Below are 50,155 nucleotides of genomic sequence, written 5' to 3'. Positions count from 1 at the left end.
ACTGCAGGGGGGACCCTGTGGGAGAGTAGGACGCCGCCGAACAATTCTTCAGAAAAGGCCCACCCGGGTTTCCGGGTGGGCCTTTTCGCGTTTCCGGGCGGCACGCTCGGAAGGTTCGCCGCGCACGTGCCGCGCACGTGCCGCGCACGTGCATGCGAACGCCTGGAAGGGGGCCCCGAACTGTGACGCAGGTCACGCCGGATGCAGAACCCGGGCGCTGGATCGGGCGTCTGGCTGGTGTGAGATCACGCAGGAGAGCACTGGACGAGCTTGACGAGGAGCGTCTCCTCCGGCTGGTGGCCAGGGGCGATCGCGGGGCGTTCGACGAGCTGTACCGCCGGACGTCGCCGTGGCTGGCGGTGCGGTTGCGCCGCCGCTGCTCGGACGAGCAGATCGTCGCCGAGGTCATGCAGGAGACCTATCTCGCGGTGTGGCGCGCGGCCGGCGCGTTCGCCGGGAGTGCGGTCGGCGGTTCGGCCGTCGGGTGGCTGTGGACGATCGCGGCGCGCCGGCTGATCGACGCGTTCCGGCGTCGCGCCCACCACGCCGAGCCGCCGGTCGCCGCCGCCGAACGGGCCGTGGTGCCCGCCGCCGAGGAGGAGGCGCTGGCCGGGACGGTCGGCGGGGACGTCGGCGACGCGCTGCGGCGACTGGCGCCGGAACTCCGTGAGGTATTGCAGGCCACGGTGCTCGACGGGCTCTCCGTCCGGGAGACGGCCGTGCTGCTCAGACTGCCCGAAGGCACGGTCAAGACCCGTGCCCGCCGGGCCCGGATCGCGATGCGGGAGGCACTGGCATGAGGGAGGAACACGCGTCGAGGCGGTTGATCGACGACTACGCCCGGGGTGACGCCACGATGGCGGCGGACACGGTGTGGGCCCTGGAGGCCCACCTGGAGACGTGCGCGCCGTGCCGGAGCCTGCTGGCCGCCTCGGTGGCCGCGGAGGCGCCCGACGTCTCCGCGCTGCTCGACACCGTCCGGGCCGGCCTGGAGCCGCAGTTGGACGCGGCCGCCCAGGCGCCCGCGCGGCGGCGCCGGCCGGGCTGGGTGTCGGCCTGGCTGACCCCGGTGATGACGCCGTGGCTGGCGATGACCGCCGCCGTCACCCTGGCGGCACTGCTGCTGGACGCGTTCGCGCCCGCGACGCTGCTCGGCGGCGCCTCGCCGGTGTCGCTGGCGGCGCCCGTGCTGCCGCTGCTCGGTGTCGCCGCGGCCTGGTCGCGCGCGCTGGACCCGGCGCACGAGCTGACGGCCTCGACCGCCCGGGCGGGCCTGCCCCTGCTGCTCCGCCGCACCACGGCGGTGCTCGCCGTGGTGCTGCCCGGGCTGCTGCTGACGGGGTGGCTGACCGGGAGCGTGACGGCCGCTCAGTGGCTGCTGCCCTCGCTGGCCTTCACCTCCACCGCCCTGGCACTGGGCAGCGTGATCGGGGTGACCCGGGCCGCCACCGGGCTGGCGGCCGCCTGGGGCGTCGCCGTGGTGGTGCCCACGGGGGCCACCGGACAGGTCCCGCTCGCCGTGCGGATCGCGCTCCAGCCGGGCGGGCTGCCCGGTTGGGGACTGCTGCTCGCACTGGCCGTCGGCGCCGTGATCGTGCGCCGGAACTCCTACGCGACGCTCTGAAGCCCACCGCTGCGAAGCCCAACGCTGCGAAGCCCAACGCTGCGAAACCCAACGCTGTGAAACGACCATCGACCCTCGAAAGGGACTACCGCATGGCGCCCATGACGAGCGCGGCCGAGACCGCGCCGAAGACCTACGCCTGGGAGATCCGGGCCAGTGACCTGAAAGTGCGGGTCGGCCGGAACAAGATGGCCGTCGACGGACTGGACCTCTCCCTGGGCATCGGCGCCCACGGCCTGCTGGGGCCCAACGGTGCGGGCAAGACCAGCCTGATCCGGGCCCTGGCGACGGTGCTGCGGCCGGCCGGGGGTGAGCTGGAGCTGCTCGGCACCTCCGTCGGAGGGCTGGGCGATCACCGGGCGCTGCGGCGCCGGATCGGCTACCTACCGCAGGACTTCGGCTACTACAAGCGCTTCACGGTGCGCGAGTTCGTGGAGTACATGGCCTGGCTGAAGGAGGTGCCGAAGGCGGACATCCCGGCGGCCGTCCAACGGGCCGTCGAGCGGGTGGGCCTGGCGGACCGGGCCGACCACCGGATGAAGACCCTGTCCGGCGGCATGGTGCGGCGGGCCGGCATCGCCCAGGCGATCGTCAACGACCCCGCGGTGCTGCTGCTGGACGAGCCGACGGCCGGCCTGGACCCGGCGCAGCGGCTGCGCTTCCGCGAGCTGCTGCAGGAACTGGGCCGGGACACCTGTGTGGTGGTCTCCACCCACCTGGTGGAGGACGTCGCGGCGGCCTGCTCGGACGTGGTGCTGTTCGCCGACGGCCGGCTGGTCTTCCAGGGCACCCCGGACGACCTGGCCGCCGCCGGCGGCAGCGAGTACCCGGGCGACAGCCCGCTGGAGCGCGGCTACTCGGCGCTCCTCCACGACTCCGGCCGTCCGGGAGGCAACTGGTGAACGGACGTGTGCTGCGGACCGAGCTGAGGCGCTCCGTCGCCCCGTGGGCCTGTCTGGTCGTCCTGGGCGGCAGCCTGGCGATCCTCTACGCGATCAACGGACTGTGGTGGCGGGGCGCCACGGCATGGACCTCGCAGTGGACGTCGTTGGCGCTGACGACCCGCTCCCTGCTGGCCTACCTGTGGCCGCTCTCGGTGGGCTTCGGGGCGGTCTACGGACTGCGCGACTCCCGCTCGCGGATGGCCGAACTGCTGGCGAGCACGCCGCGGCCGGCCTGGCGCCGGGCGGCGTTGACGGCCGGCGCGCTCTCGCTCGCGCTGGCGTCGGGCTTCGGCCTGCTCGTCCTGTGGGGCGCGGGGCAGGTGGCCCTCGGCGACGCCGACTACCTGCCGGCGGGCTGGCTGCCGATCTCGCTGGTCGCGGCGCTGGCCCTGGTCGCGGGCGCCGTGTTCGGGATGGGCGTCGCGCGGACCGTGCCCTCGGTGCTCGTCCCGCCGATCCTGGTGGTGGGCTCCCTGGTGACGGTCATGTACCTGCGGCAGACCGCCGACGGGGCACTGCCGTCCGGCGCGGCGCCGAACAGGCTCTCCCAGCTGTCGCCGGTGACCGACATGCCGCGCGAGATGCTGCTGACCCTCTCCGGGGCGGTGGACCTGGGGCAGGCGCTGTGGTTCCTCGGGCTGCTCGGCACCGGCTTCGCGCTGGTGGCGGCCTCGACCCGACGGGCCCGGCTGCTCGCGGTGGCGCCCGTACTGGCCGGTGCGGCGCTGGCCCTGACGGTCCTGCCGGCCGATCCGCAGGACACCTACGTCGTCGACCGGGCCGCCGCGGCCCTGGTCTGCGACGGCCCGGTGTGCGTGACCCGGGCGCACCGGGCGCAGCTGCCCGCACTCGCGCCGAGCGGCAAGGAGGCGCTGCGCGTGCTGCACGAGGCGCTGGGCGACCAGGCGCCGGCCGCGCTGCACGAGGAGACCGCGCTGCGCGCGATCGGCGAGGACCGTACGCTCTCCGGCGACGTGGTGCTGATCGACCTCGACGACCCGCTGGCCGCCGGTGCGAGCGGCGCGGACCTGACCCGGCTGCTGGTCGCCCAGGGCCTGGCGCCGAACTGCCGGCCGCGCACCATCTGGGAGGGCGGGGGGCAGAACGCGATCCCGGCGCAGAGCGTCGGCGCGAGCTGGGCCCTCGGCGATCACCAGCTGGTACCGCTCCAGCAGCCGGAGGGCGACCGGTTCTCGCAGCAGGCATGGACGAACGCCCGTACCGCCTGGGAGACGCTGAACGCCCTGCCGGCGGCCGAGCAGCGCTCCCGGATGGCCCAGGTCCGTGCCGCCGCGCTGTCCTGCGGGACTGTGCTGGCGCCGCTGACGGGGGAGGCGTCCCGATGAGGTGGCTGACCCTGTACGCGCGGTCGCGGCAGGCGCCCGCCTCGGCGGCCGTCATCCTGCTGGTCGTGCTGGCGGCGTGGGCCCTGGACGACGGCCGGGGCCCGATGGACCTGGGGACGACCGTCCTGGTCCTCACCATGAGCGTCGCGGCCGGTTCCGTCGGGCTCGGCGGGCAGGACGCGGCGCTGGAGCGGACGGCCGCGATCCGGTGGATGCCCCGCCGGGCGGCGCACGTGCTGGTGATCGGCGCGTTCGCCGGTGCGGCGCTGCTGGCGCTCGGACTGATCGGGGTGGAGACCAGCCCCACCGGGTTCGTCGTCCGGGACGCCGCCGGGCTGGCCGGCCTGGCCGCGCTCGGGGCGGCGCTGGTCGGAGCGCAGCTCGCCTGGATCCTGCCGATCGGCTGGCTCGCGGTCACCGTCCTCAGCCCGACCCCGCCCGGCACCCTGGGGAAGGTGGTGCACTGGATGACCTTCACCCCGACCACGACGGTGTCCTCCGGGACGGCGTGGGCCCTGCTGGTGGCAGGAACCGTGCTGTACGCCCTGGCGGGCCCCCGCCGGTAGCGGGCGGGCCGGGCCCCGGCCGGAAGGAGACGACGAACGACGTGAGCACCGCCCGAGGGCGGTGCTCACGTCGTTCGTCGTTCTGGGCCCCTGCGGGCCCGTGGTCGGTCGTCCGTCGCGGGCCCACCGGTCCGGGGGCGCCGACCCGGTCGGACCGCCGGCGCGGTTCGTGGGAGGGCTCGGTGAGGGGCCCTGCTCCCTTGTGACGATTCGGTGCGTATACGGCTTCAGGGGCGCCACGGACGCCGGGGCGACGCGGATTCAATGTTGTACTGAGGAGGCGTCAGCATCGCGCGGGGGGCAGAACCGACGGTCCGTGGGGGACGGACCGGTTGCCCTCGGAGTGTAGGTCCGGGTTCCCCGGAAGGGCACGTGGCCCGTATTGGTGGGGTTCGAACGGGTTGTCGGTCGGTGTGCGAACCGGGGGTGGTGACCACCACGGGTTTGACATGGTCACGGGGCGTAAGGGGAGATTACGGAAGAGCAAGATCGCGGAGGCGAACGGGGCGATTTCGGCGGAAGGGGCCCATTGACACCGTTGGGGGGTCGGGTGCACCTTTCCGGTCCGGTTGCCCGGGCGGGGAAGCCCGCCCGGGCAACCGGGTCAGTGTCCCTGCCGGATGTCGCTCAGCGTTCCGCTGATGTTGAGGAGTTCGTGGCACGTGGGTGCCTGCTTGCCCGAGGCCGGAGTGCCCGGGGACTCGCAGGTCACGTTGGCCGTCACAGCCTGGTCCGCGGGGACCTGGATGGGAGTCACCCAGTGGTAGTCCTGGTTGCGGAAGGTCTCCAGTGCGATCGTCATGAGCGTCTGCTTGCCGGCCGTGATGGTCACCACGCCCTGGTCGCCCTGGAAGTTGGCGATCACGAGGTCGGTCATGTCGAACACCTTGCCGTGCGGCACCTGGTAACTGCCGGTCGCGGCGCCGCCGTTCGGCGTCTGCACGTCGATCGTGGCGGAGCTCTGCTGGCCGGTGCCCGGCTGGGCCAGGCCTCCTGGACCGGGGGCGTTGCCGCCGGGGCTGGGCTGCCCGGCACCGGGCTTGGTCTGGCCGCCGGGGGTCCCGCCCGCGGGGGCCGGGGTCGCGCCGCCGGGGACGGCCGGGTTCGGGGCCGGGGTGGCGCTCTGCTGGGCGACGGCCTGCTCGGCGGCCTGCTTGGCGGAGCTGCGCACCGCCGGGCGGACCAGGGCGAACCAGGCCAGCAGCAGTGCGATCAGTGCCGCCAGGAGGGCGAGCAGCCACTTGGGGAAGATCGGCAGCTGGAGGAACTCGCCCTCCAGCAGCGGGCGTTGGACGACCTCCGGAGTGACGGCCGACACGCCTGCGGCGTCCCCGCCGCCGGTGCCCGTGCCCTCGGCGCCGCTCTTTCCGTCCTTTCCGCTCTTCCCGTCGTTGCCGGTCTTCCCGTCCTTGCCCGTGGCGTCGGCGCCCTTGGCCGCGGCGGTCTGCTCGGGGCCCACCGTGACCTCGAACGGCCAGGAGGCCTGCTTGCCGAACCAGATCAGCTTGCGGGCCCGCGCCTGGAGCCGCAGCTCACCGGACTCCCCGGGCTGAAGCCGCAGCTTCTCCGGAGTGGCCCGGAACCGCAGGTCCTCACCGGCCTGTCCGGGGGTGAGCACCACCGTGGTGGGGGCGTTGCCCTGGTTGCGCACCGAGGCGCGGTAGCGGCCGCGCAGCCAGCCACGACGGCGGCGGGGTGCGAGCGCGGCCTGCAGCTCCTGGAACGGCGTCACGGTGACCGTGGTCTCCGGGACCGTCACCAGCTCGGGGCGCTCGGTCGGCAGGACCCGGATGCCGAGCGGGAACTCGCCGGCCCGGGCGGCGGGCGAGCGCGGTGGGGCGAGGCGTACCGTCACAGTCTCGGACGTCCCGGGGAAGAGCGAGACCCGGGCCGGTTCGACCGTCGTCCACGCGGCGCAGTCGCCGACCACCTCCAGCGTGTACGCCTCGACGATGTCGAGGTCGTTGCGCACCGTCAGGGTCGTGGTGGCCACGCCACCGGGCGCCACCGTCAGCGCGGGCAGGCCGAGTTCGGCGGATGTGGTCATGGTGCGACGGTAGGTCCGGAGGACCGTCCGCGGAGAGGGCCGTACGGGCAAGCCGTGGGCACACCCCTTGCCCGAGCGGACCGACCGACCCTGCCCGGCGCCGTCGCGGCCCACCGCGCGACCCCGGCCCCCACAGCAACCAGACCCTCGACCGGGCACCCGGCCGGCTCCGCTCCGCGGCGCCCGGCCACCACCGCCGCAGGTCACTGGAAATTGGAGAGTTCGATGACGTCGACCGAGGCATCCCGCGGGGAAGCCCTCACCATCCGGCGCACGCCGACGGCCCAGCTGTCCGGCAGCGTCCGGCCGGCCGGGGCACGCATACCGGTCCAGGGGCGCGGCCGCCCCGCCCAGATACCCGTGGCGGTGTACGCCGAGGACCTCATCCTGCAGACCGGAGTGGTCCAACAACTGCGCCAGCGGCCCGAGGTGGAACTGCTCAGTGAGGCCGACGCGGGCCGGGCCGAGGTCTCCCTGCTGGTGGTGGACGCCCTGACCGAGGCGGTCGTCGACCACCTGCGCCGGCTGCGGCTCGCCACCTCGGGCCGGATCGGCCTGGTGGTCGGCCAGTTCGAGGCCGGGGGGCTGCAGGCGATCGTCGAGCACGGGGTCGCCGCCGTGCTGCGCCGCTCGGAGGCGGACCAGGACCGGCTGGTGCACCTCATCACCGCGCTGGCCAACGGCGAGGGCGTGATGCCCGGCGACCTGCTCGGCGAGCTGCTCGACCGGATCGGGACGCTCCAGCGCACCATGCTGGACGGCAAGGGCCTGACGCTGTCGACCCTGACGGCCCGGGAGGCGGAGATGCTCCGGCTGGTCGCCGAGGGCTTCGACACCAGCGAGATCGCGGCCAAGACCTCCTACTCGGAACGCACCGTCAAGAACGTGCTGCACGAGATCATCACCAGGCTCGGGTTGCGCAACCGGGCGCACGCCGTGGGGTACGCGATGCGGCGCGGGCTGATCTGAGGAGGCCGGCCGGAGGGGGCGGAGCGTCCCCGAGGATCCGGCCGGAGGGGCAGGAGGCAGCGCCGTTCCGGAGCGGACGGCGAGCCACGGCGCGGACGGCCGTCCCCAACGCCCGCGACCGTGGCGGCCTGCCCTTTGCGGACACCGCTCGTTACCCCCGGCTCGGGCGCCCGGGCCCTGTACCCGGGCGCCCGGGCCGGTGAGACTGCGGGGGAGACCGCCCCTGCCACCCTGTGAGGTCGAGCGTGACCGGCGCCCCCGCCCATCCCCGCTCCGTTCGGCGGCCGGCCCGGGCCGCCGTCGCGGTGCTGCTCGCGCTGGCCGTCGCCATGCTGACCCTGGGCTCCGCGCCCGCCGGGCCGGCCGGCCGCACCGCCCCGGCCGCCACCGCCGAGGACCCGGCCGCCGGGCGGGTGATCTACGCCGGCACCGACCACCGCGGCCTCGGCCGGGTGACCGGAGCGGCGTCCAGCACCCCGCTGTTCGGACCCGGCCCGATCCACTTCGACCGGGAGCCGTCGGCCCGCGGCGACGAACTGGTCTTCACCAGCCTGCGGGACGGCCCGCTGCCCCAGGTCTACCTGCGCGACGCGAGCGGTGCGGTGCGCCGGCTCACCAACGGCATGGACACCGCCCACCCCGCGCTCGCCCCGGACGGCAAGGGCGTCGTCTTCGAGGCCCTGGAGCCCACCGCGGCCGGCGGCACCCAGCACGTGCTGTGGGCGGTCAACCGGGACGGCACCGGGCTGCGCCGGATCACCGAAGGCGCCGCCGACGAGACCCACCCGACCGTCTCGCCCGACGGCCGCTGGGTCGCGTACGCCTGCACCGGCGAGCCCGGGCACATTCAGATCTACCTGCGGCCGTTCACTGGCGGCGCACCCGTCAAGGTCACCAACGTGACCAGCGGCGACGCCGTCGACCCGACCTGGAACCCGGTCAACGACGACGCGCACCGCAACCAGATCGTCTACACCTGGGACCAGGGCGACAAGGGCCGGACCCTGATGCTCACCTCGCCGACCGGCGGCGACAAGGCGTTCTTCCCCGGCACCGGCTCCACCTGGCGGTCCGGCTCCGCCTCCTGGCTGGCCGACGGCAGCGGCGTCCTCTTCCTGAGCGCCGACCAGCCCGGCTCCTCCCCGGCGCCCCAGCCCGACCCGAACCAGCCGCCCGTGGTGAACCTCTACCGGGCGCCGACCTGCGACTGCACCGACCCCCAACTGCTCTACCGCACCAACCGGTTGATCGCCACGCCGACCTGGCTCGGCACCCAGGCCCAGGGCGGCCCGGTGGTCGAGCAGACCAGCGCCGCCGCCGCCAACATCGCCGACGTCCAGGACGTCCGCCAGGACGGGACCGACCCGCGCGACCTCGGCATCAGCGTGCTCACCGAGGACCCGGCCGCCGACACCAACACCAACCCCGACCCGGCCGCCGACCCGCTCTTCCACCCCCGCCCCGGCTACGACCCCTGGTACGAGCGCCAGACCTACACGCCCGACGGCCGGCGGATCGTGGTCACCCGCTACGAGGACTCCCCGGCCGGACGGATCCAGCGGATCTGGCAGGCCGACGCCGACGGCTCCGGCCCGCAGCCGATGAACCTCGCCGGCCGCGGCCCGACCGACCGGGACACCGACCCCTCGCTCTCCCCGGACGGCAGGCTCATGGTGTTCAGCCGCAGCACCCCGGGCAGCGACCGGACCCCGGCCCGCCCCGGCCGGATCATGATCGCCGAGGTGGCCACCGGCGCGATCATCGGCACCGTCCAGCCGCCCGCCGACCAGCCGGGCGCCGCCGACGGCGAACCCTTCTGGTCCCCCGACGGCAAGCTGATCGCCTTCTCCCGCACCGCCGCGGTCAACGGCAACACCGGCAACCTGCACGTCTGGACGGTCGCCGCCGACGACCTCACCCGGCAGACCGACCTCAGCCGGACGGCCTGCCCGGGCAACTGCAACGTCATCGACGACAGCCCGGTGTTCTCGCCCGACGGCCGGCGGATCGCCTTCAACCGCAAGGCCGGCGACGGCGGGAACAACCACCGGGACGCCCTGCTGGTCACCACGCCCACCGGCACCGGCTGCACGGTGCTGCTGCCCGCCGGGCACACCGACGACAAGGGCGCCTGCACCCGGCCGCTGCCCGACACCTCCGAAACCGGCCCGTACCAGCCCCGGGACGTCGCCTGGACGCCGGACGGCGCCCGGCTGGTGCTCACCTCGCGCCGCGCCCTGCCGCCCAACTCCCCGGAGGGGCTCGGCACCTACGACTTCGCGACCGGCAAGCTCAGCCCGCTGGACTGGCGACTGCCCGGACGGCAGAAGGAACCGGCCGTCCAGCAGTCCGTCCACCTCTCCCTGAGCGCGCCGCCCCGCACCCCGGCCGTCCAGGTCGACGGCGGCACCGACGTCACCGTCACCGTCACCAACCACGGCCCCGCGCCCTCGCCCGGCACCGTCCTCACCGCCTCGGTGCCGACCGGCGCCCGGCTCGGCAAACTGACCACGCCCGTCGGGACCTGCGACGCCGGCGCGCTGCGCTGCGAACTCGGCACCCTGGCACCGGGAGCCGAGGTGAAGGTGACCGCCACCCTGATCGGCACCCGGACCGGTGACCAGCCCTTCGGCTGGACCGTCACCGGGGCGGTGGTCGACCCGAACCCGGAGAACGACTCCGCCGAGACGGTCCTGCCGGTGCTGGACAAGCCCGCGCCGACGCCCACCCCGACCCCGACGCCCACCGCTTCGCCGACCCCCACCCCGACACCGACCCCGACCCCCGATCCGACCACCCCCGCGCCGCCCCCGCCGCCGGCACCCGCACCGCCGCAGGCCGGCCCCACGGTCACCGTCGGCGCCCAGCCCGCCCCCGGCTACGTCGGCGGCCACGTGACCGTCAGCTACACCGTGCGCAACACCGGACAGGCCCTCGCCACCGGCCTGCGGCTCACCCTCGGCCTGCCCGCCGGGGTGCCCACCGAGCCGCTGCCCCCCGGCTGCCGGGCCGGCAGCTGCGAGCTGGCCGACCTCACCCCCGGCCGCAGCCAGGTGATCCGGGTGGTGCTGTCACCGGTGGCCGCACTGGACACCACCATCACCGCCGAACTGACCACCACCGGCACCGACGCCACCCCCGGACCGCACCGGGCGAGCACCCCGCTGCGGATCCTCCAGCCCCGCATCGTCGCCGTGCCGCCGATCGGCAAGCCCGGCTTCGTGACCTCCGTACGCGGCGTGGACTTCCCGCCCGGCGCACCCGTCCGGTTCACCTGGCAGCCCGGCATCACCGCCGACGCGGCCCCGACCTACCCCAAGGCCGACGGGACCTTCGCGGGCCAGCTGCTGATCCTCCCCAAGGACGAGACCGGCCCGCGCACCATCAAGGCCGACGGCCCCGGGTTCTCCCCGGTGACCACCCCGTTCCTGGTCGTCAAGGGCACCATCGGCCCGCCGGCGGAGGTGGAGCGCCGGTGATCCACGAGGTCGATGAGGCGCTGCGGCTGCTGCTCGGCGAGGCGGGACTGCCGGAGCGCGGGGTCGAGGTGGTGTTCGACGGGCCGACCCGGGACCTCGCGGCCCGGCGCACCGCGCCGACGGTCAGCGTCTTCCTCTACGGCATCCGCGAGGAGACCGGCCGTCGGCAGGCCGGCGCCGTCGCCGAGTACGACGCCGAGGGCGTGGTGGTCGGCCGCCGGCCCGCGCCGCGCTGGTTCGAGCTGGCCTACCTGGTCACCGTCTGGACCAACCGCCCGCAGGACGAACACCGGCTGCTCGCCGAGGTGCTGCAGTGCCTGACCGCCGTCGACGCGCTGCCCGCCCGGCTGCTCACCGGCACGCTCGCCCGGCTCGGCCTGACCGTCGAGATGGACATCGCCGGGCGCGACACCGGCCTGCCGTCGGTGTCCGACGTCTGGTCCGCGCTCGGCGGCGAACTGCGGCCCTCGATCGACCTCAGGGTGCTCGCCCCGCTCGCCGGCGCGCTCGACCCCGCCGGACCGCCCGTCACCGAAGGCCTGGTGGTGCACGCCAGGGACGCCAGCGGCGACACCACCGGGGACGGCAGCACCGGGGACGGCAGCACCGGGGACGATGCGCCGCCCCTCGACGGCCCCGGCCGCCGGCTGCGCTACCGCGGCGCCACCGACCCCGGCGCGGACGGCTTCGCCGCGCCGCGCGACCGCACGCTGCCGCCCGGCCGCCGGACCAGGGGCGGGAAGCGGTGAGCGTGGACCTCGGGACGGTGCTCGACGGCGCACCGCCCGGCCCCGCCCGCGAACCCGACCCCGGCCGCGAACCCGACCACCTGTGGGAGCGGCTGCACCGGGTCGAGCAGCGGGTCCGTACCGCCGTGCGCGAGCGCCGCGCCGACGACCCGGACCCGGACGACCCGTACCGCGGCCAGTACCTCGGCCCGGAGGCGGTGGAACGCATCCTCGCCTCCGCCGCCGCCACCGGCCGCAGCGGTGCGGACGTCCGGGACGAGCCCGCCCCGCCGCCCGGCTCGCGGCTCGCCCGGCTCGGCGCCGCCTTCGGGCTGCTCCCGGTCGACCTCGACCTCCTGATGGTCGCCCTCGCCCCCGAGCTCGACACCCGCTTCGAACAGCTCTACGGCTACCTCAACGACGACCTGACCCGGCGCCGGGCGACCGTCGGCCTGGCCCTCGAACTGTGCGGACTCCCGGGTGCCGGCGTCGGCCGGCTGCGGTTCTCCGGGCGGGCCCCGCTGATCGCCGGCGGCCTGCTGGAGATCGCCGAGCCCGAGCGCCCGCTGCTCTCCCGCACCCTGCGGGTGCCGGACCGGGTGACCGCCCACCTGCTCGGCGACGACGAACCGGACGACGCCCTGGCCGGCCTGGCCCACCGGGCCCTCCCCGGGACGGAGGCCGACGGGGAGACCGTCGAACGGCTGCGCGCGGCCGCGACCGGCGCCGGCCCCGTCCACCTGCTCGACCGCGACGGGCACGCCGGCCCGCTGGCCGTCGCCGCCCTCGCCGCCGACGGCCGTGCGCCGCTGGTCGTGGACGCCGCCGCGCTGGCCGCCCGGCCGTCGCCGGGCCTGGTCCGGGTGCTCGCCCGCGAGGCCCGGCTCGGCGGGGCCGGGGTGGTGCTCGGCCCGCTGGACCGACTGGAACCCGAACGCCCCGAACGGGCGGCCCTGCTGCGCGAGCTGGTCGCCGCACTCGCCGCCGTCCCGCTGATCGTGCACGGCCCCCAGGTGTGGGACCCGGCCTGGACCCGGGACAGCCCCGTGGTCGTCACCGCCCCGCCGCCGGACGACGCCGGCCGCGCCGGGCAGTGGGCCCGCGCGCTGGCCACCACCGGGGCACCGCTCGCCGAGGAGCTGACGGACGGCCTGGCCGAGACGGTGGCCGCCTACCGGGTCGACCGGGAGAAGCTGGAGCGGGCCGCCGCGGTCGCCGCCAGGACGGCCACCGCCGAGCGCCGCCCGGTGCGCGCCGAGGACCTCCGGACCGCCGTCCGGGCGCAGAACGCGGCCGGCCTGGCCCGCCTCGCCCGGCGGATCGAGCCCGCGGTCGGCTGGGACGACCTGGTGCTGCCCGCCCCCACCGCCACCCGGCTGCGCGAACTCGTGCTGCGCGCCCGGCACCGCGACCAGGTGCTCGGGCAGTGGCGGATGCGGCCGGGCGGCGGCCGGGGCAACGGGGTGATCGCCCTGTTCGCCGGCGAGTCGGGCACCGGCAAGACCATGTCGGCCGAGGTGGTCGCCGCCGAACTCGGCATGGAGCTGTACGTGGTGGACCTCTCCACCGTGGTCGACAAGTACATCGGCGAGACCGAGAAGAACCTGGAACGGATCTTCACCGAGGCCGCGCAGGTCAACGGCGTCCTGCTGTTCGACGAGGCGGACGCGCTGTTCGGGAAGCGCTCGCAGGTCAAGGACGCCCACGACCGCCACGCCAACGTGGAGACCGCCTACCTGCTCCAGCGGATGGAGTCCTTCGCGGGCATCGCGCTGCTCACCACCAACCTGCGCGCCAACCTGGACGAGGCGTTCACCCGACGGCTGGACGTCATCGCCGACTTCCCGCTGCCCGACCAGGCGCAGCGCCGCCTGCTGTGGGACCGCTCGCTCGGCCCGCGGCTGCCCCGCGGTGACGACCTCGACCTGGACTTCTGCGCCCGGCACTTCGAGCTGACCGGCGGCTCCATCCGGGCCTGCGCCGTCTCCGCGGCCTACCTGGCCGCCGGGACGGGCACCCCGCTGGGCATGGCCCAGTTGATCGCGGCCGTGGTCGGCGAGTACCGGAAGCTGGGGCGGCTGGTGCTGGAGAGCGAGTTCGGGCCGTGGCTGGGCGTCCTCGGGGACATCGGGCACGGCTGACCGGGCGGCCGGGGGCGGCGCCTGACGGGGCGTGGGGCACCGGCGGCCGGGGGAGTGGGGCCGTGGGGGTGGCAGGACCGGCGGGGACGGCGGGGACGGACCGGCCGTTCGGGGCGCCTGGGAGTAGCCGCCGGGGGCAGCCGGTGCTGCCCCCGGCGCGGGACCTGGGGACATGTCCCCGGACGGTGCCCCGGCCGCAGACTCGGGGGAGAACCAGGCGAATGACCGGTCATCCGAAGGAGCGCGAATGCCGTCGTACCTGACCCCGGGCGTGTACGTGGAGGAGGTCCAGTCCGGTGCCCGGCCGATCGAGGGCGTCGGCACGGCCGTGGCCGCCTTCGTCGGCTTCGCCGGATCCGGACCCTTCCACGAGCCCACACTGGTCACCAACTGGGACCAGTACGTCCAGCGGTTCGGCGGCTTCATCGAGGGCACCTACCTCGCGCACGCGGTCTACGGCTTCTTCGCCAACGGCGGCGGCTCCGCCTACGTCGTGCGGATCGGCGACCCGGCCCGGCAGGCCCCCGGCGGCGCGCCCGCCCCCGCCGCCGTCACCGCGGCCCCGCCGGCCGAGGTCTCGGGCTTCCTGATCTCCGCCCTGCCCGGCGCGGGCGGCGACGTGTCCGTCGAGATCGCCGACGCCGAGGGCGAGAACGTCCCGGACGACCGCTTCCGGCTGCTGGTCCGCCGCGGTGCCGAGGTCGTGGAGAGCTACGACGTCTCCACCCGGAAGAACACCAAGGGCTACGTCGTCACCCAGCTGCGCGAGTCCAAGCTCGTCGCGGTCACCGAACAGCCCGGCACCGCGCCCAGCCGCCCCGAGCGCCGCACCCACGCCCTCGCCGCCGCAGCCGCGCCGGCGACCGGCCCGGTGCCGGCCCCCGCCGCCCGGCTCGACCCCGCCGAGTACGTCGGCGACGCCGCCGCCCGCACCGGCTTCGCGGGCCTGGAGGCGATCGACGAGATCACCATGGTCGCCGTGCCCGACCTGATGAGCGCCTACCAGCGCGGCGACCTCGACGACGAGGGCCTGCGCACCGTCCAGCTCGCGGTGATCTCGCACTGCGAGCAGATGGGCGACCGGATCGCCGTCCTGGACCCGCCGCCCGGCCTCAACGCCCAGCGGATGCGCACCTGGCGACAGGACGAGGCGGGCTACGACTCCCGCTACGCCGCCCTGTACTACCCGTGGGTCAAGGTCTTCGACCCGGCCACCGGCCGCAACGTGCTGGTCCCGCCGAGCGGGCACGCCGCCGGGGTGTGGGCGCGCAGCGACGCCGAGCGCGGCGTCCACAAGGCGCCGGCCAACGAGGTCATCCGCGGCGCCGTCGACCTGGAACTGCGGCTCAGCAAGGGCGAGCAGGACCTGCTGAACCCGATCGGCGTCAACTGCGTCCGGGCGTTCCCCGGCCGCGGCATCCGGATCTGGGGCGCCCGCACCCTCTCCTCCGACCCGGCCTGGCGCTACCTCAACGTGCGCCGGCTCTTCAACTACCTGGAGGAGTCCATCCTCCTGGGGACCCAGTGGGTCGTCTTCGAGCCCAACGACGACCGGCTGTGGTCCAGCATCCGCCGGAACATCACCGCCTTCCTCACCGAGGAGTGGCGGCGCGGGGCGCTGTTCGGCCAGACCGCGGCCGAGGCCTTCTACGTCAAGTGCGACCGCGACAACAACCCGCCGGAGTCCATCGACCTCGGACAGGTGATCTGCGAGATCGGGGTCTCGCCGGTGAAGCCGGCCGAGTTCGTGGTGTTCCGACTGGCCCAGTTCTCCGACAGCACGAGCCTCGTCAACGAGTGATCGTCGTACGGTCGGCCCCCATCGCACGGAAGGTGACAGCACGCCATGGCTGAAGGCGATCCGCTCTCCACACACATATTCGGCGTCCAACTCGGCGGCTACAACGTCGAGTCCGTCAAGGAGATCAGCAACCTGACGGTCGAGCAGGACGTCGTCGAGTACAAGCAGGTGACCCAAGAGGGCAAACTGATCGTCCGCAAGCAGCCCGGCGCCCGGCTCCCCGGCGAGGTGACCATCACCCGCGGCCTGGACAAGAGCGGCGCCTTCACGGACTGGATCAAGGAGACCCTCAACAACGGGGCGATCAACACCGCGCGGCAGAACCTCACCATCGAGGTCAAGGACACCACCGGTGCCACCCTGCGCCGCATCCAGCTCACCAACGCCTGGGCCAGCCGCTGGGAGGGCCCCACGCTCAGCGCCGGCGAATCCAGCGCCGCGACCGAGACCGTGACCATCGTGTTCGAGGAGATCAGCGTCGAGTGAGGCGGAAGATCGGCCTTGACGAACTGCTGGAACGGGCCCCGGCCCCGGCCCCGCAGGGCACCGCGCCGCAGCAGCAGGCCCCAGGACAGCCGGGGCCGGCCGGGCCGCCCCGACGGCAGTCGCCGCACAGCGAGTTCGAGTTCGAGCTGCCGCTCGGCTACGTCGACGACGAGGGCACCGTGCACCGCCACGGCGCCATGCGGCTGGCCACCGCCCGCGATGAACTGATGCCGCAGATCGACCTGCGGGTCAAGGAGAACCCGGCCTACCTCAGCGTGGTGCTGCTCAGCCACGTGATCACCAGGCTGGGCGACCTCACCGACGTGCACGCCGGCATCGTCGAGCGGATGTACGCCACCGACGTCGCCTTCCTCCAGGACCTCTACCAGCGGATCAACAGCGAAGGCCACACGCGCGCCGCGGTGACCTGCCCGCACTGCGACGGCGCCTTCGAGGTCGACCTCGCCGGTGGGCGCCTGGGGGAATCGTGACGTACGCGCCTGCTCGGTTGTACGAGGAGATCGCGTACATCGCCTACCACTTCCACTGGCCGCGCGAGGACCTCCTCGACCTGACCCACCGCGAACGCGGGCAGTGGGTGCGCGAGATCGCGCGGATCAACTCCCGTGTCAGTGAGGGTGGGTGAGCCGGGTGGGGCTGCGGGACTGGATCGCGCGGCGGCGCGGCGGGGCCGAGCCCGGTGCCGGTTCCGGCGCCGTTTCCGGTGCCGCTTCCGGTGCTGTGGAGACCGGTGGCGGGACGGCCGGTGCCGGTGTCGGTGCCGGAGCTTCGGCGCGGCCTCGGCCGACGGCCGGGGACGGGGGCTGGCGCGCGGTGGCGCCGCTGGTCCCCACCCTGGGCGGCGGGGCGGCACACGGGGTCAGCGACGGCCTGGCGTTCCGCTCCCGGCTCGCCTCCTGGCAGAACCCTTCGCTGAGCGGACCGCTCGGCCATGCCGTGCTGCCGACCGCCCCGGTGGGGATCCTGCGGGCGGTGGTTTCGCCCGGTGCTCCGTCCGTCGCGGTCGGGGGCGGGGAGGCACTCGTCCTGCCGGCGGCAGCCGGGGGAGCGGTGCCGGCGGAGCCGGAACAGCTCGAAGGCGGAGGGGAGTCGGGAGGAGCAGGGCAGCGGCGGCAGGCGCGGCCGGTCCAACGGGCCCTCCCGGTACGACGGTTGCCCGTACGGTCGGGGCCGCGTGCGGGGCGTGCCGCGCGTGCGGCCGGAGCCGACCGGCGGGGCGGGTCGGCGGGCGCCGGCTCGGCGACTGGTCCGTCAGCGGACTCGCCGGCTGGTCCGGCGTCCGATTCGGCGTCTGCTTCGGCTGGTACGGCGACGCCTTCTGCCACCGGGACGCCGCGCGTGGCGGGGACCGGCGTCGTGCAGAGGTCAAGTGCGATGAAGCCCGGTGCTGCCGCGACACGCGGCTCGGGGAGCGGCAGTGCGCGGACGTCCCGCGCGGCGACGCCCTCTGCTGCGACGCCGCCGGCGTCGGCGTCCCGTGCGGCGAAGCCCGCTGCTGCCGTGCCGAGCAGCGCCGGGACCGGCCCGGTGCCGACATCCACCGCGCCGGTGTCCACGGCGCCTACCTCCGGCGTGCCGGAAGCCGGTACGCCGAAGTCCGGTGCGCCGAAGTCCGATGCGGTGACGTCCGGTGCGGGCGCCCAGTCGCCACGCCGGAGTGACCCGGCGGGCCCGGCGCCGGTACGTCCGGTGCGGCCGCGTGCCGTCGGTGCGCCGCTGACCGTGGCCCGGCGTCCCCGGCTGCTGTCCGTGCGCCCGGTCCCGGCCGTTGCGGTGCGGGGCGGCGTGGCGCCGGCTCAGTCCGCTGTGGCGGTGGAGAACCCGGTGGACGCCGTGCGGCCGTCCGCGAGCGGCGAGCCCGTGGTGCGTCCGGCTTCTGCGCCGGGTGGTGCGAGTGCGCCCGCCGGCGCGGTCGTCCAGCGTGCGGTTGAGCCGGGTGCTGCGCCACCCGCCACCCGTCCGGTCCTCGGCGCGCCCTTGAGCGCGCTGCCCGCGAGCGCCGCGCCGGTGGCTCCGGCCGGGCCCAGGGCCGGTGAGACCGCCTCGGCGGCGCCGGCCATGCCCGTCGTTCGCGCCGACGCAGGAGTCACCCCTGACACCCGGCAGACCGAGGGCGGGGTGCGCGAGGCGGCTGCCGGGCGGAGTGCTCCGGCGCCGTCCCGCTCCGGGCAGGGGCCCGTCAGCGGCACGCCCGTTCAGCGCGCGGCGTCCTCGCCGGCCCCCTCCTCACTTCCCGCACGGGTGCAGCCCGACCCGGCGCCCGCCCGCACGCGTACCGGACTGGGCGCGCCCCTCGACGCGCTGCCCCCGACGGCGGCAGCGCCCGGCCGTACCGCTCCGCTGCTCGGCGGGCGCCGACCGGTGCGGCGGATCACCGGGCCGATCTCGGAGGGCGGCGCGGGCCGAAGCGTCGGGAGTACGGCGGAGCAGGCCCGTGGAGGGCTGCCCGTACAGCGGACCGCCGAACGCGCGGCGGACTCAACTTCGCTGCCCGTAGCCACAGCTGACGCCCCCTCGGGAACAGGTTCCGGTGTGACGGCTGAGCCAGGCCCCGGCAGGTCGGTGTCTGGGCGCCCGGCGGTCACTGCCGCGTCCCCGCCGCTCGCACCCGTGGCCGGGCCCGGTCTCGGCACTTCGCGTCAGAGTGGAAGCGGGAGCAGCAGCGGGTCGGTGGTTCCGCCGACGGTGCTCGTACGTCCGGCGGGCGGCGGCCTGGGTGTGCGGCGAGCCGTCCAACGCACCGCTCCGAGGCGTGGGTTGATCGGTGAACGCCCGATGACGGTCGCCCTCGGCACCCCGCCGGCGCCCTTCGCGGGCAGCGCCGCCGCCTCGACGGCCCCTCGCGCGGCAGCCGCCCCGCCCGTGGTCCCGGCAGTCTGGCCCAATTCGCTCGCGCGCCCCACGGCCGACGCACCGGCCGCCGGGCCGGCCTCGGCGCCCGCAGCCGGCGGACGGCACGGGGGCGCGGCCGTCCCGCAGCGGGCAGCGGCGCACCGGTCGTCGGCGCCGGGGGAGAGCCGCCCGGTGCCGTCCGGCGCGCCGGGTGCCGTGGCGGCGCCCGGCCGTTCGTCCGGCACGGGAGTCTCGTCCGGCACAGGTGTTTCGTCCGGTACGGGAGTGCTGCGCGGGGTCGTGGCGGCCGTGCAACGCTCGCGCTCCCGGCGTTCGCCGGTGCGCGGGGACGGTCGCACGGCGGACGGGCAGCCGTCCGGGGAGGGGAGCCCGGTGCCGTTCGGGGCCGCCCCGGCCACGGTCGCGCCTGCGGATCCACCGCGTGCCCGTCCGGCCCGGTCGGCTCGCGCCCGCGCGGCGAGGAACGCCCAGAACGCCAACGCGGGGAGCCCCGGCGGGAACACGAGCGCCGGCCGCTCGGAGCCCCGAGGTCTCCCGGTCGCCGGGGTGTTCGCGGGGAGCCCGGGCCACGGCGCCCGCCCTGCCGCACCGTCCGCGCCCGTGGTGCGGCCCGCCACCCCGGTGGCCCGGTCGCTCCAGCGGCTGCCCGCCGTGCCGCGTCCCGGGGGCCCCGGGCGAGCCGCGCCCGTCGTTCCCTCCGCGCCGCCCGAGCCTGCTTGGTCCGCCGGGTCCCCGCTGTCCGCCCCGCCGGTGCCCGTGCCGGGGTCGGCGGCCCGGTCCGTGCCGGTGGTTCGGCCCGCGCCCCCGGCGGCCCGGTCGCTCCAGCGGCTGCCCGCCGGGTCCGGGCCCTCGCCTCAGCCACCGGCGCAGCCCCGGCAACCCCAGCCGCAGTCCTGGTCGCAGCCGCCCGCAGCGGCCTCGCCGGTCACCCCCCGGTCCGGTGCGTCCGCGCCGCGGCCCGCCCAGTCCCCGCCCGGCACCGCCCAGGTGCTGCAACGGGTGGCCGAGCAGGCGGGGCTGGCCGGGATCCCGCTGACCGCCGTCCCGGCACGCAGGCCGACCACGGTGCAGGCGGCCCCGCCGAACGCCTCGCCGTCCAAGGGGGGCGCCCCGGCGCCCCGCGAGACCGCCGAGCACCCCGAGAGCGCCGCGCCCGCCGACCTGGACGAACTGGCCCGGCGTCTGGTCGAGCCGGTCGGCCGGCTGCTGCGCACCGAACTGCGCAGGGGCCGGGAACGCGCCGGGAGGCCGTACGACCTGCGCCGCTGAGCACGACGGCGGACAGCAGGCACCAAGCAGTAGGCACCAGCACCAAGCACCAAGCACCAAGCAGCAACAGCGAGTACCGAGCACCAAGCAGGAGGCGGGGCCCCGATGACCGACAACATCTTCGCGAGCAGCGTGTTCTTCAGCCTGACCATCGGCGGCAACGACCTGGGCGAGTTCACCACCTGTTCGGGGCTCGGCGCCCAGGTCGAGATCGAGCAGTACGCGGAGGGCGGCAACAACGGCTTCGCCTGGCAGCTGCCGGGCCGCATCACCTGGTCGAACATCACGCTGTCCCGCGCGGTCACCGCGGACACCGCCAAGATCGCCCGGTGGCTGAACGAGATCGTCCGGAAGGTCGAGCCGAAGGACGGCGAGATCGTGGCGCTGCGCCCCGACCTGAGCCGGATCGTCGGCTGGCAGGTGCAGGGGATCGTCCCGGTGCGCTGGGAGGGCCCGTCCTTCGACCCGTCGAGCTCGCAGCCGGCGATGGAGTCCCTGGAGATCGCCCACGCGGGCCTGCGCCCGTCCTGAGGAACCGGCCCCGCGCGCCCGCCCGTCCACCCACCGACCCACCACCCAAGGAGCAGCAGGATGTCCTCGGCGGTCCCCGCCAGCGTCACCCGGGCCCAACTGACCATCATGGAGCCCCCGTCCACGGTCGGCGCCCAGCCCGGCGGTGCGATCGCGCGGCTTCCGCTGCAGTTCAACCCGGCGACCCTGGTGCTGCGCAAGACCACCGAGTGGCGGCGTACGCCGTCCCGGATGGCGGGCGAGTCGGCGCTGCCGGAGTTCGTCGGCAGCGGGCCTCGCTCGCTGTCGCTCGACGTGTTCCTGGATTCGACGGCGACGCACGACAACTCGGTGGAGCAGGCGGTGGAGCAGCTGATGAAGGCCTGCGTGCCGACGCCGACCAGCCTGGCGCGCAAGACCCCGGCGAGTCCGTGGATCCGGCTGGACTGGGGCACCCTGAAGACGACCTCGTTCAACGGGGTGCTGACCGGTCTGTCCGTCACCTACACGCTGTTCGACGTGGACGGCAATCCGCTGCGCGCGGTCTGCTCGCTGTCCATCGACGAGGCGAGCGTCGACCCGGCCGGGCAGAACCCGACCTCCGGCTCCCCGGAGGCCCGCAGCACCCACCGGGTGATCGCGGGCGACAGCCTGCCGCTGCTGGCCTGGCGCGCGTACGGGGACGCGACGGCCTGGCGGACCATCGCGGAGGCGAACGACATCGACGATCCGCTGGTGCTGGTGCCCGGCGCGGAGCTGATCGTGCCGGGAATCGACGAACTCACCCGAGGAGGCCGGCCGTGACCACTCCCGAGGCCCGGGGCGGCCGGCCGTTCGCCGCGGATCCCGTCGTCGAGGCGCCGGGGCCGCTACCGCCGGTGTGGGCGGCCCAGTTGGTGTCCTGCGACATCGAGGAGAGCGTGGGGCTGCCGGACACGGCGGTGCTGAGCTTCCGGGACGCGGACCACACCTTCCTGTCCGCGACGGGCATCACCATCGGCACCGAGCTGCGGGTGTCCGTGGTCACCGTGCAGGGGCACACCCAGGTGCGGCTGTTCACCGGGGAGGTGACGGCGCTGGAGCTGGAGGTGGACACCACGGGCTCGTACACGGTGGTGCGCGCCTCGGCGGTGACCCACCGGCTGATGCGCGGGCGCCGGGTGAAGGCCTTCCGGAACATGACGACCGCCGACATCGTCCGCCAGGTCGCCGCGGGCGCGGGCCTGACCTGCGGGCGGGTGGACTCCTTCCCGGTGGTCCACCAGCAGCTGTCCCAGGCGAACGTCCCGGACTGGGAGTTCCTGCAGTTCCTGGCGCAGGAGAGCGGTGCGCAGGTGCGGGTGGACGACGACGGCAAGCTGGAGTTCGTCCGGCCGCAGCCCGCCTCGGCCGCTCCGGCCCCGAGCACGCCCGCGCCGCAGAGCCCGCTGGTGCTGGAGTACGGGCGCAACCTGCTGGAGCTTCGCGGGGTGCTGACCGGCGCGGCCGGTGCGGACACCGTGGAGGCGCGCGGCTGGAACGTCACCACCAAGAGCGCCCTGGTGGCCACCGAGCCCTCGGTGACCTCGCCGACCGTGCTGCCGGGGATGAGCCCCTCGGTGGTGGCCTCGGCCTTCCCCGGCCAGGCCCGGTTCACCGTCGCCGACACCCCGTACCGCACCCAGGCGGAGACCACCGCGGTGGCGCGCTCGCTGGCCGCCTCGGTGGCCGCGGGCTTCGGGGAGCTGGAGGCGGTGGTGGAGGGCAATCCGCGGCTGCGGGCGGGCACCGCCGTCGCGCTGGGGAACGTCGGCGCGGCCTTCTCCGGCCGCTACACCGTCACCGGGGCGCGGCACCTGCTGGAGCCGTTCCGCGGCTACCGCACCACGGTGGTGGTCAGCGCGGCGCCGGACCGCTCGCTGGCCGGGCTGGCGACCGGCGGCAACGCGCCGCCGCGCGGGCCGCGGATGCCCGGCCTGGCCGTCGCGGTGGTCACCGACGTCCGGGAGCCGGGCGGCGCGCAGCGCGGCTGGGTGAAGCTCAAGTTCCCCTGGCTGGACGACACTTACGTCTCCGACTGGGTGCGCACCGTGCAGTGGGGCGGCCACGGCGGCGGCGGAGTGGTGAGCCCGGAGGTCAACGACGAGGTGCTGGTGGGCTTCGAGCAGGGGGACCTGGACAGCCCCTATGTGCTGGGCGGCCTCTACAACGGCGTGGACGGGCCCTCGCCGCACGACGTGCCGCTGGTCGACGCGACCGCCGGCAAGGTCAACCGCCGTTCGGTGGTGTCCCGTTCGGGCCACCGGATGGAACTGCTGGACGTGCCGGGCGGCAGCTCCGGCGTCCGGCTGGCCAGCGGCGACGGCAAGCTGGAGGTCCGGCTGGACCAGCAGAAGGGGGAGATCGTGCTGACCGTGCACGGCGGGGTCGGCGGGGCGGGCAGCACGGTGCGCCTCACCCCCTCCGGCATCACCCTGGACGCGGGCACCGGCGAGGTGAACGTGCGCGGCGGCTCGGTGACCGTCCGCGGCACCACGGCGGTCACCGTGGACGGCGGGGTCGAGGCGGTGCTCAAGGGGGCGTTCGTGCGCATCAACTGACGTGACGTCAGATGACGGAAGGAAGATCACTGCGCTCCGGCAGGAGCCATCGGAATGGAGACCGTACATGCCCCCCGCAGCCCGGACCGGCGACCCCACCGACCACGGCGGCGCCCTCACCACCCCGCCGCCGGGTGCCCTCAAGGTCGCGACGGTGCTGATCGGCGGCCGGCCCGCCGCGGTGACCGGCACCGTGCACGCCTGCGTCCCACACGTGGAGATGGGGCCCGCCAACCTCGTGGAGCCCCAACTCGGCGGGATGACCGGGGGCATGGTGCTGATCGGCGGCCTGCCCGCGGCCCGGATGGGCGACAAGACCACCTGCGGCGCCACCATCATCGCCGGGGCCTTCAACGTACTGATCGGGGGTGCCGTGTGACCAGCAGCTTCATCGGCCGCGGCTGGGCCTTCCCGCTGCGGGTGAACGCCACCGGCGGCATCGGCATGGTCGAGCGGGACCGGGAGATCGCCGAGGCGATCCGGCTGATCCTCGGCACCGCCCCCGGCGAGCGGCCGATGCGCCCGGAGTTCGGCTGCGGCGTCCACGAGTACGTCTTCGCCCCCGGCGACAGCACCACCGCCGGGCGGATCGCCCGCGAGGTGCGGATCGCGCTGGAGCGCTGGGAGCCGCGGATCACCGTGGACGACGTGGTGATCGCCTTCGACCGGGTCGACGAGGGCACCCTCTACATCGACGTCCACTACACCGTGCGGGCCACCAACGACCGCCGCAACCTGGTCTTCCCCTTCTACACCATCCCGGAGACGCCGTCCGCGGAATCCCCGGCCGCCCTGGACGGGAGTGTGCGCTGATGGCCCTGCCCTCCCCGAACCTGGACGACCGCCGCTTCCAGCAACTCGTCGACGAGGCCAAGCGGTACGTCCAGCAGCGCGCCCCGGAGTGGACCGACCACAACGTCTCCGACCCGGGCGTCACCCTCATCGAGACCTTCGCCTACCTGGTGGACCAGCTGCTCTACCGGCTGAACCGGGTGCCGGAGAAGAACTACTCCGCCTTCCTCGACCTGCTGGGCATCCGGCTGTTCCCGCCGGCCGCCGCCCGGGCCGAGGTCGACTTCTGGCTCTCCGCCCCGCAGCCCGAGACGGTGCTGCTGCGGGCCGGCACCGAGGTGTCCACCCTGCGCACCGAGACCGACGAGGCGGTGGTCTTCGCCACCGCCGAGGACCTGCCGATCGTGCCCAGCGCACTGGAGCGGCTGGTGACCGTCTCGGCCGCCGGGGAGCAGTCCGACGTGACCACCCGGCTGGCCGACGGCGCCGACGTGCCGTGCTTCCAGTCGCGCCCGGTGGCCGGCGACGCCATGCTGTTCGCCCTGCCGGCCGTGGTGCCGCGCTGCATCCTGGCCGTCCGGCTGGACAGCCGGGTGGAGGGCGTCGGCGTCGACCCGCGCCAGCCGCCGCTGGCCTGGGAGGTGTGGGACGGCGCGCGCTGGATCGAGTGCGAGACCGGCAGCGACACCACCGGCGGGCTCAACCGGCCCGGCGAGGTGGTGGTGTTCGTGCCGGCCGGGCACACCGCCTCGGTGGTCGCCGGCCGCCGGGCCGGCTGGCTGCGCTGCCGGGTCACCGAGCCGCGGCCGGGCCAGCCGTTCTACTCCGAGTCCCCGACCGTCCGGCGGGCCGAGGTGTTCACCGTCGGCGGCACCGCCACGGCGGCGCACGCCCAGACCGTCACCGATGCGCCGCTGGGCAGCTCGGAGGGCGTCGCGGGCCAGCGGTTCCGGCTCGCCCGGCCGCCGGTGCTGCTCGACGGCGGGCCGCCGGTGGTCGAGGTCTCGGCCGGGGAGGGCTGGCAGCGCTGGACGGTCGTCGAGCACTTCGGCGACTCCGCGCCCGCCGACCGGCACGTGGTGCTGGACGCCACCAACGGCGAGTTCCTGTTCCCGCCCGCCGTCCGGGAGGCGGACGGCAGCCTGCGCGCGTTCGGCGCGGTGCCGCCCAAGGGCGCCCGGCTGCGCGTCCCGCAGTACCGCACCGGCGGCGGGATCGCGGGCAACGTCGCCCGGAACACCGTCACGGTGCTGCGCAGCTCCGTCCCGTACATCGCCCGGGTGGACAACCGCGAGGCGGCCAGGGGCGGGGTCGACGGCGAGACCGTGGACAACGCCAAGGCGCGCGCCCCGCACCAGCTGCGGCTGCAGGAACGCGCCGTCACCGCCGGGGACTTCGAGCTGATCGCCCGGCAGGCCGCGCCCTCCGCCGCCCGGGTCAGCTGCGTACCGGCGGCCGGTGGCGAGGCCGGGGCGGTGCGGGTGCTGGTCGTCCCGGACGCGGTCGCGGACGACGGCGACCGGCTGCGCTTCGAGCAACTCATCCCGGACGAGCAGGTGTTGGCCGCCGTTGCGACCGCCCTGGACGAGCGGCGGCTGATCGGCACCCGGGTGCTCGTCCAGCCGCCCACCTACCAGGGCGTCACGGTGGTCGCCCGGCTCACCACCCGCGCCGCCGACCCGGACCGGGTCCGCGAGGCGGTGCTGCAGGCGCTGTACCGCTACCTCAACCCGCTGCGCGGCGGCGCCGACGGCACGGGTTGGCCGTTCGGCCGGGCGGTGCAGTACGGGGAGGTGTTCGCCGTGCTCCAGCGGGAGGCGGCCGTCGCCGGGGTGGAGGAGCTGCGGCTGTTCCCGGCCGACCCGATCACCGGGCGCCGGGGCGCACCCGCCGAGCGGGTCGACGTCCCGCCGGACGCCCTGGTCTTCTCGCACCAGCACCAGGTCGTGGTCACCGCCCTCGCCGACGGCGGCACGTCATGACCCGCGCCGCCGTACCCGGGCTGCCCAGCCCGCACCCGATCGGCGAGCTGCTGCCCGCCCTCTTCGCCGAGGACGACTTCGCCCAGCGCTTCACGGCCGGCCTGGACACCGTCCTCGCCCCGGTCTTCAGCACCCTGGACAACCTGCCCGCCTACTTCCGGCCCCGCCTGGCGCCGGTCGACTTCCTGGACTGGCTGGCGACCTGGGTCGCGGTGGACATCGACCCGGACTGGCCGGAGGAGGTGCGCCGGGCAGTGGTCGGGCGCGCGGTGGAACTGCACCGGTGGCGCGGCACCCGGCGCGGCCTCGCCGAGCGGCTGCGCCTGGTGCTGGGCGCCGGCTGCGAGATCAGCGACGGCGGCGGCGTCTCCTGGTCCACCACCCCCGGCGAGGCCCCGCCGTCCGCACCGGGCGGCGGGGTGCTGATCCGGGTCTGGCCGCTGGACGGCTCGGCCCTGGACGAGGACCGGCTGCTGTCCGCCGTCCGGGCGGGCTGCCCGGTCCACCTGAACTGCCGGATCGAGATCCTGCCCGGTCCACCCGGGCGAGCGGAGGGCTGACGGATGCCGGTGTGTCCCGAATGCGGAACGGCCAATGCGGAGGGGGACGACTTCTGCGGCAACTGCGGCGCCTACCTGGGGTGGTCGCGCAGTACGCCGGCGGCCGCGCCTGCCGCTCCTGAGCCTGCTACTTCTACCCCTGCTACTCCTACGTCTGCTGTTCCTACGCCCGCTGCTCCCGCGCCCGGTGCTCCCGCGCCCGGTGCCCCTGCGGCGCCCTCGGCCGCCCCTGCCGAGCCTTCGCCCGCGCGGGTCGAGCCTTCGCCCGCCGAGGCCGAGTCCGCCGCCCCCGGGACCGCGCGCACCGGCTCCACCTGGCGCGACGTCTCCCGGCGGGTGACCAGCCGCAGCAGGCGCGCCCAGCCGCCCGCCCCGGCGCCCGCCCCCGAACCCGTGGCCGAACCCGCGGCGCCGACCCCGGCCGCCGAGGAGCCGCCGGCCCCGCCCGCGGTGGCGACCTCGCGCTCGACCTCCACCCGGGCCCGGCCCGCCCCGGCGCCCCAGCCCGCCCCGGCCCCGGCCGCGACGCCCGGACCGGTGTCCCCACCGGCACCCGAACCGGCCCCCGTGCCGCCGACCGACCCGGTGGCGGTGCAGCCCGCCAAGCCCATCGCGCCCCGCCCGGTGGTCCGGACCGCCACGGTCGACGAGGCCCAGGACGGGCCGCCCTGCCCCCGCTGCGGCACGCCCAACCTGCCCGAGCGGCGGTTCTGCCGCCGCTGCGCCGCGCCGCTGACCGCCACCGCGGCCGCGCCCGAGCTGCCCTGGTGGCGCACCCGGTGGCCGTTCCGCCGCCGGGTACGGATCGGCGGTTCGGGCAACGCGCTGCGCCGCGCCATCGCGCTGATCGTGCTGCTGGCGCTGGTGGTGGCGGGGGTCCTGCTGTGGCCGCTCGGCAAGAGCGCCTACCAGGACGTGCTGGACAAGCTGGGCAGCACCGCGCCGATCGCCCCCTCGCTGACCACGGCGAGCGCCGCCGTCGAGGGCCATCCCGCGACCTTCTCCGACGACGGCCTCTCCAACACCTACTGGGGGGCGCCGGCGATCGGGGACTCCGTCAGCTTCACCTTCCGCAGCCCGTTCCGGCTGGTGGACCTGATCATCCACACCGGCGACTCCGCCGACCCGCAGCACTTCCGGCAGCAGGCCCGGCCGGTGCTGCTGGACCTGGAGGTGACCGCCTCGGACGGCGAGGTGCACCGCAAGCAGGTGACGCTCAACGACCAGCCGGGCCCGCAGACCGTGGGGACGGGGATCAGCGACGTCGTCCAGGTGAAGCTGACCGTCCGCGAGGCCGCGGGCACCGGTCCGGGCCGCACCATCGCGCTGGCCGAGGTGGAGTTCTTCAAACGCACCTGAAGCGGTGCCCGCCGCCGTGGGGTCAGAGGGAGCAGGGGCCGTTCGGGGAGGCCCCGGCCCCCGGCCCCCCGGCGGCGGCGCGGCGGGCGTCAGAGGGTCGGCTGGTCGTGGGTGGAGCAGTGGATGCCGCCGCCGCCGGAGGCGATGGTGTCGATCGTCAGCGGGACGATCTCGCGGCCCGGGAACTGGTCCCGGAAGACCTCCTGGGCGTGCCCGTCGGCCCGGGAGTCGCCGAACTGCGGCAGGTAGACGCCCTTGTTGCCGATGTAGAAGTTCATGTACGAGGAGACGAAGGCGTCGCCGCGCCCGGTGATCCGGTCCGGGTCGGGCTGGCTGATCTCGACCACCTTGAGCTTCTTGCCGGTGGCGTCGGTGGCCTCGGCCAGCACGGCGCGGGCCTGGTCGGCCGAGCGGGACCAGACGTCCGCCGGGGAGCCGGGGAAGGCCCGGTCCAGGAAGACCACGCCGGGGGCGGCGAACCGGGCCAGGCAGTCGACGTGGGCGTCGGTGATGTCCTTGCCCTTGACGCCCGCCAGCCAGATCACCTTGGTGACGCCCAGGGCCTTCTTGAGCTCGGCCTCGATCTGGTCGCGGTCGCGCCCCGGGTTGCGGTTGGCGTTGACGATCGAGCTCTCGGTGACCATCAGGGTGCCCTGGCCATCGCTCTCGAACGAGCCGCCCTCGGCGACCAGTCGGGTCGAGATCCGCTCGACCCCGAACCTGTCCAGGACGGCGCGGGCGATCCGGGCGTCGCTGTCGTGCTGCTGCTTGCCGCCCCAGCCGCTGAAGTTGAAGTCGACGCCCTTGACCTTGCCGCCCTCCTCCACGAACACCGGCACGGTGTCGCGGGCCCACAGGTCGTCGACCGGGACGGACAGCAGCTCGACGTCCTTGCCGCAGGAGTTGCGGGCCGAGTCCTCCTGGCCGGGGCGGACCAGCAGGACCAGCGGTTCGCGGCCGCCGATGGCCCGGGCCACCGAGGCGATGTCCTTGCGGACCGGCCCGAGCTGTTCGCCCCAGACGTTCTCGGAGGCGGGCCAGGCCATGAAGGTCCGCTCGTGCTTCTCCCACTCGCCGCCGAGCCGGCGCCCGCGGGCGGGGGCGGCCGTCGCGGGCGGCGCGGTGGCGGGCTCGGCCGGCCGGTCGGCGGGGGCGCCGGAGGAGGACGGGCCGCCCGGCTCCGCCTGGTCGTCGGTGGCCGCGCAGGCGGTCGCGCCGGCCGCGATGAGGCCGGCGCCGGCGAGGGTGCGCAGCACCGTGCGGCGCGCGAGGGAGGTCTGGGACACGGTGGACTCCGGTGGGGCCGAGGGTGGGGCGGTCCGGTGGGCGGGGCGCCGACGGGTGCCGCGTACGGAGGCGGGCGCAGTCGCCCGGCCTCGCCGGAACTGAACTCTGGCATTGACTGAAAAATCAGTCAAGCTTGAGGGTGAAACCACTCGAACCACCCCGAGACGACCCGGTTCGTCTGGGTGATCAGCGAAACGACGGGCGGGATGGAGCCGTCGATCAGGTTCGCGACCGGCTCGTTTTCGTCACGTCGGTCCCCGCCGGTCGGCCCCGGCCAGGCCGGGGCCGCTGGGGTCGCCCGGCCGGCCGCGGTCCAGCTCCGCCTCGATCGCGCCGCGGAGCAGCCGGCGGGCCTGCTCGATCGGGAGCGATCCGCTCAGCCAGCGCACGCTGAGGCCCTCGACCAGGGCGGTGAGCCGTTCGGCGGCCGCCGCGTGGGCCGGGGCGGTGCCGGTCGGGTCGGCGTGGGCGAGCAGCTCGGCGACGTCGTGCACCCAGCTGTGGGTGTTCCGGGCCAGGTCCTCGCGCAGGTCCGGCTCGAAGACGGCGGTCGCCCGCAGCTCGCCCCAGGCGGTGCTGTTCTCCCGCACCTCGGTGGTGTCCTGGAGTTCCAGCAGCAGGACCTGTTCGAGTTCGGCGCCCGGGTCCCGGGCCTGCCCCCGGGCGGGCGGGCCCGTGGCGGGGGTGGGCTGGTCCTCGGCGGTGTAGCGGTCGGCCCGGTCGCTGATGAACTCCAGCGTCTGGCGCAGGATCCCCGCCCGGTCGGTGAAGTGGTAGTAGATCAACGCGGTGGACACCCCGGCCTCGGCGGCCAGCTCGCCCATCCGCAGGCCACGCACGCCGCGTCGGGCGATGACGCGGGTGGCGGCCTGGAGTATCCCCGTCCGGCGGTCTGACATGGACGCTCACCCTACCCGTCCTGGATGCGGACTTGATGAAATCCTGATCAGTTTGTCAGGTCGACGCGCTTTACGTCGCTTGCAGGGTTGACTGGATTTTCAGTGAGGTACAGGATGCGGGGCAACCCCCACACCTCCCACCTCTTGCAGGGAGCGTTCATGACCACCCCCACGCCCACCGAGGCCACCCCCACTCCCTCCCGTCGGAGACTGCTCCGGTTCGGCGCGGCGGTCCTGCCGGCGCTGGCGCTCGGCGCGGCCCCGCCGGGCGTCGCCCGGGCCGCCACCGAGCCGGCTGCCATCGAGCCGGCCGCCACCGAACCGGCGGCCACCGACCGGGCGGCCGCAGCCACCCCCACGCTGCGGATGCCGGCCGAGACCGACCGGCACGACCGCACCTTCATGGCCTGGCCCGCGCTGTCCTCGATCTGGGGCAGCCAGCTGTCGGCCGTCCGCGACGACATCGCCCGGGTCGCCTACGCGATCTCCCGCTACGAACCGGTCGTCGTGGTGGCCCGCCCCGACCAGGCCGCGGACGCCCGCTACCGGCTCGGCCGCGGCGGCGCCTACGGCATCACCGTCCTGGAGATCCCCAACGACGACCTCTGGATCCGGGACTTCGGCCCGACCTTGCTCACCGCCCCCGGCGCGATCGCCGGGCTGGACACCAACTTCAACGGCTGGGGCAAGAGCGGTACGCCCTACTACCAGCCCTTCGCCGAGGACGCCGCCGTCGCGGCCACCCTCCTCCAGCGGTACGGCGTCAACCGGGTCCGCGCGCCGTTCACCGGCGAGGGCGGCGCACTGGAGACGGACGGCCAGGGCACCCTGCTGGCCACCGTCAGCTCGCTGGTCAACCCCAACCGCAACCCCGGGATGTCCCAGGACCAGGTCGAGCAGGCGCTGAGGACGAGCCTGGGCCTGAGCAAGGTCATCTGGCTCCCCGGCCTGGCCGGCCAGGACATCACCGACGACCACGTGGACTGCCTGGCCCGCTTCACCGCACCCGGCAAGGTCGTCCTGGACCGGCCCGGCCCGGGCACGGACCAGATCTGGATCGACGTCCACCAGCAGGCCAAGCAGGCCCTGGCCGGCGCCACCGACGCCCGGGGCCGCCCTCTGGTCGTCACCGAACTCCCGGGCCCCGACCGCCAGTTGATCCGCGGCAAGGGCAAGGACTTCCTGTCGAGCTACACCAACTTCTACACCGCCAACGGTGCCGTGTTCGTCCCGCGGTTCGGCGACACCGTGGCCGACGGAACGGCGTACGCGATCCTCCAGGCCGCCTACCCGGACCGCGACGTCGTCCAGCTGGACATCGACACCATCGCGAGCGGCGGCGGTGGCATCCACTGCGCCACCCAGTCCCAGCCCAGCGTCCCGCCGCTCGGCTGACGGTCCTCATCGGCTGACCGTCTCATCAGCCGAGCCGTCCGAGCCGTCCGAGCCGTCCGAGCCGTCCGAGCCGTCCGAGCACCACCCCGAGACTCCCGGCGGCCCGCAGGCCAACCCCACGGAGGCGGGCCGCCGGGCCCACCGGTCCACCCGCACACCCGATCCCGAAGAGGTATCCCGTGACCGTCACGTACCGCATGCCCGCCGAGTGGACCGAACACGAGGGCTGCCTGATGGCCTGGCCCGTCCGCGCGGACCTGTGGGGCGACACCCTCGCCGAGGCGAAGCGCGAGTACGCCGAAGTCGCCCGCACCATCGCCCGGTTCGAGCCCGTGACGATGACCGCCCCGCCCGGCCACGGCGAGGAGGCGCGCGCCCGGTGCGGCGAGGGCGTCACCGTCGTCGAACTGCCCATGGACGACTCCTGGTTCCGTGACTCCGCGCCGATCTTCGTGCTCGACGCCGAGGGCCGCCGGGCCGGCGTGGACTTCCGGTTCAACTCCTGGGGCCGCAAGCACCACCCGTGGGACGCCGACGACCGGATCAGCGCCCTGCTGCTGGAGCACCTCGGCACCCCGGTGGTCCGCTCCGAGATGATCCTCGAAGGCGGCGCCGTCACCGTCGACGGCGAGGGCACCCTGATCACCACCGAGCAGTGCCTGCTGCACCCCAACCGCAACCCCGGGATGAGCCGCGAGGAGATCGAGGCCGAGCTCGAGCGGTGCCTCGGCGTGACCAAGGTGATCTGGCTGCCGTACGGCGGCCTGCTGGACACCGAGACCGACGGACACGTGGACGGCGTCTGCGCCTTCGCCGCCCCCGGCAAGGTCGTCGTCCAGCTCCCCGCCGACCCGGAGCACCCCGACTACGCCCGGATGCGGGCCAACCGCGCCGTGCTGGAGCACTCCACCGACGCCCAGGGCCGCCCGTTCGAGATCGTCGACGTCCCGCAGGCCGCGTTCGTCGAGGTCGACGGCCGCGAGGTCGAGGTCGGTTACCTCAACCACTACCTGGCCAACGGCGCGGTGGTCGTCCCGGTGGCCGACCACCCCGAGGACGAGGCCGCGCTCGCCGTCCTCGCCGGGGCGTACCCGGACCGCGAGGTCGTCGGCGTCCGCTCCCGGGTGATCGCCTGGGGCGGCGGCGGCATCCACTGCATCACCCAGCAGGTCCCGGCCGTCCGCGGCTGACGCACCGTCCGCACGGCGCACCGCACGTCCTCTCCCCGCTCCGACCGGAAGCCCACCCTCATGACCCTCACCCCCGCGAGACGAGCCGCCTCCCCGGGCCGGCTCGCCCTCGCCACCACCGCCCTGCTGTCCGCCGCGGCGCTGGTCGCCGCCTGCTCCGGCCCGCCGCACGGCGCCGGCGCCGACCAGGGGGGCGTCCAGCTCTCCGCGACCACCCCGCCCGCCAAGGGCGAGCTGGACTCCTTCACCTGGGCCACCTACGCCGAGCCGCCGACCCTCGACTACGTCCAGGCCTTCGACTACCCGCAGAACACCATCCTCTCCAACGTGTGCGAGAGCCTGATGCGCTGGACCCCCCAGCTCACCCTGGCGCCCGGCCTGGCGGAGAAGGCCACCAACCCCGACCCGACCACCTGGGTCTACGACCTGCGCTCCGGGGTGCACTTCCACGACGGCACCGAGATGACCGCCGACGACGTGGTGTACAGCCTCGGCCGGCAGACCGACCCGGACAACGCGGCGGCCTGGGCCCAGGTGTTCCAGAACGTCGACACCGTCACCAGGACCGGACCGCTGCAGGTCACCGTCAAGCTCAAGCAGCCCGACTCCCAGTTCCCGCAGTACATGGCCACCGCGGCCGGCGTCGTCGCCGCCAAGGCCGGGGTGGAGGCCGCGGGCAAGGACTACGGCACCAGCGGCAGCCTCGACTGCACCGGCCCGTACCGGCTCGGCAGCTGGGCCAAGGGCCAGTCGCTGGAGCTCCAGCGCTTCGACGACTACTGGGGCACCAAGGCCAAGTCCAAGAAGGTCGTGTTCAGCTTCCTCACCGACTCCTCCGCCCGCACCAACGCGATGCTCACCGGCGACGTCGACGGCGGCTACCTGATCCCCACCGAGAGCTACGACCGGCTGCGGAAGAGCGGCCCGGGCACGCTCTACTTCGGCGAGGGCCTGAGCACCGTCAACGTCAACGTCACCACCATGAAGGGCGCGCTCGGCGACGTCCGGGTGCGCCAGGCGCTGTCGCTGGCCCTGGACCGCTCCGGCTTCGTCAGGACCGGCCTGGCCGGCGCCGGCACCGTCACCGGCTCCCTCACCACCCGGGCCGCCTGGGGCGGCGCCCCCGACGACGTCCGCAAGAGCGCCTTCGACGGCCTCACCCCCACCACCCAGGACATCGACAAGGCCAAGGCCCTGGTCAAGGAGGCCGGCGCGAGCGGCAAGACGCTCGTCATGGCCACCAGCACCATCGGCCAGGACGTCTCGCTGCTCGCCACCGCCGTCCAGGCCGCCGGGACGAGGATCGGGCTCGACATCCAGCTGAAGACGATCGCCCCGAACGCCTTCACCGCGCTGTTCACCGACGCCAAGGCGCGCGAGGGCGTCGACATGTTCCCGGAGACGTACTACGACTCCATCACCGACCCGCTCGACCTGCTCGTCAACTTCCGCACCGGCGCCTACCAGAACTTCGCGGGCTACAGCGACAAGGCCTACGACGACCTGGTCGACCGGGCCACCGCCGAGTACGACCCGGCCGAGCGCGGCGCGGTCGAGGCCAAGCTCCAACAGGCCGCCTCCCAGCAGCTGCTGTGGATCCCGGTCGCCGAGTGGCCCACCGCCGTCTTCCTCAACAAGCGGATCACCGGCGCCCCGACCACCATCTCGTACATGTACTACCCGTGGGCCGCCGATGTGGGGGCTGCCCGGTGAGCTTCCTCCGATTCGCCGCCCGGCGGCTGATCGAGATGGCGGTGACCCTGCTCGGTGCCTCCTTCGTGGTCTTCGGCGCGATGTACCTGGCACCGGGCAGCCCCGCCAGTTTCCTGCTGTCCGGCCGGTCGGCCTCGCCGGCCGCCCTGCAGGCGATCAACGAGCAGTACCACCTCGACGACCCGTTCCTGGTCCGGTACTTCCGCTGGCTCGGCCAGGTGCTCCAGGGCGACTTCGGGCGTTCCATCACCTACCGCACCGACGTCTCCGAGCTGCTCGCCGACCGGCTTCCCGCCACCCTGCTGCTGGTCGGGATGGCCCTGGTGGTCGTGGTCGTCATCGGCCTGGCGCTCGGCCGGATCGGCGCGGTGCGCGGCGGCGCCACCGACGCCACGATCCTGGTCACCACCACGATCGCCCTCGGTACGCCGTCCTTCGTGGCCGCCGTCCTGCTCCAGGGCCTGTTCGCGGTCAGGCTGGGCTGGTTCCCGGTCGGCGGCGTCGGCGACGGCCTCGGCGACATGCTCCAGCACCTCACGCTGCCGGCGGTCGCGCTCGCGCTCTACCTCATCGGCATGCTCGCCCGGGTCACCCGCACGGCCATGCTGGAGGCCCTGGAGGGCGAGCACGTCACCGTGGCCCGCAGCCGAGGCGTCCCGGAGCGGGAGGTGATCCGCCGCCACGTGTTCCGCAACTCGCTGGGCACCGTGCTGACCACCGGCGGCCTGATCGTCTCCACCCTGCTGGTCTGCACCGTCCTGGTGGAGTCCGCCTTCAGCATCGGCGGCATCGGCCAGCTGCTCGAACTGTCCACCACCACCAAGGACTTCCCGACCGTCCAGGCCATCTCCCTGATCATCGTGGCCCTGTTCATGACGGTGAACCTGGTCGTCGACCTGATCCACCCGCTGGTCGACCCCCGGATCACCCTCGGCTCCAGGAGGTCCGGCGCATGAGTACCGGTCTCATCCAACGGTCGGGCCTCACCCGCCGCCCCGGGCTCGCCCGGATCAAGTCCGCCGGCGGCCCGCTCCACCTGATCTGCCTCGGCTTCGCCGCCCTGGTCGTGCTCGCCGCACTGCTCGCCCCCTGGCTCTCGCCGTACGACCCGAACGCCGTCGACCTCGGCAACGCCCTCGCCGGGCCCTCGCCCGAGCACCTGCTCGGCGTCGACCCGGCCGGGCGCGACACCCTCGCCCGGCTGCTGCTCGGCGCCCGCACCTCGCTGCTCGGCCCGCTCGGCGTGGTGGCCTTCTCCACCGTCGCCGGCATCGCGGTCGGCCTCGCGGCCGGCTGGCGCGGCGGCTGGCTCGACTCCGTCCTGTCCCGCGGCACCGAACTGGTCTTCGCCTTCCCCGGCATGCTGCTCGCCATCCTGATCGTCTCGGTGTACGGGGAGGGCCTGCTCGCCCCCGTCGTCGCCCTGGCGATCGCCTACCTGCCGTACGTCTCCCGCCTCACCCGCTCCCTGGTGCTGGCCGAACGGACCCGGCCGTACGTCTCCGCGTACCAGGTCCAGGGCCACTCCGCGGTGCAGATCTGCCTGCGGCACGTCCTGCCCAACATCGCGCCGATCGTCCTCGCCCAGTCCGCCGTCAACTTCGGCTACGCCCTGATGGACCTCGCCGGCCTCTCCTTCCTCGGGCTCGGCGTCCCCGCGCTCACCCCCGACTGGGGCCGGATGGTCTTCGACGGCCAGACCGCGATCCAGCACGGCTACCCGCTCTCGGCGATCCTGCCCTGCGCCCTGATCGTGCTGACCGTCGTCGCCTTCAACGTCGTCGGCGAGCGCTGGGCCGACCAGGTCGCCCGGAGGAGCGCGTGAACGGGGGACCGCGTGACAACGGGCGACCGCGTGGAGACAGGGGACCGGCTGACAACGGGCGACCGCGTGGAGCGGAGAGCCGTATGACTCGGAGGATCGCATGACTCGGAGGACCGCATGAACGCCCTCGACATCCAGGGCCTCCGGCTCCGCCTGCCCGGCACCGCCCGCCCCGTCCTGGACGGGGTCGACCTCACCGTCGCCCCCGGCGAGACCGTCGCCCTGGTCGGCGAGTCCGGCTCCGGCAAGACCCTCACCTCCCGCGCCGCCCTCGGCCTGCTGCCACCGGGCGCCACGACGGAGGGGAAGGTCCTCGTCGACGGCCAGGACGTGCTGACCATGGACCCCGCCCGGCTGCGCGCCCTGCGCACCGGCCGGGCCGCGATGATCTTCCAGGACCCGCGGGCCGCCATCAACCCGCTGCGCCGCATCGGGGACTTCCTCACCGAGAGCGTCCGCCTCACCGGCACCATGAGCGCCGTGGACGCCGACCGGCGCGCCGTGGAACTCCTCGAAGCCGTCGGCCTCGGACCGGAACTGCTGCGCCGCTACCCCGGCCAGCTCTCCGGCGGCATGCTGCAACGCGTGATGATCGCCGCCGCCCTGATGGGCGACCCGGTCCTGCTGCTCGCCGACGAGCCCACCACCGCGCTCGACGTCACCAGCCAGGCCGAGGTGGTCGCCCTGCTCGGCCGGCTGCGCGAACGCTTCGGCACCGGCCTGCTGTTCGTCACCCACGACCTCGGCCTCGCCGCCGCCATCAGCGACCGGGTCTACGTGATGTACGCCGGGCGGATCGCCGAACACGGCCCCGCCGCCGCGCTGTTCGAACGGCCCCGGCACCCGTACACCGCCGCCCTGCTCGCGGCCACCCCCGCACTGGACGCCCCGGCCGGCCGGCTCGCCGCCATCGACGGCCAACCACCGGACCTGCGCCAGGAGTTGACGGGCTGCGCGTTCGCCGCGCGGTGCCGCCACGCGACCGACCCGTGCCGCGAGCAGGTGCCCGCCCAGCGCGGCGAGCACCCGGCCGCCTGCCACCACCCGCTCGAAGGGAGCCGTACCGATGGCTGAGCCCGTCCTGCGGGTCAGCGGCCTGCACCGCGCCTTCGGCACCGTGCAGGCCGTCGACGACGTCGCCTTCACCCTCGACGCCGGCGGCTCGCTCGGCATCGTCGGCGAGTCCGGCTCCGGCAAGACCACCACCGCCCGCATCGTCGTCGGCCTCGACCGGGCCGACGCGGGCGAGGTGCTGGTGCACGGCCGGGCCAGGACCGGCCGGGCGCGGAGCAAGGCCGAACGGCTCGCCCGGGCCCGCGAGGTCCAGATGGTCTTCCAGGACCCGTACCTCTCCCTGGACCCGCGCACCGGCGTCGAGGCCGTGCTCCGCGAGACCCTGCGGCTGCACTTCCCCGACACCGACCACCCGGCCCGGATCCGGGAACTCCTCGACCAGGTCGGCCTGGGCACCCGGGCCGCCGAGGCCCTGCCCCGCCAGCTCTCCGGCGGCCAGCGCCAACGCGTCGCCATCGCCCGGGCGCTGGCCGTACGGCCGGCCGTGCTGGTCCTGGACGAGGCGGTCGCCGCCCTGGACGTCTCGGTCCAGGCCCAGGTGCTCAACCTGCTCGCCGACATCCGCGAACAGACCGGTATCGGCTACCTGTTCATCACCCACGACCTCGGCGTGGTCCGCTGCGTCACCGACCAGGTCGTCGTGATGCGGCACGGACGGATCGTCGAATCCGGCCCCACCGCCCACGTCCTGGACTCCCCGCGGCACGCCTACACCAGGCTGCTGCTGGAGTCCGTCCCCCGGCCCGGCTGGGATCCCGACCGGATCGCCGCCGCGCGCCGCGCACTGTAGGACGGCCCGGGCCCGGCAGGTGGTCGGACCTGCGACCCGGGCGAACCAGCACCACCGGCGGACGGCGCCGGCCGGCAGCGACCCCGCCGGCCGGCTCCGCCCGCCGCGGAAAGGACGACCGTGCAGGTCGGCTTGGCCCGCGCGGATTCCCCCGGACGGCGGAGCCGCGCCGCGCCGGATCCTGACCGGTCTTTCAGTAGCCTGCGGAGCCGAACCCGACACCTACCGGAACGAGGCCCCATGGCTCCCTCCCGGCCGTCCCGCCGCGCGCTCCTGCGATCCGGGGCCGCCCTCGCCGCCCTCGCGCTGGCCGGCGGCTGCTCCTCCGACGGCACGTCCGAGGCGCAGTCCGGCCCGAGCGGCACGGCCTCGGGCGCGGCGCCGGCCGCCGGCCCGGCGGTCGGCCGGGCGATGCCCGCCGAGTCCGGCCCGCACACCCGCACCTTCATGGCCTGGCCGGCCCTGGAGGAGGTGTGGGGCGACCAACTCGCCGGCGTGCGCCAGGACATCGCCGCACTCGCCCACGCCGTCGCCGGCTTCGAGCCGGTCGTCCTGCTGGCCCGCCCCGACCAGGCCGACCAGGCCCGCCAGGCCTGCGGCTCCTCGGTCGAGGTGCTGGAGCTGATGGTCGACGACCTGTGGGCCCGGGACACCGGCCCGACCTTCGTCACCGGCCCCCAGGGCCTGGCCGGCGTCGACTTCGACTTCAACGGCTGGGGCGGCAAGCAGACCCACGCCAACGACGGCCAGGTCGCCCGCACTCTCCTCGACCACTACGGCATCACCCGCGTCCAGGCGCCGATCACCGGCGAGGGCGGCGCCATCGAGGTGGACGGCCAGGGCACCCTGATGGCCACCGAGAGCTCCTGGGTCAACGACAACCGCAACCCCGGCAGGACCCGCGACCAGATCGAGGCGAGCCTCAAGGAACTGCTCGGCGTCGAGAAGGTGCTCTGGTTCAAGGGCGTCGCCGGGCAGGACATCACCGACTGCCACGTCGACGCCCTCGCCCGCTTCGCCGAACCCGGCACCGTCGTCCTGCACCGCCCGGCCGCCGACACCCCGCCGGACGTCTGGACCACCGCCTCCGCCCAGGCCCTCCAGGTGCTGCGGTCCGCGACCGACGCCAAGGGCCGCAGCCTCAAGATCGTCGACCTGCCGGAGCCCGACGTCGACCTGATCCAGGGCGCCGGCAAGAACTTCCTCGCCACCTACATCAACTACTACGTCTGCAACGGCGGCGTCATCGTCCCGCGCTTCGGCGACCAGGCCGCCGACGACCGCGCGGCCGGCATCCTCGGCGACCTCCACCCCGGCCGCAAGGTCACCCAGGTCTCCATCAACCACATCGCCGCGGGCGGCGGCGGCATCCACTGCGCCACCCAGCAGCAGCCCGTCGCGACGGCCGGCGCCTCGACCGGCCCGTCCGCCTCGACCGGCCCGTCCCACTCGGTGGGCCCGTCCGGCCCCTCGTCCGGCCCCTCCGCCTCGGCATGAGGGGCCCCGCCCGGCTGCGCGGCAACCGCTTCGCCCTCGCGCTGCTGCTCCTCGCGGTGCTCTGCTCGGCCGGCATCGCGCTCTACCTCAACGAGCGCGACACCCGGCAGCAGACCCGGGAACTGGCCCTGCCGACCAGCGGGGACTGGATCGAACTGGACCTCACCGCCCAGGAGATCGACCCCGGGACGGGCGAGCTCACCCTCTACGTCGTGCCCGTCCCGCACGGGAGCCTCGCCGAGGGCCCGGACTCCACGGCGTTCACCCGCCAGGTCGACGTCACGGCGCAGTCGGCGGCCCGCACCGACCTGCGCGCCGCACCGGGGGAGCCGGCCACGCCGCAGGCCGTCCAGGCGAACCTCTACGAGGGCACCGAGTCCGACTACCCCTTCGACCGCTACCACTTCGCCCTCGGCTTCGCGGCCTCGGACAACGCGGGCCCGGTGCCGGTCGGCCTGGTCTTCGCGGACGTCGACCCGTTCTTCGTGGTCCGGCCGACCAGCACCCCGCTCACCTCCGGAGCGCGACTGCTGGAGGGCAAGGTCACCCGGGGGCGCAGCACCTTCATCCTGGCCTGGTTCATGATCGCCGCGATGTGGGCGCTCGCCCTGGCCGTGCTGGCCGGGGCCGAAGTGCTCTACCGGGGCGGCCAGGGGCTGGTCTGGCCCTCGCTCGGCTGGATGGCCGCGACCCTGTTCGCGCTGATCGGGATGCGCAACGCGGCGCCCGGCTCGCCGCCGATCGGCTCGCTGATGGACTACCTGGCGTTCTTCTGGGCGGAGGGGATCATCGCCGCGAGCCTGACCTTCACCGTCGTCGCGGGCACCAGGGTCGAGCACCGCAAGCGCCGGGCCGAGGCCGCCGAGGCCGCTGCGCCTTGACGGTGTCGGTCGGGCAGACGGCGTCGGTCGGTCAGACGGTGGCGGCCAGCGAGTCCAGCAGGGTCCGCAGCACCCGTCCGTCGTCCACCGTCCCGTCCAGCGAGCCGATGGCGGCGAGCCCGTCGACGGCGGCGGCGAAGGCCTCGCCGAGCGGGACGGGGTCGGTGCCGGTGCCGCGCTCCTCGACCAGGCAGCGGAAGAGCCGGACGAAGGCGGCCCGCCAGCGCGCGTACTCGGCCTCCAGGGCGGTGCGGACGCGGTCGTCGTTGAGGGCCAGCCAGTGCAGGGCCGCGTGCAGCCGGGCCAGGTCGGGGCTCTCGGGCCGGGTGAGCAGGGCCAGGACGCGCCCGGCGCGTTCGGCGTAGCCGCCGGGCCCGGCGACGGCCTGCTCCAGCGGGGTGATCCACTCCGGCCGGATGTCCGCCACGACGGCGACGATCAGATCGGTGCGGTCGGCGAAGTGGTAGTGGCACATCCCGTGCGAGACCCCGCACAGGGCGGCCACGTTGCGGGTGGTGAACCGCCCGGCGCCGTCGCCGGCGAGCAGGGTGCGGGCCGCCGCGATCAGCCGGGCCCGGGTCTGCTCGCCCTTGGCGGAGGCGCGCGCCCGGCCGCTGCCGCCGCCCGGTCCGGTGGCCGTGCGCGGGGCCGGTGCCGTCTCCCGTGTCGCCATGGCCGTCACTGTAGCCACTCCGGGGCAGGCGTCAGGGCGGAATGGTGGCGGATGCCTGCACAAAGTATTGACCGAGCGCTTGGCCAGTTTTACCGTTCGTTCAACTCGTCCACCACAGAAGGACGTTGACAAGGAGGCAGTGATGGAGGAAGGCACCAGACCGTACACCGAGAACGCCCCGAGGCTCGGCCGCCGCCGGTTCCTGACGGCCGCCGGGCTCGCCGCCGCCGGCACCGCGCTGACCGCCGCGACCGGCGGACCGGCCCGCGCTGCGCAGTACCGCGGCACCGCCGACGGCAGCACCCGCGGCACCACCAGCGGCAGCACCACCCGCAGTGCCAGCGGCCCGGTCGCCGCGGGTGCCCTCCGGGTGCCGCCGGACACCGTCCCGCACACCCGGACCTGGATGGCCTGGCCGGACAACAGCACCATCTGGCGCGGCAAGCTCGGCGGCGCCCAGTCGAACATCGCCCTGGTCGCGCGGACCATCGCCACGTACGAGCCGGTGACCGTGTGCGCCAACCCCGCCAGCGTCGCCAAGGCGCGCTCGATGTGCGGCTCGTCCGTCACCGTCATCGGGGACATCCCGGTCGACGACTGCTGGATGCGCGACACCGGCCCGGTCTTCCGCACCGACGGCGCGGGGGGCCTCGACACCATCGGCCTCAACTTCAACGGCTGGGGCAACCACCAGAACCCGCACGGCAACGACGCCCTGGTCGCCCAGCGCGTCGCCGCCTACCTCGGCCTGCCGTTCACCCCCGCCGGACTGGTCGCCGAGGGCGGCGCCATCGAGACCGACGGCTCCGGCACCCTGATGGCCACCCGGAGCAGCATCATCAACGCCGACCGCAACCCCGGGATGTCCCAGGCCGCGATCGAGAGCGCGATGTGCGCCGCCTACGGTGCCACCGAGGTGATCTGGTTCCCCGGCATCGCCGGCCAGGACATCACCGACGACCACGTGGACGCCACCTCGCGCTTCCTCGGCGCCGGCCGGGCCGTCGTCCAACTGCCGCTGTCCTCCGACACCGACGTGTGGTCCCAGGACGAGCGCCAGCAGTACGCGATCCTCGGCTCCGCCACCAGCGCCCAGGGCACCCCGGTCTCGGTCAGCACTGTCCAGGGCCCCGACTACTACCTGATCCGCTCGACCGACCCCGACTTCGTCGGCTCCTACGCCAACTACTACCTGTGCAACAACGCGGTGATCTCGGCCCAGTTCGGCGACACCCGGGCCGACAGCGCCGCCCGCGCCGCCCTCGCCCGGTTGTTCCCGGGCCGTACGGTCGAGCAGCTCGACATCGACTACCTCGGCGCGGGCGGCGGCGGCATCCACTGCGTCACCCAGCAGCAGCCCGCCGCTTAGGGCCTGCCCGTCGGACAGGCCCTGGTCCGACACGGCGGCCTGCCCGGGGCCCGTCCCACGGCGGGCACCCGGACCGGCCGCCCCGGTCAGCCCACGGCGGGGATGTCGTGGGTGGCGCAGTGGATGCCCCCACCGCCGGCCGCGATCGCGTCGATCCTCACCGGGACGATCTCCCGGCCCGGGAAGTACCGCTTGAGGACCTGCTGGGCGCGCTCATCGGCCCGGGCGTCGCCGAACTTCGGCAGGTAGACGCCCTTGGAGCCGATGTAGAAGTTCATGTACGAGGAGACGAAGGCGTCCCCGCGTCCGGTGATCCGGTCCGGGTCGGGCTGCTGGAGCTCGATCACCTGGAGCTTCTTGCCGGTGGCGTCGGTGGCGTTCGTCAGGACGCCGCGGGCCTGGTCGGCCGCCCGGGACCACACGTCGGCCGGGCCGCCGGGGAAGGCCTGGTCGAGCAGGACGACCCCGGGGGCGACGAAGCGGGTCAGGCAGTCGACGTGGGCGTCGGTGATGTCCTTGCCCTTGACGCCGGCCAGCCAGATCACCTTGGTCACGCCGAGCACCTTCTTCAGCTCCGCCTCGACGTGGTCCCGGCTCATCCCCGGGTTGCGGTTGCCGTTGACCACGGAGCTCTCGGTGACCAGCAGGGTGCCCTGGCCGTCGGTCTCGAAGGAGCCGCCCTCGCCGACCAGCCGGGTCTCGATCCGCTCCACGCCGTACTTGGCCAGTACCGTCCGGGCGACCTTGGAATCGTTGCCGCGCTGCTGCTTGCCGCCCCAGCCGTTGAAGTTGAAGTCGACGCCCTTGACCTTGCCGCCCTCCTCCACGAACACCGGCAGGGTGTCCCGGGCCCACAGGTCGTCGACGGCGATCGGCACCACCTCGACGGCCGAGCCGCAGGCCTTCCGCGCGGCGTCCGCCTGCTCGGGGCGGGCCATCAGCACGACGGGTTCGCGGGCGGCGATGGCCTGGGCCAGGCCGGCGACGTCCCGGCGGACGTCCGGGAGCTGGTCGCCCCAGACGTTCTCGGAGGCGGGCCAGGACATCACCGTGCGCAGGTGCTTCTCCCACTCGGCGCCGAACCGGCGGGCGCCGGGGGCGCCGGGCTGCTGGGAGGGCGGCACGGCGCCGTCCGGGTCCTCGGCGCCGGTGGGGTCGCAGGCGGTCAGGCCGAAGGTGAGGGCGCCGACCCCGGCGCCGACGCCGGCGAGGGTGCGGATCATGCCGCGGCGGGACAGGGCACTGGTCATACGGGTACTCCGGTCGAGGTCGGTGCTGCGCAGGCGGACGGGCGGACGGACGGACGGGCGGGGGCGGGTCACGGCATCGGCTCGTGCATGGTCGAGCAGTGGATGCCGCCGCCCCCGGTCATCAGCCGGTCGACGTCGAGCTGCACCACCTCGCGGCCGGGGAAGGCCGCGGCCAGCGCCTCGCGCGCGGCGGCGTCCTTGTGGGCGTCGCCGAACTGGGCGGTGATGACACCGCCGTTGACGAGGTGGAAGTTGAGGTAGGAGTCCACGAACTTGGAGCTGCGCGAGCGGACGGTGTCCGGTCCGTGCACCACCATGACGTGCAGCCGGCGGCCCCGGGCGTCGGTCGCGGCGGACAGGATCGCGAACTGCTCGCGGGCGTCCCGGGCCCACTCGTCGTCGCGGTCGGCCGGCGGCAGCTGCACCATCACCACGCCGGGCCGGATGAACCGGGAGGTGACGTCCACGTGGTCGTCGGTGATGTCCTGGCCCTTGATGCCGGGCAGCCAGATCATCTTGTCCGCGCCGTAGGCCTCCAGGACGGACTCCTCGATCTCGTCCCGGCTCATGCCGCGGTTGCGGTTCTTGTTGACCAGGCTGCTCTCGGTGGCCATCACCGTGCCGTCGCCGTCGGTCTCGATCGCGCCGCCCTCGCCGACGAAGTCCGCGTAGGTGTGGCGCAGGCCGCGGCGGGCGGCGATCCGCTCGGCGACCCGGGCGTCGTCGTAGTGGACCTGCTTGTTGCCCCAGCCGTTGAAGTTGAGCACCACGGCGTCCAGGCCGCCGTAGCCGTCCCGGCGGAACACCGGCGCGGTGTCGCGCATCCACAGGTCGTCGGTGGGGATGGCGGTGATCACCTCGACGGCGGGGCCGCAGCGGTCCCGGGCCTTGTCGGCGGTCCAGTCGTCGGGGGCGCACATGACCACCGGCTCGAACCGGGCGACGGTGCGGGCGATCAGCGCGATGTCCTCCTGGACGCCGCCCAGGCGCAGTCCCCACACGCCCCGGCGGGACGGCCAGGACATCCAGGTCCGTGCGTGCGGGACGTCGTCCGCGGGCACCCAGGGGTAGGTCTCGGCGGAGCGGGCGTCGTGGTGGCTGGTCATGAGGGTCTCCAGTTCGTGCGACGGTGCCGGAGGAGGGTGCGGGGCCGCCGGGACCACTCTTCGCGCCGCAACGCACCGGCGCACCACGGGGACGGGCCGGCGGCAGCACCCTGCCTGCGGGTTCAGGCTCGCACTGACTGAAAAATCAGTCAAACTCATCGGCGCGCCATGACTCCGCGGCTGGGAAGCCGGTACGGAGCGTGACGAATCGACGAATCGACGAATCGACGAATCAGGACCCGAGCCGGGTGACCTCGCCGTCGATGGCGTCCAGCAGCAGGGTGCGGGCGTGCGCCAGCGGCAGGCTGCCGCTGAGCCAGCGGGTGCTCAGTCCCTCCAGCAGCGCGGTCAGCCGCTCCGCCGCGCCGGCCAGCGCGACCGCCGAGGACATCGGCTGCACGGTGCCGAGCAGTTCGGCGATCTCCTGCACCCAGACCCGGGTGGCGCGCGCCAGGTCCTCGCGCAGCGTCTCGTCGAACACCGCGCTCGCCCGCAGCTCGCCCCAGGCGGTGCTGTTCTCGCGGACCTCCACGCTGTCCTGGAGCTCCAGCAGCAGCGTCTGCTCCAGCTCCTCGCGGGCCGTCAGCGGCGGTGCGTCCGCCGCGCGTTCGGTCGTGTAGCGCTCGGCCCGGTCGTTGATGAACTCCAGCGTCTGCCGGAGGATCCCGGTGCGGTCCTTGAAGTGGTAGTAGATCAGCGCGGTGGACACCCCCGCCTCGGCGGCGAGCTCTTCCACTCGCAGTCCGCGCACACCGCGCCGGGCGATCACCCGCGCGGCTGCTTCCATGATCGACGTTTTACGACTGGCCACGATCGACCACCTTACCCGTGGGCCGGGCCAAGATCCCTACGTCTGCTGAAAGTCCCGTCAGCCGAGACGTCCGGACCGGGGGGCGCCCGGCCTGGGGGAGGGGGCGGGACCGAGCGGGAGGGCGGGGGAGGGTGGGGGATCGGCAGGACGGCTTTCGGACAAGGTGGGCCCCGGAGCCGGAATTCTCGGCTCCTCCCCTGAACTTTCACCTCACCACCACCTAGGGTGGCTCTCGCTCCGCCGCCGGACGGGCGGGGCGGGCCGGGCGAACCGGCCCCACGGGGGCTGTCAGCTTTCCTCAACACCTTTGGGGCACAACTAACATGATGCTTCGTCAATTATGGAAGCGCGCGGCCGCCCGGGTCGTCGGCCGGGGCGCCGGAGCCGTCGCGGCGGCCGTGGCCCTGATCGCGGCCGTCGCCCTGGGCGGCACCGTCTCCGGCATGTCCGCGGCGGAGGCCAGGACGACGGGCTGGGGCGCGGGCAGCTGGAGCTGCTCCGGGCAGCCCGTCGCCGCCGGCAACGTCATCACCGACCACGACAGCGCCGGCTGCAACGGCTACGGCTCCTGGTACCAGCAGCCCGCCAAGGACGGCATCTGGACCTGCTCCGGTTCGCCGGTGGTGGCCGGCTACGTGATCACCGACCACCAGGCCACCGGCTGCCGAGGCATCGGCGCCTGGCGCCACAACCTCGTCCACGACGGCATCTGGACCTGCTCCGGCTCGCCCGTCGTGCCCGGCTACGTCATCACCAACCACCTGCGGGCCGGCTGCGGCGGCATCGGCGGCTGGCAGCACGGCCTGCCGCACGACGGGATCTGGACCTGCTCGGGCTCCCCGGTGGTGGCGGGCTACGTGATCACCGGGCACCTGGCGGCCGGCTGCGACGGCGCCGGGGCCTGGCGCCACAACACCGCCCGCGTCGGCCTGTGGACCTGCCCGGGCTCGCCCGTCCCGCCGGGCTTCCGCTCCACCCTCTACAACGCCGGCGCCTGTGACGGCCTCGGCGGCTGGGTGCTCGCCCGCGCCTGACGCCTCGACCCCCTGACCGGCCCGGCCCCGCCGCTCATCCGGCTGCTCGTGCAGCTCGTGCAGCTCATGCAGCTCATGCGGATCGGACGGCCGGGTCGGTCAGGACGGCCTGCGCCGCGTTGTGCCCCGGGATGCCGCTGACCCCGCCGCCGCGGACGGCGCCCGCCCCGCACAGCAGCACGTTCGGGTGCGCCGTGGCCACCCCCCACCGAGCGGCGACGCCCTGCGGCCCCCGCACCGTGTCCTCAGCCTCGTCGGTGAAGGGGAAGGCGAGGTCGCGATGGAAGATGTGCCCGCCCGGCAGCCCGAGCTCCCGTTCCAGTTCCGGCGGCGTCCTGGCCTCGACACAGGGCCGCCCGTCGGCGTCGACGGCCAGGCAGTCGGCGATCGGCTCGGCCAGCACCGCGTCCAGCTGTGCCAGGCTCGCGGCCAGCGCGCGCTCCTCGGCCGCCGGGTCGCCGAACAGCCGGGCCGGCATGTGCAGCCCGAACAGGGTCAGCGTCTGCAGCCCCTGCCGGACGGCCTCCGGCCCGAGGATCGACGGGTCGGTCAGGGTGTGGCAGTAGATCTCGGACGGCGGCGCCGAGGGCAGCCGGCCGGCCAGCGCCTCGGTGTACGCGGTCTCCAACTGCCGGTAGCCCTCGGCGATGTGGAACGTCCCGGCGAAGGCCTCGCGCGGGTCGGCGGCGCTGTCCCGCAGCCGGGGCAGGCGGCGCAGCACCATGTTGACCTTCAGCTGGGAGCCCTCCGGCGCCGGCCCCGGGTCCTCGCCGAGCAGCCGGGCCAGGGCGGCCGGCGCGGCGTTGACCAGCACTCGGCGGCCCGCCGCCGTCGCCTCGCCGTCCCGGTGCCGGTAGGAGACCTCGGCGTCGCCGCGGCCGTCGGTGGCGATGGCGGTGACCTCGCAGCCGGTCCGGATCTCGGCCCCGGCCGCGAGCGCGGCCTCGGCCAGCGCGTCCGTGACCGCGCCCATCCCGCCGACCGGGACGTCCCAGTCACCGGTGCCGTTGCCGATCACGTGGTAGAGGAAGCAGCGGTTCTGCCGGAGCCCGGGGTCGTGGGCATGGGTGAAGGTGCCGATCAGCGCGTCCGTCAGGACCACGCCGCGTACCAGGTCGTCGGTGAAGCTCCGTTCGATCTCCTCGCCCAGCGGCCGCTCGAACAGGGAGCGCCAAGCGGCCTCGTCGCCGACCCGCCGACGAAGCTCGGCGCGGGTGGGCAGCGGTTCGGTGAGGGAGGGGAACACCCGGCGGGCGACCTCCCCGGTCATCCCGTAGAAGCGCTGCCAGGCCTGCCACTCCCGGTCGGCGCCGGTCAGCGCCCGGAAGCTCTCCCGGGTGCGGGCCGGGTCTGCCGCGTCCACCAGGAGCCCGGTGGGCTTCCCGTCCCGGACGGCGGGGGTGTAGGAGGAGACCCGGCGCCGGCGCAGGTCCAGTCGCAGCCCGAGGTCCCGGACCACCTTCCGCGGCAGCAGGCTGACCAGGTAGGAGTAGCGCGACAGCCGGGCGTCCACGCCGGGGAACACCCGGGCGGAGACGGCGGCCCCGCCCACCCGGGCCAGCCGTTCGAGGACCAGCACCCGCCGGCCGGCCCGGGCCAGGTAGGCCGCCGCCACCAGTCCGTTGTGCCCGCCGCCGACGATCACGACGTCGTACCGGGAGTTGAGGATCGTGGTCACGCGGTCACGGTACGACACCGGGGCCGGGCCGGGGAACAGGTGCGACACCGCGACCGCCGAGCCCGTCCCGCCGCAACCGTCCGGACCATACGGGTCGTCAGAAGTCTCGTGTCCGTGCTCCGTTCGGTCGCCGTTCATCGTTCGAGGACGTACAGTTGGTGCGGCCAGTCATGTACACCTCAGGACGCTGAAGCGACCAGAAGGAGTGCCCTTCCTTGACCACTCACCTCAAGAACGGCGTGCGGGCGCTGCCCGCGCTGGCGGCGGCGCTGTGCGGGATCATCGGCGGCACCACGCTCGGGACGTCCCCGGCCCAGGCGGCCGACCAGCGCCACCCGGTCTACGCCATCGCCCACCGGGTCGACACCCTGGACGGCGTGGACGCGGCCCTCAAGCACGGCGCCAACGGCATCGAGATCGACGTCTGCGCCTGGTGGAACCCGAACGAGTGGCGCGCCTACCACGACTGTTCCTCCGCCGGGGAGAACCGGCTCGGCCCCAGCTTCGACGCCATGATCGACCGCATCCTCTCCAATGCCAACGCGGGACGCCGGCTGTCCCTGGTCTGGCTGGACATCAAGGACCCGAACTACTGCGGCGAGGAGCCCAACCGCACCTGCAGCGTCGCCGGACTGCACGACAAGGCACAGCGGCTGACCGCCGCCGGCATCCAGGTCCTCTACGGCTTCTTCGAGTACCACGGCGGCAACACCCCGGACGTCGGCGGCCGCGGCTGGAAGAGCCTGGAGGGCAGGCTCGGCCCGCTGGAGGGCATGACCACCACCGGCACCCGCGACAAGGCCGTCGGCGCCTTCAACCGCTCCGGCGGCGGCATCCCCGTCGGCCACCGGGCGATGGACTACGGCGACACCGACATCAAGAACGGGTTCGGCAACTGCACCGAGGCCACCTGGAACACCTGTGCCGAGCTGAAGAAGGGAGCAGCCGACCGGGCCTCGGGCCAGCTCGCCGCCACGCTGTCCTGGACGGCCACCTACAACGACCCCTGGTACGTCGACAAGCTGCTCGGTGACGCCCGGGTCGACGGCATCATCGCGGGCTACGGCGCCTTCACCGGCGTGCGGGAGTACGACGACAGCTGGCAGTGCGCCAACGCCGTCAACCTCGTCCGCGACTGGGTGAACCGCCACAGCGGCACCCACCGCATGGCCAACAGCGGCGACCGCCTCTTCCACTGAGCGCCCGGCAGCTGATCCGGTGACAGCCCAGCCGGTGAGAGCCCGGTCCGGGGCCGCGTGGGTACGGCCCCGGACCGGGCGTTTTGTTCGGAGCGCCGGGGAGGGGTACTGTCTTCCAGTCGCCGGAGAGGCGGCCCCACTCGGCAGGACCCACTCTCACACCTCGAAGCCCATTCGGTTGGGTTCGTCGGCGTTGTCGTCGACAGGGTGTGAGCGTGAATTTCGAGTAACTCTCGAAATGCGCTAACGTGGTGGTCGTCGCAGAAAGCGGCCCCGGCCAGTTCGGGAAATCGGATGAATGAAACTCCGGAAAACGGAGCGGAAAACATCTGATAAGCTGGAAACACGAAAGAACGAAGCGCCCGGAGGGCCCGCTGGAAGGCGGTCCGAAGGAAGCGTCCGTTCCTTGAGAACTCAACAGCGTGCCA

General features: G+C 74.5%; 42 protein-coding genes and 1 pseudogene. 35 read left to right on the top strand and 8 right to left on the bottom strand.

The features are described from left to right. Positions 1 to 296: 296 nt before the first annotated feature. The 5 genes from ACZ47G_RS37955 (at position 297) to ACZ47G_RS37935 (ending at position 4,480) form a co-directional block, all read left to right on the top strand. Complete coding sequence (locus ACZ47G_RS37955) at positions 297 to 800, top strand: RNA polymerase sigma factor (protein WP_465750801.1); 504 nt, start codon at positions 297 to 299, stop codon at positions 798 to 800. Further along, positions 797 to 1,624, top strand: coding sequence for a zf-HC2 domain-containing protein (locus ACZ47G_RS37950; protein ID WP_465750799.1), 828 nt, complete (start codon positions 797 to 799; stop codon positions 1,622 to 1,624). Before ACZ47G_RS37955 ends, ACZ47G_RS37950 begins: the two co-directional genes overlap by 4 nt. A 92-nt stretch (positions 1,625 to 1,716) precedes the next feature. Next, positions 1,717 to 2,526 carry an ABC transporter ATP-binding protein gene (locus ACZ47G_RS37945; RefSeq protein WP_465750797.1) on the top strand — a complete coding sequence of 270 codons (810 nt, stop codon included), beginning with the start codon at positions 1,717 to 1,719 and terminating at the stop codon, positions 2,524 to 2,526. Beyond that, positions 2,523 to 3,914, top strand: a complete 1,392-nt coding sequence (locus ACZ47G_RS37940) for a hypothetical protein (protein ID WP_465750795.1) — start codon at positions 2,523 to 2,525, stop codon at positions 3,912 to 3,914. The genes ACZ47G_RS37945 and ACZ47G_RS37940 overlap by 4 nt, the downstream gene beginning before the upstream one ends. Continuing rightward, a complete protein-coding gene (locus ACZ47G_RS37935; protein WP_465750793.1) occupies positions 3,911 to 4,480 on the top strand; it encodes a hypothetical protein in 570 nt (189 codons plus the stop codon). The genes ACZ47G_RS37940 and ACZ47G_RS37935 overlap by 4 nt, the downstream gene beginning before the upstream one ends. A gap of 604 nt (positions 4,481 to 5,084) precedes the next feature. Here the strand turns inward: ACZ47G_RS37935 and ACZ47G_RS37930 are convergent. Next, positions 5,085 to 6,527 carry a COG1470 family protein gene (locus tag ACZ47G_RS37930; protein ID WP_465750791.1) on the bottom strand — a complete coding sequence of 481 codons (1,443 nt, stop codon included), beginning with the start codon at positions 6,525 to 6,527 and terminating at the stop codon, positions 5,085 to 5,087. Between the two features lie 225 nt (positions 6,528 to 6,752). Here ACZ47G_RS37930 and ACZ47G_RS37925 point away from each other — a divergent pair, with 225 nt between their 5' ends. The 18 genes and pseudogenes from ACZ47G_RS37925 to ACZ47G_RS37840 all read left to right on the top strand — a co-directional run bounded on the left by ACZ47G_RS37925 (position 6,753) and on the right by ACZ47G_RS37840 (position 28,056). Next, positions 6,753 to 7,496, top strand: coding sequence for a helix-turn-helix transcriptional regulator (locus ACZ47G_RS37925; RefSeq protein ID WP_465750789.1), 744 nt, complete (start codon positions 6,753 to 6,755; stop codon positions 7,494 to 7,496). A 245-nt stretch (positions 7,497 to 7,741) separates the two neighbouring features. Next, entirely contained in the window at positions 7,742 to 10,975 is a 3,234-nt protein-coding gene (locus tag ACZ47G_RS37920; RefSeq protein ID WP_465750787.1) for a hypothetical protein, read from the top strand. Next, the gene (locus ACZ47G_RS37915; RefSeq protein ID WP_465750785.1) at positions 10,972 to 11,724 is read left to right on the top strand and encodes a Pvc16 family protein; all 753 of its coding nucleotides are present in this window, start codon (positions 10,972 to 10,974) and stop codon (positions 11,722 to 11,724) included. Before ACZ47G_RS37920 ends, ACZ47G_RS37915 begins: the two co-directional genes overlap by 4 nt. A gap of 2 nt (positions 11,725 to 11,726) precedes the next feature. Further along, on the top strand, positions 11,727 to 13,844 hold the full coding sequence (locus ACZ47G_RS37910; protein ID WP_465750805.1) for an AAA family ATPase: 2,118 nt from the start codon (positions 11,727 to 11,729) through the stop codon (positions 13,842 to 13,844). A 247-nt stretch (positions 13,845 to 14,091) separates the two neighbouring features. Beyond that, complete coding sequence (locus ACZ47G_RS37905) at positions 14,092 to 15,645, top strand: phage tail sheath family protein (RefSeq protein WP_465750783.1); 1,554 nt, start codon at positions 14,092 to 14,094, stop codon at positions 15,643 to 15,645. A 45-nt stretch (positions 15,646 to 15,690) separates the two neighbouring features. Then, the gene (locus ACZ47G_RS37900; protein ID WP_030290301.1) at positions 15,691 to 16,131 is read left to right on the top strand and encodes a phage tail protein; all 441 of its coding nucleotides are present in this window, start codon (positions 15,691 to 15,693) and stop codon (positions 16,129 to 16,131) included. Further along, positions 16,128 to 16,622, top strand: a complete 495-nt coding sequence (locus ACZ47G_RS37895) for a hypothetical protein (protein ID WP_465750781.1) — start codon at positions 16,128 to 16,130, stop codon at positions 16,620 to 16,622. The genes ACZ47G_RS37900 and ACZ47G_RS37895 overlap by 4 nt, the downstream gene beginning before the upstream one ends. Further along, positions 16,619 to 16,777 (top strand): DUF6760 family protein, encoded by a 159-nt coding sequence (locus ACZ47G_RS37890; protein WP_188307682.1) that lies wholly within the window; start codon positions 16,619 to 16,621, stop codon positions 16,775 to 16,777. Before ACZ47G_RS37895 ends, ACZ47G_RS37890 begins: the two co-directional genes overlap by 4 nt. 3,227 nt (positions 16,778 to 20,004) lie before the next feature. Continuing rightward, on the top strand, positions 20,005 to 20,274 hold the full coding sequence (locus tag ACZ47G_RS37885; protein WP_465750779.1) for a hypothetical protein: 270 nt from the start codon (positions 20,005 to 20,007) through the stop codon (positions 20,272 to 20,274). A 105-nt stretch (positions 20,275 to 20,379) separates the two neighbouring features. After that, a complete protein-coding gene (locus ACZ47G_RS37880; RefSeq protein ID WP_465750777.1) occupies positions 20,380 to 20,805 on the top strand; it encodes a phage tail protein in 426 nt (141 codons plus the stop codon). A 60-nt stretch (positions 20,806 to 20,865) separates the two neighbouring features. Continuing rightward, positions 20,866 to 21,588: a CIS tube protein gene (locus ACZ47G_RS37875; protein WP_465750775.1), complete on the top strand. Its 723-nt coding sequence runs from the start codon at positions 20,866 to 20,868 to the stop codon at positions 21,586 to 21,588. Next, positions 21,585 to 23,363 carry a VgrG-related protein gene (locus ACZ47G_RS37870; protein WP_465750773.1) on the top strand — a complete coding sequence of 593 codons (1,779 nt, stop codon included), beginning with the start codon at positions 21,585 to 21,587 and terminating at the stop codon, positions 23,361 to 23,363. The genes ACZ47G_RS37875 and ACZ47G_RS37870 overlap by 4 nt, the downstream gene beginning before the upstream one ends. Before the next feature lie 67 nt (positions 23,364 to 23,430). Next, positions 23,431 to 23,742: a PAAR domain-containing protein gene (locus tag ACZ47G_RS37865; protein ID WP_465750771.1), complete on the top strand. Its 312-nt coding sequence runs from the start codon at positions 23,431 to 23,433 to the stop codon at positions 23,740 to 23,742. Further along, positions 23,739 to 24,176, top strand: coding sequence for a GPW/gp25 family protein (locus ACZ47G_RS37860; protein WP_465750769.1), 438 nt, complete (start codon positions 23,739 to 23,741; stop codon positions 24,174 to 24,176). The genes ACZ47G_RS37865 and ACZ47G_RS37860 overlap by 4 nt, the downstream gene beginning before the upstream one ends. Beyond that, entirely contained in the window at positions 24,176 to 26,137 is a 1,962-nt protein-coding gene (locus ACZ47G_RS37855) for a putative baseplate assembly protein (protein WP_465750767.1), read from the top strand. Before ACZ47G_RS37860 ends, ACZ47G_RS37855 begins: the two co-directional genes overlap by 1 nt. Next, complete coding sequence (locus ACZ47G_RS37850; RefSeq protein WP_465750765.1) at positions 26,134 to 26,697, top strand: phage tail protein I; 564 nt, start codon at positions 26,134 to 26,136, stop codon at positions 26,695 to 26,697. Before ACZ47G_RS37855 ends, ACZ47G_RS37850 begins: the two co-directional genes overlap by 4 nt. 3 nt (positions 26,698 to 26,700) lie before the next feature. Next, positions 26,701 to 26,769, top strand: a pseudogene (locus ACZ47G_RS37845) (zinc-ribbon domain-containing protein); the annotation flags it as partial. 264 nt (positions 26,770 to 27,033) lie between these two features. Beyond that, complete coding sequence (locus ACZ47G_RS37840; protein ID WP_465750803.1) at positions 27,034 to 28,056, top strand: zinc ribbon domain-containing protein; 1,023 nt, start codon at positions 27,034 to 27,036, stop codon at positions 28,054 to 28,056. 89 nt (positions 28,057 to 28,145) lie between these two features. On the opposite strand, the gene ACZ47G_RS37835 is transcribed toward ACZ47G_RS37840, so the two are convergent. Both ACZ47G_RS37835 and ACZ47G_RS37830 read right to left on the bottom strand, forming a co-directional pair. Then, entirely contained in the window at positions 28,146 to 29,342 is a 1,197-nt protein-coding gene (locus ACZ47G_RS37835) for an agmatine deiminase family protein (RefSeq protein ID WP_465750763.1), read from the bottom strand. Between the two features lie 246 nt (positions 29,343 to 29,588). Next, on the bottom strand, positions 29,589 to 30,242 hold the full coding sequence (locus ACZ47G_RS37830; RefSeq protein ID WP_465750761.1) for a TetR/AcrR family transcriptional regulator: 654 nt from the start codon (positions 30,240 to 30,242) through the stop codon (positions 29,589 to 29,591). 159 nt (positions 30,243 to 30,401) lie between these two features. Here ACZ47G_RS37830 and ACZ47G_RS37825 point away from each other — a divergent pair, with 159 nt between their 5' ends. The 9 genes from ACZ47G_RS37825 (at position 30,402) to ACZ47G_RS37785 (ending at position 40,607) form a co-directional block, all read left to right on the top strand. Next, positions 30,402 to 31,637, top strand: coding sequence for an agmatine deiminase family protein (locus tag ACZ47G_RS37825; RefSeq protein ID WP_465750759.1), 1,236 nt, complete (start codon positions 30,402 to 30,404; stop codon positions 31,635 to 31,637). Between the two features lie 179 nt (positions 31,638 to 31,816). After that, on the top strand, positions 31,817 to 32,827 hold the full coding sequence (locus tag ACZ47G_RS37820) for an agmatine deiminase family protein (protein ID WP_465750757.1): 1,011 nt from the start codon (positions 31,817 to 31,819) through the stop codon (positions 32,825 to 32,827). A 60-nt stretch (positions 32,828 to 32,887) separates the two neighbouring features. Beyond that, a complete protein-coding gene (locus ACZ47G_RS37815; protein ID WP_465750755.1) occupies positions 32,888 to 34,540 on the top strand; it encodes an ABC transporter substrate-binding protein in 1,653 nt (550 codons plus the stop codon). Beyond that, positions 34,537 to 35,496: an ABC transporter permease gene (locus tag ACZ47G_RS37810; protein WP_465750752.1), complete on the top strand. Its 960-nt coding sequence runs from the start codon at positions 34,537 to 34,539 to the stop codon at positions 35,494 to 35,496. The genes ACZ47G_RS37815 and ACZ47G_RS37810 overlap by 4 nt, the downstream gene beginning before the upstream one ends. After that, entirely contained in the window at positions 35,493 to 36,365 is an 873-nt protein-coding gene (locus tag ACZ47G_RS37805) for an ABC transporter permease (protein ID WP_465750750.1), read from the top strand. The genes ACZ47G_RS37810 and ACZ47G_RS37805 overlap by 4 nt, the downstream gene beginning before the upstream one ends. A gap of 117 nt (positions 36,366 to 36,482) precedes the next feature. After that, complete coding sequence (locus ACZ47G_RS37800; protein ID WP_465750748.1) at positions 36,483 to 37,439, top strand: ABC transporter ATP-binding protein; 957 nt, start codon at positions 36,483 to 36,485, stop codon at positions 37,437 to 37,439. Continuing rightward, a complete protein-coding gene (locus tag ACZ47G_RS37795) occupies positions 37,432 to 38,229 on the top strand; it encodes an ABC transporter ATP-binding protein (RefSeq protein ID WP_465750746.1) in 798 nt (265 codons plus the stop codon). Before ACZ47G_RS37800 ends, ACZ47G_RS37795 begins: the two co-directional genes overlap by 8 nt. 240 nt (positions 38,230 to 38,469) lie before the next feature. Further along, on the top strand, positions 38,470 to 39,726 hold the full coding sequence (locus tag ACZ47G_RS37790; protein WP_465750744.1) for an agmatine deiminase family protein: 1,257 nt from the start codon (positions 38,470 to 38,472) through the stop codon (positions 39,724 to 39,726). Then, the gene (locus tag ACZ47G_RS37785) at positions 39,723 to 40,607 is read left to right on the top strand and encodes a DUF4436 family protein (RefSeq protein WP_465750742.1); all 885 of its coding nucleotides are present in this window, start codon (positions 39,723 to 39,725) and stop codon (positions 40,605 to 40,607) included. Before ACZ47G_RS37790 ends, ACZ47G_RS37785 begins: the two co-directional genes overlap by 4 nt. Before the next feature lie 31 nt (positions 40,608 to 40,638). Here the strand turns inward: ACZ47G_RS37785 and ACZ47G_RS37780 are convergent, their stop codons facing one another. Continuing rightward, the gene (locus ACZ47G_RS37780) at positions 40,639 to 41,280 is read right to left on the bottom strand and encodes a TetR/AcrR family transcriptional regulator (protein ID WP_465750740.1); all 642 of its coding nucleotides are present in this window, start codon (positions 41,278 to 41,280) and stop codon (positions 40,639 to 40,641) included. A 142-nt stretch (positions 41,281 to 41,422) separates the two neighbouring features. On the opposite strand from ACZ47G_RS37780, the gene ACZ47G_RS37775 reads away from it, so the two are divergent. Beyond that, on the top strand, positions 41,423 to 42,649 hold the full coding sequence (locus tag ACZ47G_RS37775; RefSeq protein ID WP_465750738.1) for an agmatine deiminase family protein: 1,227 nt from the start codon (positions 41,423 to 41,425) through the stop codon (positions 42,647 to 42,649). Positions 42,650 to 42,735: 86 nt separating this feature from the next. Here ACZ47G_RS37775 and ACZ47G_RS37770 read toward each other — a convergent pair whose 3' ends face one another. The 3 genes from ACZ47G_RS37770 to ACZ47G_RS37760 all read right to left on the bottom strand — a co-directional run bounded on the left by ACZ47G_RS37770 (position 42,736) and on the right by ACZ47G_RS37760 (position 45,792). Continuing rightward, a complete protein-coding gene (locus ACZ47G_RS37770) occupies positions 42,736 to 43,899 on the bottom strand; it encodes an agmatine deiminase family protein (RefSeq protein WP_465750736.1) in 1,164 nt (387 codons plus the stop codon). A gap of 68 nt (positions 43,900 to 43,967) precedes the next feature. Beyond that, positions 43,968 to 45,005 (bottom strand): agmatine deiminase family protein, encoded by a 1,038-nt coding sequence (locus ACZ47G_RS37765; protein WP_465750734.1) that lies wholly within the window; start codon positions 45,003 to 45,005, stop codon positions 43,968 to 43,970. Between the two features lie 232 nt (positions 45,006 to 45,237). Then, on the bottom strand, positions 45,238 to 45,792 hold the full coding sequence (locus tag ACZ47G_RS37760; RefSeq protein ID WP_465750732.1) for a TetR/AcrR family transcriptional regulator: 555 nt from the start codon (positions 45,790 to 45,792) through the stop codon (positions 45,238 to 45,240). Between the two features lie 350 nt (positions 45,793 to 46,142). On the opposite strand from ACZ47G_RS37760, the gene ACZ47G_RS37755 reads away from it, so the two are divergent. Beyond that, the gene (locus ACZ47G_RS37755; RefSeq protein WP_465750730.1) at positions 46,143 to 46,850 is read left to right on the top strand and encodes a hypothetical protein; all 708 of its coding nucleotides are present in this window, start codon (positions 46,143 to 46,145) and stop codon (positions 46,848 to 46,850) included. 73 nt (positions 46,851 to 46,923) lie between these two features. On the opposite strand, the gene ACZ47G_RS37750 is transcribed toward ACZ47G_RS37755, so the two are convergent. Beyond that, positions 46,924 to 48,528 carry a phytoene desaturase family protein gene (locus ACZ47G_RS37750; RefSeq protein ID WP_465750728.1) on the bottom strand — a complete coding sequence of 535 codons (1,605 nt, stop codon included), beginning with the start codon at positions 48,526 to 48,528 and terminating at the stop codon, positions 46,924 to 46,926. A 215-nt stretch (positions 48,529 to 48,743) separates the two neighbouring features. On the opposite strand from ACZ47G_RS37750, the gene ACZ47G_RS37745 reads away from it, so the two are divergent. After that, positions 48,744 to 49,727: a PI-PLC domain-containing protein gene (locus tag ACZ47G_RS37745; RefSeq protein ID WP_465750726.1), complete on the top strand. Its 984-nt coding sequence runs from the start codon at positions 48,744 to 48,746 to the stop codon at positions 49,725 to 49,727. The last annotated feature ends 428 nt before the right edge of the window (positions 49,728 to 50,155 follow it).

This window comes from Kitasatospora sp. NPDC030952 (assembly GCF_055571335.1).
Note: the sequence above shows the minus strand (reverse complement) of the source record. Positions and strands in the feature narration are given on the sequence as shown.

Excerpts from the sequence above, each read along its gene's own strand:
- ACZ47G_RS37950 (WP_465750799.1), top strand. The coding sequence starts at position 797 with ATGAGGGAGGAACACGCGTCGAGGCGGTTGATCGACGACTACGCCCGG.
- ACZ47G_RS37945 (WP_465750797.1), top strand. The coding sequence starts at position 1,717 with ATGGCGCCCATGACGAGCGCGGCCGAGACCGCGCCGAAGACCTACGCC.
- ACZ47G_RS37935 (WP_465750793.1), top strand. The coding sequence starts at position 3,911 with ATGAGGTGGCTGACCCTGTACGCGCGGTCGCGGCAGGCGCCCGCCTCG.
- ACZ47G_RS37930 (WP_465750791.1), bottom strand. The coding sequence starts at position 6,527 with ATGACCACATCCGCCGAACTCGGCCTGCCCGCGCTGACGGTGGCGCCC.
- ACZ47G_RS37925 (WP_465750789.1), top strand. The coding sequence starts at position 6,753 with ATGACGTCGACCGAGGCATCCCGCGGGGAAGCCCTCACCATCCGGCGC.
- ACZ47G_RS37905 (WP_465750783.1), top strand. The coding sequence starts at position 14,092 with ATGCCGTCGTACCTGACCCCGGGCGTGTACGTGGAGGAGGTCCAGTCC.
- ACZ47G_RS37900 (WP_030290301.1), top strand. The coding sequence starts at position 15,691 with ATGGCTGAAGGCGATCCGCTCTCCACACACATATTCGGCGTCCAACTC.
- ACZ47G_RS37880 (WP_465750777.1), top strand. The coding sequence starts at position 20,380 with ATGACCGACAACATCTTCGCGAGCAGCGTGTTCTTCAGCCTGACCATC.
- ACZ47G_RS37875 (WP_465750775.1), top strand. The coding sequence starts at position 20,866 with ATGTCCTCGGCGGTCCCCGCCAGCGTCACCCGGGCCCAACTGACCATC.
- ACZ47G_RS37865 (WP_465750771.1), top strand. The coding sequence starts at position 23,431 with ATGCCCCCCGCAGCCCGGACCGGCGACCCCACCGACCACGGCGGCGCC.
- ACZ47G_RS37855 (WP_465750767.1), top strand. The coding sequence starts at position 24,176 with ATGGCCCTGCCCTCCCCGAACCTGGACGACCGCCGCTTCCAGCAACTC.
- ACZ47G_RS37850 (WP_465750765.1), top strand. The coding sequence starts at position 26,134 with ATGACCCGCGCCGCCGTACCCGGGCTGCCCAGCCCGCACCCGATCGGC.
- ACZ47G_RS37830 (WP_465750761.1), bottom strand. The coding sequence starts at position 30,242 with ATGTCAGACCGCCGGACGGGGATACTCCAGGCCGCCACCCGCGTCATC.
- ACZ47G_RS37825 (WP_465750759.1), top strand. The coding sequence starts at position 30,402 with ATGACCACCCCCACGCCCACCGAGGCCACCCCCACTCCCTCCCGTCGG.
- ACZ47G_RS37815 (WP_465750755.1), top strand. The coding sequence starts at position 32,888 with ATGACCCTCACCCCCGCGAGACGAGCCGCCTCCCCGGGCCGGCTCGCC.
- ACZ47G_RS37805 (WP_465750750.1), top strand. The coding sequence starts at position 35,493 with ATGAGTACCGGTCTCATCCAACGGTCGGGCCTCACCCGCCGCCCCGGG.
- ACZ47G_RS37800 (WP_465750748.1), top strand. The coding sequence starts at position 36,483 with ATGAACGCCCTCGACATCCAGGGCCTCCGGCTCCGCCTGCCCGGCACC.
- ACZ47G_RS37795 (WP_465750746.1), top strand. The coding sequence starts at position 37,432 with ATGGCTGAGCCCGTCCTGCGGGTCAGCGGCCTGCACCGCGCCTTCGGC.
- ACZ47G_RS37790 (WP_465750744.1), top strand. The coding sequence starts at position 38,470 with ATGGCTCCCTCCCGGCCGTCCCGCCGCGCGCTCCTGCGATCCGGGGCC.
- ACZ47G_RS37785 (WP_465750742.1), top strand. The coding sequence starts at position 39,723 with ATGAGGGGCCCCGCCCGGCTGCGCGGCAACCGCTTCGCCCTCGCGCTG.
- ACZ47G_RS37780 (WP_465750740.1), bottom strand. The coding sequence starts at position 41,280 with ATGGCGACACGGGAGACGGCACCGGCCCCGCGCACGGCCACCGGACCG.
- ACZ47G_RS37775 (WP_465750738.1), top strand. The coding sequence starts at position 41,423 with ATGGAGGAAGGCACCAGACCGTACACCGAGAACGCCCCGAGGCTCGGC.
- ACZ47G_RS37770 (WP_465750736.1), bottom strand. The coding sequence starts at position 43,899 with ATGACCAGTGCCCTGTCCCGCCGCGGCATGATCCGCACCCTCGCCGGC.
- ACZ47G_RS37765 (WP_465750734.1), bottom strand. The coding sequence starts at position 45,005 with ATGACCAGCCACCACGACGCCCGCTCCGCCGAGACCTACCCCTGGGTG.
- ACZ47G_RS37760 (WP_465750732.1), bottom strand. The coding sequence starts at position 45,792 with ATGGAAGCAGCCGCGCGGGTGATCGCCCGGCGCGGTGTGCGCGGACTG.
- ACZ47G_RS37755 (WP_465750730.1), top strand. The coding sequence starts at position 46,143 with ATGCTTCGTCAATTATGGAAGCGCGCGGCCGCCCGGGTCGTCGGCCGG.